This window comes from Streptomyces sp. NPDC023723, from assembly GCF_040639815.1.
Lineage (GTDB): Bacteria > Actinomycetota > Actinomycetes > Streptomycetales > Streptomycetaceae > Streptomyces.
The window spans coordinates 1-57,671 of record NZ_JBFAAP010000023.1 but is presented as its reverse complement, the minus strand read 5'-3'; the positions used below and the strand labels follow the sequence as shown (position 1 = coordinate 57,671).

Below are 57,671 nucleotides of genomic sequence, written 5' to 3'. Positions count from 1 at the left end.
CCAGCAGCAGGGCCATCGCACCGGAGCCCGCCGCGAAACCGCCGGCCAGCCAGCTCACCTGCCGCCGGCCGGCCATCCCGAGCGCCATGATGCCGACGCCGAAGGTCACCAGCACGCCGAAGTTCCCGCCCACCGCGGTGGCGACGGCGTCGTCGCCGGAGCCGAGTTCCACGTAGAGCAGCGCGCCGGCCGCCAGGGCGGCGGTGAGGGCGCCGAGCGCCCACAGCAGGCCGACCGGCCGGGCCCGCCGGCCACGGGTCCAGTCCAGCGCCCGGGAGGCGGTCAGCATGCAGAGCGCGACATGGACGACGACCGTCAGCGTCAGCACGCTCGCCAGCCCGGCGCCCACCTGCGCGAAGGAGGCCAGCGCGACCACCGTGATCTCGATCACCCCGAAGAAGTGGAACGACCACCGCGTGTACGTCTCCACCTTCGCCGGCGTGGTCTTCCGCCCCCACCAGCCGCCCGGCCCGCGCATCGCTCCGCTCCCTTCATCCCCCGCCGTATCCGCAGTGTCCTGCCGCGCCGCACACCGCCACACCCCGCCGCGTTCCGTCTCAGCGGCGCGGTTCCCAGCGGAACCACCGGCGTACAGCAAACACCGCGAACACGGTCCAGGCCACCGCCGTCGTCGCCGCGCCCAGCGCCTCGCCGGCCGGCAGGTCGCCGGTCCAGCCGCCGCGCACCAGGGTGATGACCGGGGTCAGCGGCAGCAGTTCGCACACGGCGGCCACCTTGTCCGGGAGCAGTTCCAGCGGGACGAACATGCCCGAGGCCAGCATCGAGACGAAGGTCAGCGGCAGCGGCGTGACCTGGGCGCTCTCGCCGGTCCGGGTGAAGCTCGCGGTGAGCGCGGCGAGCGCGGCGCACATCACCAGGCCCAGCAGCAGCCCGACGACGGCCAGCAGCGGCGCGGACGGCGCGGACAGGTCCAGCAGCACCGAGCAGCCCGCGATGAGCAGCAGGGTCTGCACCAGCCCGGTGAGGACGGACGGCAGCGCGGCGCCGCCGAGGATCTCGGCGTCCCGCAACTCGCCGGTGCGCAGCCGCTTGAGGACGAGTTCCTCGCGCCGCACGACGAAGACGCCGACCAGCGCCGAGTACACGGCGAAGACCAGGGAGAAGCCGATCGCGGCGGGCAGTACGACGGTGCCGGTGGTCAGCCCGGCCTCGGCGAGGTCCATCTCCTTGGCCGCCTGCCGCACGCTGAACGGCAGCACCAGCGGCACGAACACCGCCGCGAACAGCGTGCCCCTGCTCCGCCCGAGCAGGGTCAGCTCGGCCCGGGCCAGGGCGGTCATCCGCCGGGCGGGCGTGATGGTGCCGTCGAGGGTGTCGACGCTCATGCCGCGTACTCCTTCGTCGTCGGGTCGTCCGTGGCGTCGGCCGCCGCTTCCTTCGCGATGCCGAGGAACGCCTCCTCCAGGGAGGCGGACCGCACGTCCAGGCGGCGCAGCCGCACCCCGGCGCGGTCGGCCCACAGCAGCAGTCCGGTGGCGGCCCGCTGGAGTTCGTGGGTGCGCAGCCGGACGAGCCGGCCGTCGGCCTCGTGCGCGCTGACGCCGAGTTCGGCGAGCGGCGGCAGATCGCCGGGGAAGTAGCCCTCGGGCAGTTCGAAGGAGATCCGGGACGGCCGCGCCGCGGTCACCTCGTCGGGGGTGCCGGTGACGGCGATCCGGCCCTCGTGCATGATCGCGAGCCGGTCGGCGAGGTTCTCGGCCTCCTCCAGGTAGTGCGTGGTCAGCAGTACCGTCGTGCCGCCGTCGCGCAGCGCGCTCACCAACTCCCAGGTGTCCCGGCGGCCTTCGGCGTCCAGTCCGGTGGTGGGCTCGTCGAGGAAGAGCACCTCGGGGGAGCCGAGCAGGGCCAGCGCCAGGTCGAGCCGGCGCCGCTGGCCGCCGGAGAGCTGCTTGACCCGGGTCCGGGACTTGGCCCGGAGCCCGACCAGTTCCAGCACCTCGGCCGGCGGCCGGGCGCCGCTGACGCACCCCGCCCACATCCGCGCGGTCTCGGCGACGGTCAGCTCGGAGGGGAAGCCGCCCTCCTGGAGCATCACTCCGGTACGGGGGCGTACGGCGGCCCGCTCGGTGTACGGGTCGTGCCCGAGCACCCGGATCCGCCCGCCGGACGGTGGCGCGAGGCCCTCCAGCAGTTCCACCGTCGACGTCTTGCCGGCGCCGTTGGTGCCGAGCAGCGCGAAGACCTCGCCGCGCCGCACGCTGAAGCCGATGCCGCGCACCGCCTCGAACCCGCCCCCGTACACACGCCGCAGGTCGGTGACCTCAATCACGTGTTCGTGCTCGTTCGCATCCATGTCTCCAGGGTTCCGCCGGAACGGACCCGGGGGCAGTGCGCGCCGTCATCACTCGCCATGACAAATGTCAGACACGGCACCGCACTTGGCCTGGAGCACCCAGAGCAAAAAGACCCCGGTCCAGAAGGACCGGGGTCTGATTCCCGAGCGGACGACGAGGCTCGAACTCGCGACCTCAACCTTGGCAAGGTTGCGCTCTACCAACTGAGCTACGTCCGCATTGCATCCGACCAGCTTTCACTGACCGGCGCGGGCACCAGCCTACCTGATCGACTTGGCCGACCAGTACGGCGGTGCGGAGCGGGTGACAGGGATCGCACACTGCGTCTTCCCCCTGGAAGGGGGATGTTCTACTACTAAACTACACCCGCAAGCCCTCGTGAGCTGGGCTTTTCGGCCCGGCCCCTCGGCGTGCTCCAGACTTTAGCTGATCGCCGGGGGTGTCGCGCAAGTCGGTTGCCGCGAGGGCCCGCTGAGCACGCGTCGGGCGCTCTTCACCGGCGGTTCACCGCGCCGCGGCGAACGCCTCGTACACCCTCTTGGGGATGCGGCCCCGGGCCGGCACCTCCATCCGGTTGGCCTGGGCCCAGGCCCGGACGGCCGCCGGGTCGGGGGCGACCTCCGTCTGCCGGTAGGTCTTGCCGGACCGCGACCGCTTGCGGCCGGCCTCCACGTACGGCTCCAGGGCATCCCGGAGTTTCCTGGCATTGGCTTCGTTCAGGTCGATCTCGTACATCTTGCCGTCGAGTCCGAAGGCGATCGTCTCCGCCGCTTCCGAGCCGTCGATGTCGTCGAAGTAAGTGACCACGACACGCTGCGCCACGAATATCGGTCCCTTCGTGCGGCATCTCCACACTGACGTGCCAGGACGTCCGGGAGATGCCGACTGTTCGCCTGTAATTGGGCAAAGTATCGGCTAATGACATTTCATTTGTACAGTGCTCGGCATTGCAAAGTGAAGCCCGACTAAAACTCTCCGCGTGTCTGTCGCGCAATAGCCGCCCGAGCGTACGGCGCGATCTTTCCCGAAGCTTTTCGCCCGGCCCCCCGCTGATGCGCAATCGTGACAGGGCTCACGTAGATTCCTACAACTCTACCCGCGTAGAAATTCTGGCAGCTTAAACCAGGTAGGCTGAAGGAACCTGCTCAGCACCACACCACCGGGAGTGCCAGTGGCACGCGTCGTAGTCGACGTCATGCTCAAGCCGGAGATCCTCGACCCCCAGGGCCAGGCGGTGCAGCGTGCACTGCCGCGACTGGGTTTCGAGGGGATCTCGGACGTCCGCCAGGGAAAGCGTTTCGAACTGGAAGTTGACGGCCCCCTCGACGAGGCCGCCCTCGCCCGCATCCACGATCTTGCGGAATCCTTCCTCGCCAACACGGTGATCGAGGACTTCACCGTCCGGGTCGAGGAAGCGGCGGAAGTCGCGGGAGTCGCGAAGTGACCGCTCGTATTGGCGTCGTCACTTTCCCCGGCAGCCTCGACGACCGGGACACGCGGCGCGCGATCCGGGTCGCGGGCGCCGAGCCGGTGGCGCTCTGGCACAAGGACAAGGACCTCAAGCAGGTCGACGCCGTGGTGCTGTGCGGCGGATTCTCCTACGGCGACTATCTGCGCGCCGGCGCGATCGCCCGCTTCTCGCCGGTGATGGACACCCTCATCGAACAGGCGCAGGCCGGACTGCCGGTGCTCGGCATCTGCAACGGCTTCCAGATCCTCACCGAGGCGCACCTGCTGCCCGGCGGCATGCTCGGCAACGACCACCTGCACTTCATCTGCCGCGACCAGCGGCTGCGGGTGGAGAACGCCGAGACCTCCTGGACCAGCGACTACACCGCCGGCCAGGAGATCAGCATCCCGCTGAAGAACATGGACGGGCGGTACGTCGCCGACCGGCGCACGCTGGACGAGCTGGAGGGCGAGGGCCGCGTCGCCTTCCGCTACCTCACCCGCGGCGCGGCCGCCGACGGATACGGAAACCCCAACGGTTCGCTCAACGACATCGCCGGCATCACCAACGCCGCCGGCAACGTCGTCGGCCTGATGCCGCACCCCGAGCACGCCGTCGAGCCGCTGATCGGCACCGGCCGCACCGACGGCCTCCCGTTCTTCACCTCGATCCTCAAGAAGCTGGTCAACGCATGAGCCGGACGCCTCTGGACACGGTCGAGCACGCGGCCGCGACCCCCGACGTCGAGCTGCCCTGGGCCGAACTGGGCCTGAAGAAGGACGAGTACGAGCGGGTCGTCGAGATCCTCGGCCGCCGCCCCACGGGTGCGGAGCTGGCCATGTACTCCGTCATGTGGTCCGAGCACTGCTCGTACAAGAGCAGCAAGGTCCATCTGCGCCAGTTCGGCGAGAAGGCCCCGCGGAACGACGCCATGCTGGTCGGCATCGGTGAGAACGCGGGCGTGGTGGACGTCGGCCAGGGCTACGCCGTGACCTTCAAGGTCGAGTCGCACAACCACCCCTCCTACGTCGAGCCCTACCAGGGCGCGGCCACCGGCGTCGGCGGCATCGTCCGCGACATCATCGCGATGGGCGCCCGCCCGGTCGCGGTCGTGGACCCGCTGCGCTTCGGCGCCGCCGACCACCCCGACACCAAGCGCGTGCTGCCCGGCGTCGTCGCCGGCATCGGCGGCTACGGCAACTGCCTGGGCCTGCCCAACATCGGCGGCGAGGTCGTCTTCGACGCCTGCTACCAGGGCAACCCGCTGGTCAACGCCGGTGCCATCGGCGTCATGCGGCACGAGGACATCCACCTCGCCAAGGCGTCCGGCGCCGGCAACAAGGTCATCCTCTACGGGGCCCGCACCGGCGGCGACGGCATCGGCGGCGCGTCGATCCTGGCGAGCGAGACTTTTGACGACGCCAAGCCATCCAAGCGCCCCGCCGTCCAGGTCGGCGACCCCTTCCAGGAGAAGCTGCTCATCGAGTGCACCCTGGAGGCGTTCGCCGAGAAGCTCGTCGTCGGCATCCAGGACCTCGGCGCGGCCGGTCTGTCCTGCGCCACCTCCGAGCTGGCCTCCAACGGCTCCGGCGGCATGCGCGTCACCCTGGACGACGTACCGCTGCGCGACTCCACGCTCTCGCCCGAGGAGATCCTCATGAGCGAGTCGCAGGAGCGGATGTGCGCGGTCGTGGAGCCGGAGAAGGTCGACCGGTTCCTGGAGATCTGCGACAAGTGGGACGTCATCGCCACCGTCATCGGGGAAGTGACCGACGGCGACCGGCTCGAGATCTTCTGGCACGGCGGCAAGATCGTCGACGTCGACCCGCGCACCGTCGCCCACGACGGCCCGGTCTACGAGCGCCCCTACGCCCGCCCCGACTGGCAGGACGCCCTCCAGGCCGACGACGCGAACAAGCTGCCCCGGCCGGGGACCGGCGAGGAGCTGAAGGACCAGGTCCTGAAGCTGGTCTCGTCCCCGAACCAGGCCAGCAAGAAGTGGATCACCCAGCAGTACGACCACTTCGTGCAGGGCAACACCGTCCTCGCCCAGCCCGAGGACTCCGGCATGATCCGCGTCGACGAGGAGACCGGCCTCGGCGTCGCCATCGCCACCGACGGCAACGGCCGGTACGCCAAGCTCGACCCGTACACCGGCGCCCAGCTCGCGCTCGCGGAGGCGTACCGCAACGTGGCGACGACCGGCGCCAAGCCGCTCGCCGTCTCCGACTGCCTGAACTTCGGCTCGCCCGAGGACCCGGCGGTCATGTGGCAGTTCGCGGAGGCCGTCCGCGGCCTCGCGGACGGCTGCCTCCAGCTCGGCACCCCGGTGACCGGCGGCAACGTCTCGCTCTACAACCAGACCGGCGAGGCCGCCATCCACCCGACCCCGGTGGTCGCGGTCCTCGGCGTGATCGACGACGTGGCCCGCCGCACCCCGGTCGCCTTCCAGGAGGACGGCCAGCTGCTCTACCTGCTCGGCGACACGGCCGAGGAGTTCGGCGGCTCGGCCTGGTCCCAGGTGATCCACGACCACCTCGGCGGCCTGCCGCCGAAGGTCGACCTGGAGCGCGAGCGGCTGCTCGCCGAGATCCTGATCTCCGCCTCCCGCGACGGCATGATCGACTCGGCGCACGACCTGTCCGACGGCGGTCTGGTGCAGGCCGTGGTCGAGTCGGCGCTGCTGGGCGGCAAGGGCGCCCGGCTCGTCGTACCGGACGGTCTGGACGCCTGCACGTTCCTGTTCTCCGAGTCGGCCGGCCGGGCGGTCGTCGCCGTGCCGCGCTCGGAGGAACTGCGCTTCACCGACATGTGCGGGGCGCGCGGCCTGCCCGCCACCCGGATCGGTGTGGTGGACGGGGACACGGTCGAGGTCCAGGGCGAGTTCGCGCTGCCGCTGAGCGAGCTGCGCGAGGCGCACGAGGGCACCATCCCGGCCCTGCTGGCGTAACGCCGAGGCCGTTCGGGCCACCGTTCCGGGCACCCGCGAGGGACCGGAACGGTGGCCTGTTTTCGTCTGTGCCGTCCGAGTTTCCTGAATCGTCCTGCCGGGCACGGTGGTTGTGCCAACCTGAAGGCGTGCGTGCGACGGAAACACCTGGGTGGGGGCCGATGGGTGAGCGGTTGCGGATCAGGTTCCGGGCGGACGGACCCGATCACGAACAGGAACTGCGGTCACTGCTCGGCTGGCTCACCGAAGACCGGGCGCTGCGCGGCCACGTCACGCTGGAACCGGTCCTCGCCGACACCCCGGACCGGATGAGCCCGGAGCTGGAGCTGGTCCTCGCGGTGATCTCCAGCGCGGCCGGTGCCCTGCAACTGCCGCTGTCCTACCTGGCCTGGCGGCACAGCCGCGGGCAGCGTACGCCGCCCGCGGTCACCGTCCAGGTCGTCGGCTCCGACCCCGCCGAGGTCGAGGAGCTGGTGCGCCGGCTGAGCGCCGGGGTCCCGGACGAGTCCGAGGAGGCGCAGGCGTGACCACGGTCGGCCCCGCCGCCGCCCCGCGCGGCCGCATCGACCCCGACCGCACCTACGTCGTACTGATCGGCGTGGACGAGTACGCGCACCTCGCCTCCCTGCGCAGCGTCCGCCACAACCTCACCGCGCTGCGGGCCGCGCTCACCGACCCGGAGATCTGGGGCATCGCCGAGGACCGTGTCCTCACAGTCGAGAACCCGGCCACCGGAGCCGAACTGACCGACCCGATCTACGAGGCGGCCGGCAAGGCCGAGGACACGCTGATCGTCTACTACGCGGGCCACGGCCTCATCGACCGCCGGGAGACCCAGCTGCTGCTCACGCTGCCCGAGTCGGAGGAGGACCGGCCGGTCAAGTGCGTACGCGCCGGTGACGTGAACCGGGCCATCGGCAGCGGGACCGCCGGACACCACGTGCTGCTGCTCGACTGCTGCTTCAGCGGCAAGGTCCTCACCGCGATGGGCAGCGAGGACGACCGGGTGAGCGAGATGGCGCTCGGCACGCTGCACGACATCACCGGCTCGTACGTGATGACCTCCGCCCCGAAGGACCGCCCCTCGCACGCCCCGAACCCGAAGCACTGCACGGTCTTCACCGGGGCGCTGGTGGCGGCGCTGCGGCAGGGGGTCCCGGACGGCCCCGACATGCTGAGCCTGCACACGCTCTTCGAGGCGGTGAAGCAGCGCATCGCGGACATGAAGCTCAAAGTGCCGCAGGAACCGCAGGACGAGGACCACAACGGCGTCGGCGGGCTGCCCTTCGTCCGCAACGTGGCGGTGCTGCCGCCCCTGACCCCGCGGCCCGTCGCCGAGCCGCCCCCCAGCCGGCTCCGCGTCCTGCTGTGGGCGGGGGCCGCGGCGGTGGCCGGGCTCGCCGTCGGCCTCGGCGCACCCGGTGCGGCCGGCTGGTGGCACACCGCGCACCCCGCGGCCGCGGCCGGCAAGTGCGGCGGCCATCCCACCAATGCCGCGGTGCCCCGCGCGGTCCTCCTCGACCACTCCGACGCGCTGGACAAGAAGAACGTCGACTACGAGGAGATCGAGGGCCTGTCCGCCCTCGCCCTCACCGCCGAGCGCGAGACCGGCGTCGAGGCGTTCACCCTCGCCGACAACGACCCCGGCCTGCTCTTCCCGGTCCGCCTCGGCACCCCCTTCGACCTGAACCCGGTCGCCGGCACCGCGCACACCCTGCGCCGCCCGGACGGCACCCAGTTCCCCAGGAACTTGCCCGACGGGGAGGGCCTCGTCATCGAGCGGGGCGGCCGGACCGCGCTGGTCGCCTCCGAGGACGCCCCGGCGATCCGCCGCTTCGACATCGCCACCGGCCAGCAGCTCGGCAAGGGCTTCCCGATCCCCGAGGAACTGCGGTACTGGCCGGCCGGCAGCGCCCAGACCGGCCGCGGCATCGAGTCCCTCACCATCTCCCCGGACGGCAAGCACCTCTACGCCGGCTGGGAGGCGCCGCTGGCCGCGGACGGCGACCAGCGCGGCCGCCCCCAGATCCGCGTCCTGCGCTACACCGGGACCCCCGGCGGCAGCTACGAGCCGGACGAGCAGTACGGCTACCTGGCCGGCGACGGGATGAACCTGGTGGAACTGGCCGCCCTCGACAACGCGGGAAACCTCCTCGCCCTGGAACGCCAGTACACCTCCGACCTCGGCAGTTCCATCCGCGTCGTCCAGGTCTCCCTCGACGGCGCCCGCGACGTGCGCGACGACGACTCCCTCTTCGACGTCCCCGCGGACGTCTTCACCCGCGCGACACCGGTCCTCAGCCTGTCCGCCTGCCCGTCCGGCGGCCCCGGCGCGGTCGCCACCCCCGGCTCCAACCCCCACAACCCGCTGGTCGACAACGTGGAGGGGATGGCCGTCGGCAAGGAGTGGACCTCCGGCGAGTACCAGGGCTGGCGCCCGCTCTACCTGGTCTCCGACGACAACGGCAGCGACGGCCAGATCACCCGCTTCTACTCGCTCGCCCTGCGCCTGAAACCGTAGCCGCCCGGCGAGAGCCCGCGCATAGGCTCACCCCCATGCCGACGACGTCCAGGAAACGCCCCCGCAGCTACGACCCCGCCCGCACCCGCGCCGCCGTCCACGCCCAGTTCGACCACGTACGGGAGGCGGTCCGCGACCTCACCCCCGAGCAGCTCGCACTGCCGACCCGGCTCGGTGACTGGACCGTACGGGAGCTGGTCGCGCACCTCGGCATGGCGCTCACCGCCGTGCACCGCGCCCTGGACCGGCCGGCCCCGCCGAAGCAGGACATCCAGGTGACCGAGTGGGTGTCCGCCGCCGGCGGCAACGCGGCCGCGATCGCCGACTTCACCCGGCAGCTCGCCGCCGGCCACCCCGACCTCGACGGCTACCTCGCCGGCATCGACGACAGCCTGCGCGCCCTGCTCGCCGCGCACCCCGGCGGCCGGCTCCTGGTGACCAACGCGGGCGCGCTGCCGCTCGACGACTACCTGGTCACCCGCACCGTCGAACTGGTCGTGCACACCGACGACCTGAACGCCGCGGTACCCGGCCTCGACGTGCCCTTCGACCGGCAGGCGCTGGCCACCGCCACCCGGCTGCTGGCCGACGCGCTCGTCGTGCGGGCGCCCGGCGGCGCGACCGAGGTGCGGGTGCCGCCGTACGCCGTCGTGCAGTGCGTCGCGGGCCCCCGGCACACCCGGGGCACCCCGCCCAACGTGGTCGAGACCGACCCGCTCACCTGGCTCCGGCTCGCGACCGGGCGGCTGGCCTGGGCGGACGCGGTCAGCGGCGGGAAGGTGAGCGCGAGCGGCGAGCGGGCCGACCTCTCCGCGCTGCTGCCGGTCCTCAGCTGACGGGAACCGGTTCCTCCGCCCGCCCGTCGAACGGTCATGTACAGGCTGAAGCGACACACGACCACGATGGTGGCCGCCGCGCTCCTCCCGCTCGCGGCGGCCTGCGGCGCCGAGCAGGCGGACGGCGGCAGCGCCGCGGCCACGAGCGCCGCCGACCGGATCACCGGCGTCCGCTGGAACGTCGACAGCGTCACCGCCGACGGCGCGGAGCGCCCGCTCCCGGCCGGCGCCCACCTGACCATCACCGCCGACGGCACGGCCGAGGGCAGCTACGGCTGCAACGACTTCCACGCCAAGGCGTCCGTCGACGGCGACCGGGTCCGGCTGAGCGACGCCGAGGCCACCGCGATGGCCTGCGCGGACCACTCCGTGCAGGAAGAGCGGACCCTCGCCCGCACCCTCACCGCCGGCCCGCTCAGCACCGAGGTCGACGACGGCCGGCTGACCCTCACCACCGCCGACGGCGACACCGTCCGCCTCAGCGAGCGACCGGACACCGCGCTGGACGGCACCACCTGGCGGGTCACCGCCCCGGACACGGCCGGCCGCGCGCACCTCACCTTCGACCAGCGGGCGGGCACCGTCACCGGCAGCCTCGGCTGCAACCGGGTCCGGGCGAAGGCCACGGTCCGCGACGGGCATATCACCGTGGGCGCGCCCACCACCACCCGAATGATGTGCGAAGACTCACTCATGGCCACCGAGAAGCGCCTTACGGCTCTTTTCGACCAGCGCGTCGACTATCGGATCGATCAGCAGACCCTCACGCTGACCAGCGAAAACGGCACGACCGTACGGGCCGCCGCCGACCGGTGACGCACGGTGGCGGCGAGCTCCCCCATTCGGATCAGCCGCCGGTCTCGCCTACACTCGGAGACGTGCCACGTGGTGACGGTCGACTCAATCACGATCTGCTTCCCGGCGAGAAGGGCCCCCAGGACGCATGCGGCGTCTTCGGTGTCTGGGCTCCCGGCGAAGAGGTCGCCAAGCTCACGTACTTCGGGCTCTACGCCCTCCAGCATCGGGGCCAGGAATCCGCGGGAATCGCGGTCAGCAACGGCTCCCAGATCCTCGTCTTCAAGGACATGGGCCTGGTTTCCCAGGTCTTCGACGAGACCTCGCTCGGTTCGCTCCAGGGTCACATCGCGGTCGGACACGCCCGCTACTCGACCACCGGCGCCTCCGTGTGGGAGAACGCCCAGCCGACGTTCCGGGCCACCGCGCACGGCTCGATCGCGCTCGGCCACAACGGCAACCTCGTCAACACCGCCCAGCTCGCCGAGATGGTCGCCGACCTGCCCAAGCAGGAGGGCCGCACCCCGCGCGTCGCGGCGACCAACGACACCGACCTGCTCACCGCGCTGCTCGCGGCCCAGGCCGACGAGGACGGCAAGCCGCTGACCATCGAGGCGGCCGCGCACGCGGTCCTGCCCAAGGTGCGCGGCGCCTTCTCCCTGGTCTTCATGGACGAGGGCACCCTCTACGCCGCCCGCGACCCGCAGGGCATCCGCCCGCTGGTCCTCGGCCGCCTGGAGCGCGGCTGGGTGGTCGCCTCCGAGTCCGCCGCCCTCGACATCTGCGGCGCCTCCTACGTCCGCGAGATCGAGCCGGGCGAGTTCGTCGCCATCGACGAGAAGGGCCTGCGCTCCTCCCGATTCGCGGATGCGAAGCCCAAGGGCTGTGTCTTCGAGTACGTCTACCTGGCCCGCCCGGACACCGACATCGCCGGCCGGAACGTGTACCTCTCCCGCGTGGAGATGGGCCGAAAACTGGCCAAGGAAGCCCCCGCCGACGCCGACCTGGTCATAGCGACCCCGGAGTCCGGCACCCCGGCCGCGATCGGCTACGCCGAGGCGTCCGGCATCCCGTTCGGCGCCGGTCTGGTGAAGAACGCCTATGTCGGACGTACGTTCATCCAGCCCTCCCAGACCATCCGCCAGCTCGGCATCCGGCTGAAGCTGAACCCGCTGAAGGAAGTCATCAAGGGCAAGCGGCTGGTCGTCGTCGACGACTCCATCGTCCGCGGCAACACCCAGCGGGCCCTGGTCCGCATGCTCCGCGAGGCCGGCGCCGCCGAGGTGCACATCCGGATCTCCTCCCCGCCGGTGAAGTGGCCCTGCTTCTTCGGCATCGACTTCGCCACCCGCGCCGAGCTGATCGCCAACGGCATGAGCGTCGACGAGATCGCCACCTCCATGGGCGCCGACTCGCTGGCGTACATCTCCATCGACGGCATGATCGAGGCGACCACCATCGCCAAGCCCAACCTGTGCCGCGCCTGCTTCGACGGCGAGTACCCGATGGAGCTGCCCGACCCCGAGCTGCTCGGCAAGCAGCTCCTGGAGACCGAGCTGGCCGCCGGGCCCGCCGGTACGGCCGCCACCGACGCCATCCGGCGCCCGTAGCCGTCCGTCCGCACCACCTGCCGTACGACACAAAGGTTCTTATCGTCATGCCTGACACAACTGGTGCCAGCTACGCAGCGGCGGGCGTCGACATCGAAGCGGGTGACCGCGCCGTCGAGCTCATGAAGGAATGGGTGAGGAAGACGCGCCGCCCCGAGGTCCTCGGCGGCCTCGGCGGCTTCGCCGGCCTCTTCGACGCCTCCGCCCTGAAGAAGTACGAACGCCCGCTGCTCGCCTCCGCCACCGACGGCGTCGGCACCAAGGTCGACATCGCCCGGCAGCTCGGCGTCTACGACACCATCGGCCACGACCTGGTCGCCATGGTCATGGACGACATCGTGGTGTGCGGCGCCGAGCCGCTGTTCATGACCGACTACATCTGCGTCGGCAAGGTGCACCCCGAGCGGGTCGCCGCCATCGTCAAGGGCATCGCCGAGGGCTGTGTGCTGGCCGGCTGCGCCCTGGTCGGCGGCGAGACCGCCGAGCACCCCGGCCTGCTGGGCCCGGACGACTTCGACGTGGCCGGCGCCGGTACGGGCGTCGTGGAGGCCGACCGGCTGCTCGGCCCGGACCGGATCGGCGAGGGCGACGCGGTGATCGCGCTGGCCGCCTCCGGGCTTCACTCGAACGGGTACTCACTCGTCCGCCACGTCCTGCTGAACCAGGCCGGTCTGGCCCTTGACGCGCACCACGACGACCTCGGCCGCACCCTCGGCGAGGAACTCCTGGAGCCCACCAAGATCTACTCGCTGGACTGCCTGGCCCTCACCCGCACCGCCGACGTGCACGCCTTCAGCCACATCACCGGCGGCGGTCTCGCCGCCAACCTGGCCCGGGTGATCCCGGACGGGCTGCACGCGACCGTGGACCGCTCCACCTGGACCCCGGGGGCGATCTTCGACCTGGTCGGCAGGACCGGCCGGGTGGAGCGCCTGGAGCTGGAGAAGACGCTGAACATGGGCGTCGGCATGATCGCGATCGTGCCGCAGGAGTCCGCGGACGTGGCCCTGACGACCCTGGCCGACCGCGGCGTGGACGCCTGGGTGGCCGGCGAGATCACCGGGCGTGGCGAGCACGACAGCGGCGCCGCGCTGGTCGGTGACTACGCGGTCTGAGTGACCGGCTGAGAACCGCCGGGCCACGAGGTGGACCCGGCGGACAGCACAGAAGCCGGTCGGTGACAGAGGTCACCGACCGGGCCAATGTTCAGTACAAGGTCAAGCGCCGCGACGCTGCTGTGAGGACTGTCCGTCCTCGTCTCCCTCGTCGTCGTCCTCATAGAGGTCGGCGTACCGGGAGTACAAATCGTCGTCGTCCTGCTCATCGTCCTCGAACCGCTCGCCGTTAGGCGGTTGCGGACTCGACGTCGATGCGCCCAGCTCCTCGGCCAGGCGGGAGAGATCAGTCCCACCGCTGTTGTACTTCAGCTGGCGGGCGACCTTCGTCTGCTTGGCCTTGGCCCGGCCGCGCCCCATGGCTCGACCCCCTCAACGACGGGGCTCGACGGCCCCAGAGTCTTGACACGCGTTCATGGTCCGGAACGGGCTCTCCGCAGAGAGACCGGTCCGTAGGGCTTCCACGGTACCTGAGCCCACGCCCATACGGTACGTCGCCCGCAGGACGGGCCCGCGTCCGAGTCCTTCGAGGCGCCCCGTCCTCGCTGGTCAACCGCGATTTTAACCACTTCTGGACGGTCGACCCGCCGGTAGAAGTGAGAGTTCTCTCCAACCGGCCCCCGGCGGGTACCGCCCGGCCCGCCCGGGGCCCGTCCGGTCAGCCCCGGCCGCGGGCCCCGGCGATCCGCTGCTCGGCGATCCGGTCGGCCGCCGCGGCCGGCGGAATCCCGTCCTCCTTCGCACGTGCGAATATGCCGAGCGTGGTGTCGTAGATGCCCGCGGCCTTCGACTTGCACCGGTCGAAGTCGAAGCCGCGCAGCTCGTCGGCGACCTGGATGACGCCGCCGGCGTTCACCACGTAGTCCGGCGCGTAGAGGATGCCGCGGTCCGCGAGGTCCTTCTCCACCCCCGGGTGGGAGAGCTGGTTGTTGGCGGCCCCGCAGACCACCTTGGCGGTGAGCACCGGCACCGAGGTGTCGCTGAGCGCGCCGCCGAGCGCGCAGGGGGCGTAGATGTCCAGACCGTCGAACCGGATCAGCGCCTCGGTGTCGGCCACCACCCGGACGGCCGGGTGCTCGTCGGCGATCCGCCGCACGGCCGCCTCCCGCACATCCGTGATCACCACCCGGGCGCCCTCGGCCAGCAGATGGCCGACCAGATGGCGGCCGACCTTGCCGACGCCCGCGATGCCCACCGTCCGGTCCCGCAGCGACGGGTCGCCCCACAGGTGCTGGGCGGCGGCCCGCATCCCCTGGTAGACGCCGAAGGCGGTGAGGACGGAGGAGTCGCCGGCCCCGCCGTGCTCCGGCGAGCGCCCGGTGGTCCAGCGGCACTCGCGGGCGACGACGTCCATGTCCGCGACGTACGTACCGACGTCGCAGGCGGTGACGTAGCGGCCGCCGAGGGAGGCCACGAACCGGCCGTAGGCGAGCAGCAGTTCCTCGGTCTTGACCAGCTCCGGGTCGCCGATGATCACGGCCTTGCCACCGCCGTGGTCCAGCCCGGCCATGGCGTTCTTGTAGGACATCCCGCGGGCGAGGTTCAGCGCGTCGGCGACCGCCGCCGCCTCCGTCGGGTACGGGTAGAAGCGGGTGCCGCCGAGCGCGGGGCCCAGGGCGGTGGAGTGGACGGCGATGACGGCCTTGAGACCGGTGGCCCGGTCCTGGCAGAGCACGACTTGCTCATGACCGCCCTGGTCCGAGTGGAACAGGGTGTGCAGTACATCAGCAGGCGCGCCGGTTACGTCGGTCACGGTGGTGACTCCTGAGTAAGTAGCGGCTGGTGCAGGTGGTCCCGGACGGGTGGCGGGACTGTGGCACGAGATTAGGGCCTGCCGCGCCCGCCCGCCGCACAGTGCTGAGGATCACCTCCGCACGGAGTACTGCCGTGGGACGATCTTCCGAGCATTCCGCGCGCGTGGGTGACCGGGCCCGGCAGGTTTTCCCGGCGGCGCGCGGGGGAGGGAGCAGGCGTGCCCAAGGTGTCCTCGCTGATCGTCCCGTACGCGGCGTACTTGCGCGTGTACGAGCCGCTGGCCGCCTTCCCGGAGCCGGAGCGCGGCCACTGGACGCGGTACGCCCGCCGGACCGATCTGCCCTCGTACCAGGACGAGCTGCGCCGTTCGCTGGCCGACCTGCTGCCCACCCCGCCGGTGCCGGTGTCGGTGCACGAGAGCGCCGACGCGTTCGTGCTGGAGTCCGACGGCGTGGTCTGCGTCTGCCCCTGGCGCACCCGGCTGCGCGGCTGGCAGGCCCTGGAGGAGTTGCCCGAGGACTTTCCCGAGCCGGTCCTGGACGCCCTGCTGCCGCCGCTGCTGCGCCGCCAGGCGGCCCAGGACTACGACCGCTGGCTGGAGCGCAACCCCGACGCCCGCCCGTGGATCCGCACGGCCACCTGGCAGGTGCCGATCAACTGGTTCGTGCTCGTCGCCGACGAGGAGCGGGAGTACGACGAGGGCGGCGGCGAGCCGCCCGAGGCGGCGCCGGTGCTGCGCTACCGCACGCCGATGGTGCAGGCCCGGCGCCGGGTGGCGCGCGGGCTGCGGGCGCTGCGGGAGGCGATGGACGAGGGGCCGCTGATCGACGGCCTGGTCGACGTGGGGCGCTGGCTGGAGGAGTTCCATCCGCGCTCCGTGGTGGAGCTGGACTACGGCGGCCTGGTGCACGCGGTGCCGCCCGGCGCGCTGGCGGCCGACCACTCCGCGGCCGACGTCGCCGAGGGCATCGACGCGCTGCGGCACGGCGACGGGGCGGCCGCGGGGGCCGCGTACGGGCGGCTGGTGGAGCGGTGGCGGGCGGTCCGGGACCGGCGCTCTGCGAACTGACGTTTGACGTGACGCCCGTTTTGGGGTTTCGTCACTCACTCCGGGTGATCCCCGGTTCTTCTCGTCGTCATCTCGGCGTGGGACGTAAGTCCCGATCCGGGCGTATGACTCAAGCGTGACGGACCGCACGTACTCCACCCTTGCGTCGCTTGCCCCTCCTCGTGCCAAAATAGGACAAGGAGTCCGGGGAGGGCTCCGTCCGTCCCGCTGTGGTGCACTGTGGGCGGATTCTCGGCAATGCGTGCTTTGGGGGGTCTGATGACTCCCGATCGCCGGTGTGACTGATCGTCACACCGGCGTGACTGTCCGCTATGGCATGGTCCATCGGCATCCGTCGCTGATGAACACCTGGGAGGGCAATTCCATCGGTTTGGCCGACGCGGCTGGACAGATGGTGTAGTTGTAGTGCCGAGGACAAGCCGTTCGTCCTATAACCGACTCGACTCGCGTCCGCCATTTCGGGCAACGCGGGTCAAGGTGCAGAATTTAGAGGAAAGAACCGAGATGGTTCGGTTCTCCCGAGGAGGCCGCTCATGACCGCTCGCACCCCTGATGCCGAGCCGCTGCTGACCCCCGCCGAGGTCGCCACCATGTTCCGCGTCGACCCGAAGACGGTCACGCGCTGGGCGAAGGCCGGCAAGCTCACGTCGATCCGCACGCTCGGCGGGCACCGCCGTTACCGCGAGGCTGAGGTCCGCGCGCTGCTCGCGGGTATCCCGCAGCAGCGCAGCGAGGCCTGAACTACCGCATAACCGGACAGAACGGCAGGTCCCCCAACCTGCTACGGCGTCCGGGCCCAACAGCTCCATACGACGCGGGGATCTGCCCCAACAGATCCCGTGCCCCATGTGTCGTCGATCGCGCTGGACTCCGCCGGGTCCAGCGCGATCTTTTTTGTGCCCGGTTGTGCCTGGTGGCAGGCCGGGCGCGGGGTTCTGTGAGCGGCCTTGTCGGAGTCTGGGCGGGGCTGTCGGATCGGCTGTGAAGGTATCCGCAGGTCGGTACAATTGCACATATTAAATTGACCAGTTGTAGGAGAGGTGTAAGCGTCACCGTTTCAAAAATGAGTACGGTGACACCCGTCACACGCCGGTCGGGTTGTTGGCGGTGGCATATGTGCGCTAGAGGAGGGGCGGATTCCCATCGGCCCCCGGACGCAGGGGCGTTGGCGCCGACGGCCGGTCACGCGCCGGCGGCGGGGGTGCGCTCCACGCCCTCCTGACGGTCTGTCGGCGGCTGCGGGGCGGAATCCATCGCCAGCCGCAGCAGACGGTGGCAGACCGGGCAGTGGCGCGTCAGATGGCCGTAGGACGAGGCGGCCGCCAGATGGGCCCGGAGCAACGCCCGTATCTCGTGCCGCACCAATGCCGCCATACGCCACCTCCGGTGGACCACACGGGGAACGGGCCCTGCCCTGCTTCTTCCGGAGTATCCGGCGAAGGGTCCGGCGTCAAGGGCGCCTTGGGCGACACGGACGCGCGAAAGAGGCCCACACCGGCGGCGCGGGCCTCTTGAGGGAAGCAAAAAACCCCCGCACCGATTGGTGCGGGGGTTTCGCTGCGGTCCTGACGGGATTTGAACCCGCGGCCTCCACCTTGACAGGGTGGCGAGCACTCCAAGCTGCTCCACAGGACCAGGTTTCGCGGCGCTTCATCTGCTCTTGCGCTGCGAGATGAGACTGTACAGGAGGGTGAGTGTCCTGGTCGAACTCACCCTCCGTAGAGGCCCCGTCACGGCCCCGTCACGGCGCCGCCGCGTCGATCGCCTTCACGATCCGCTTGTCGGAGACCGGGTACGCCGTGCCCAGCGCGTGCGCGAAGTAGCTGACCCGCAGCTCCTCGATCATCCACCGGATGTCCAGGACCTGCTGCGGCACCGGCCGCCCCGGCGGCAACTGCTCCAGCAGCCACGCGTACTCGTCCCGCATCTCGTGCACCTTCGCCATCCGGGACGTGTCCCGCTGGACCCCCGTCGGCATCTGCTGGAGCCGCCGGTCCACCGCGATCAGGTACCGCATCAGGTCGGGCAGCCGCCGCAGGCCGGCCGCCGTCACGAACCCCGGCTTCACCAGGGCGTCCAGCTGCCCCCGTACGTCCTGGAGGTTGGCCAGCAGCGCGGGGCTGCGGACGGCCTTCAGGCGGCGTTCGGCGGCCCCCCAGGCGGCCAGCACCTGCTGCACCTGCCCGACCGCGCGGACGGTGGTGTCCACGATCTCCGCGCGGACCTTGTCATACAGCTTCCGGTAGGACTCCTCGTCCCAGGCCGGCCCGCCGAAGTCGGCCATCAGCTTGTCCGCCGCCGCCATCGCGCAGTCGTCGAACAGGGCCTGGATGGAGCCGTGCGGGTTCGCCGACAGCCCCAGCTTCTGCTGGTTGGTGAGCTTTTCGGAAGCGAACTTCGCGGGGTTGACCGGAATGTTGCGCAGGATCAGCCGCCGGGTGCCCCGCCACATCGCCTGCGCCTGTTCGTCCTCGGTGTCGAAGAGGCGGACGGAGACGGTGTTCGCCGTCGGTCCGTCGTCCACCAGCGCCGGGTACGCCTTCACCGGCTGTCCGGCGCGGCGGGTCTCGAAGACGCGGCTGAGCGTGCCGATCGTCCAGTCGGTCAGGCCGGTGCGCTCCAGGGACTCGCCGCCCTGCCGCTCGGCCGTCGCGGCGGCGGCCTGCGAGAGGGCCTTGCGCGCCTTGGGCCGCAGCCGCAGCTTCAGCGCCTCCAGGTCCTTGTCCTCGGCCAGTTTCCGGCGCCGTTCGTCGACGATCCGGAAGGTGATCTTCAGATGGTCGGGGACCCGGTCCCAGTCGAAGTCCGTCGCCTCGAAGGGCACGCCGACCATCCGCTTCAGCTCGCGCGCCATGGTCGTGGTCAGCGGCTCCTGCAACGGCACCGCCCGCTGGAGGAACTTGGCGGCGTAGTCCGGGGCGGGCACGTAGTTGCGCCGGATCGGCTTGGGCAGCGACCGGATCAGCTCGGTGACCACCTGGTCCCTCAGGCCCGGGATCTGCCACTCGAAGCCCTCGTCGGTGACCTGGTTGAGCACCTGGAGCGGGATGTGCACGGTCACGCCGTCGGCGTCCGCGCCCGGCTCGAACTGGTACGTCACCCGGAACTTCAGCGGCCCCTGCCGCCAGGTGTCCGGATAGTCGTCCTTGGTGACCGCGCCCGCCTTCTCGTTGATGAGCATCTCGCGCTCGAAGTCGAGGAAGTCGGGCTGCTCGCGGTGCTTGTGCTTCCACCAGGAGTCGAAGTGCGCGCCGGACACGACGTGTTCGGGCACCCGCTGGTCGTAGAAGTCGAAGAGCGTCTCGTCGTCGACGAGGATGTCCCGGCGCCGGGCGCGGTGCTCCAGCTCCTCGACCTCGCCCAGCAGCCTGCGGTTGTCGGCGAAGAACTTGTGGTGGGTGCGCCAGTCGCCCTCGACCAGCGCGTTGCGGATGAACAGCTCGCGGCTGACCTCGGGGTCGATCCGCCCGTAGTTCACCTTCCGCTGCGCGACGATCGGTACGCCGTACAGCGTGACCTTCTCGTACGCCATCACCGCCGCCTGGTCCTTCTCCCAGTGCGGTTCGCTGTACGTGTGCTTCAGGAGGTGGCCGGCGAGCGGCTCGATCCACTCGGGCTCGATCCTGGCATTGACCCGGGCCCACAGCCGGCTGGTCTCCACCAGCTCGGCCGACATCACGAACCGCGGCGGCTTCTTGAACAGCGCCGAGCCCGGGAAGATCGCGAACTTGGCGTTACGGGCGCCGACGTACTCGTTCCTGGCTGTGCTCTTCCCGCCCTCCCGCCCGCTCTCCCGCCCGGCGTCCTTCACGTCCTTCATGCCGACGTGGGAGAGCAGGCCCGCGAGGAGGGAGACGTGGACGCGGTCGCCGGGTGCGTCGTCCTCGTTGAGGTGGATGCCCATCTGCTTGGCGACCGTGCGCAACTGCGTGTAGATGTCCTGCCATTCGCGGATGCGCAGGAAGTTGAGGAACTCCTGCTTGCACATCCGGCGGAAGGACGAGGAGCCGCGCTCCTTCTGCTGCTCGCGCAGATAGCGCCAGAGGTTGAGGAAGGCCAGGAAGTCGCTGGTCTCGTCGCGGAAGCGGGCGTGCTGCTGGTCGGCCTGGGTCTGCTTGTCGGAGGGGCGCTCGCGCGGGTCCTGGATGGAGAGCGCGGCGGCTATGACCATGACCTCGCGGGCACAGCCGTTCTTGTCGGCCTCCAGGACCATCCGGGCCAGCCGCGGGTCGACCGGGAGCTGGGCCAGCTTGCGGCCGGTGTCGGTGAGCCGCTTGCGCGGGTCCTTCTGCGCCGGGTCGAGCGCGCCCAGCTCCTGGAGCAGCTGCACCCCGTCGCGGATGTTGCGGTGGTCCGGCGGGTCGATGAAGGGGAACTTCTCGATGTCGCCGAGGTCCGCCGCGGTCATCTGGAGGATGACGGAGGCGAGGTTGGTCCGCAGGATCTCCGCGTCGGTGAACTCCGGCCGGGCCAGGAAGTCGTCCTCGCTGTACAGCCGGACGCAGATGCCGTCGCTGGTCCGCCCGCAGCGGCCCTTGCGCTGGTTGGCGCTGGCCTGCGAGACCGGCTCGATGGGCAGCCGCTGCACCTTGGTGCGGTGGCTGTAGCGGGAGATCCGGGCGAAGCCGGGATCGATGACGTACTTGATGCCGGGGACGGTCAGCGACGTCTCGGCCACGTTGGTCGCCAGAACGATCCTGCGCCCGGTGTGCTGCTGGAAGACCCGGTGCTGCTCGGCGTGCGAGAGCCGGGCATAGAGCGGGAGTACTTCGACGAACCGGTACTTCTTCTTCTCCAGCGCGTCGGCGGTGTCCCGGATCTCCCGTTCACCGGACAGGAAGACGAGGATGTCGCCTTTCCCCTCGCCCATCAGCTCCTCGACGGCGTCGGTGATCGCGGTGATCTGGTCCCGGTCGGCGTCCTCGGAGTCCTCCTCCAGAAGCGGGCGGTAGCGCACCTCGACCGGGTACGTACGCCCGCTGACCTCGATGATCGGCGCGTCGCCGAAGTGCCGGGAGAAGCGCTCCGGGTCGATGGTCGCGGAGGTGATGACGACCTTGAGGTCGGGCCGCTTCGGCAGCAACTGCGCCAGGTACCCCAGCAGGAAGTCGATGTTGAGGGACCGCTCGTGCGCCTCGTCGATGATGATCGTGTCGTAGGCGCGCAGCTCGCGGTCGGTCTGGATCTCGGCGAGCAGGATGCCGTCCGTCATCAGCTTGACGAAGGTGGCTTCCGGGTTCACCTGGTCGGTGAAGCGGACCTTCCAGCCGACGGCCTCGCCGAGCGGGGAGTCCAGCTCGTCGGCGACCCGCTCGGCGACCGTACGGGCGGCGATCCGGCGCGGCTGGGTGTGCCCGATCATGCCCTTGACCCCACGGCCGAGGTCGAGACAGATCTTCGGGATCTGGGTGGTCTTCCCGGACCCGGTCTCACCGGCGACGATGACGACCTGGTGGTCCCGGATGGCGTCCGCGATCGCGTCCCGTTTCTGGCTGACGGGCAGTTGCTCGGGATAGGTGACGGTGGGCAGGTGGGCGCGGCGGGTGGCGATGCGCTGCTCGGCCCGGTCGACCTCCGCCTCGATCTCGGCGAGGACGGCGGCGCGGGCCTCCGGCTTGCGGATCTTGCGCGCGCCTTCCAGCCTGCGGCCGAGCCGGTGCGCGTCGCGCAGCGACAGCTCGGTCAGACGGGGGGCGAGGGCGCCGAGGGCGGGGGCGGGGTGCGTAGACATACGGAGTCCAGGATCTCATCCCGGTGAAAAGAGTGGCGAACGTATTTGTCGCCGTCACGGCCGCGCCCCCAGCAGCGCGGTGAGCTGCGCCGCCGACCAGTGGCCCTCCGCGCCGGGACAGGCGGCGACGTACCCGGCGACGGCCGGTACGTCCCAGGCCCCGGCACAGAGCAGCCCGGCGGTAAGAAACCGCAGGTAGGGGAGGGAGGGGGCCAGCCACGGCACGTCGTGCAGGCCCCAGGGAGCGGTGAAGGTCAGGGCGGGCAGGCCGTCGAGCTGCCCGGCGCAGACCAGCGTCTCGTACCGCCCGTCCCCGAGCACGGCCCGCCCCCGGGTCAGCACCTCGGTCAGGTCGAGGGCGGCCCCGCCGGGCTCCCGGTACATCTCCTGGGCGGCGATGTCGGTGAACTGCTCGACGGTGACCAGATGGGCCCGGGCCAGCACCCGGCCGTCCGCGCCGGGGTCGTAGAAGGCCCGGCCGCCGCGCCACACCGGCGACCGGGTGGCGAAGTACATCGCGCCGGTCAGCTCCACGGGCAGGGAGCGGGCGGGCGGCGCCGGGTTCCGGCAGCCCGGGTAGGACCGGCCCGCGCCGGGCGGGCACCCGCCCTGGAGGTAGGCGGAGAGCCGGCCGAGGTGGGTGTTGGACCCGTAGGACGTGTACCAGACCAGCTCCGGACGCCGGTCGCGCGGCAGGGCCGGGTCGATGCTGCGCAGGGCTTTCGTCATGCCGGGTGCCTACCCGGCCGGCCCGCTCAGGCCGCCTGCATGCCGCCGTCCACCGCCAGGACCGTGCCGGTGACGTAGGAGGCGCGGTCGCTGAGCAGCCAGGCGGCGGCCTCGGCGACCTCGTCGGGGGAGGCGGCGCGGCGCAGCGGGGTGCGCGCGTTGAGCTGGTCGACGATGCCGGGGGACCGCTCGTCCCAGTCCCGGATCATCTCGGTGAGCGTGGTGCCGGGGGCGATGGCGTTGACGCGGATGCCCTCCGGGCCGTACGTGACGGCGGCGGACTCGGTGAGGCTGTTGACCGCGCGCTTCATCGCGCCGTAGGCGGGCAGCGCGGGGTTGCCGCGCAGGCTGCCGACCGAGGAGGTGTTGACGAGGGCGCCGGTACCGGCGGTGGCCCGGATGGCGGCGACCTCGGCGGCCATGGCGAGCCAGACGCCCTTGAGGTTCACCGCGTAGAGCTGGTCGAAGTCGGCCTCGGTGGCCTGGTCCAGCGGGCCGGGCGGGGTGGCGGTCGCGCCGTTGTTGAAGGCCACGTCGAGCCGGCCGTACAGGTCGACGGCGCGGTCCACGGCGGCCCGGACGCTCGTCGGGTCGGCCAGGTCGCACACCACGTGGGCGGCGGTGCCGCCGGCCGCCCGGATCTCCTCGGCCACCGCCTTGAGCTGCGCCTCGGTCCGGGCCGCGAGCAGCACCCGGGCGCCCTCCCGGGCGAACAGCCGCGCCGCGGCGGCCCCGATGCCGCGTCCGGCGCCGGTGACGAGGGCGACCTTGCCGTGCAGCAGGCCGCCCTGATCCTGGCGATCGGTGCTGAGGGTGCTGACTGTGCTGGGTGAGTTGTCCATGGGGATGAGCCTGCGCCGGTCGGCGGAGCCCATCCAGGCACCGGCGGTACCTGGCTCGGCCGCCCGGCGGCCGAGCACACTGGGGGCATGGACCGACAAGAGCTGGCCGGCTTCCTGCGCGGCAGACGCGAGCGGATCGCCCCGGCCGACGTGGGGCTGCCCGCCGGGCCGCGCCGCCGCACCCCGGGGCTGCGCCGCGAGGAGGTGGCGCAGCTGGCGTACATCTCGACCGAGTACTACACCCGGCTGGAACAGGCCCGCGGCCCGCGCCCGTCGCGTGAGGTACTGACCGGGCTGGCTCGTGCCCTGCGGCTGTCGGACGCCGAGCGCGACCACCTCCACCACCTCGCCGGCGCCCCGCCCGGCCCGCCGCCGGGGCCCTCCCGCGAGGTGCGGCAGAGCATCCTCGACCTCATCCGGCGGCTGCCGGGGTCCGCGGCGCTGGTGCTGTCCGCGACCTACGAGGTGATCGCCTGGAACGACCTGGCGGCCGCCCTGCTGGAGGACTTCTCGGCCCTGTCCCGGCCCCAGCGCAACCTCGTCCGCCAGGCTTTCCTGGGGCCCCAGGACGGCCGGCGCGAGCGGTACAGCCTGACCGACCCGGAGGCGTTCTCGCACGCCGCCGCCCGCCATCTGCGCGCCGTGTCCGCCCGTTACCCGGACGACCCCGAGGTGGCCGCGCTGGTGGGCGATCTGCTCGTCGGCAGCCCGGAGTTCGCCCGGCTCTGGGCCGACCACGACGTACGTGCCATCCCGACCCTGCGCAAGACCATCAACCACCCGCTGGTCGGCCCCGTCACCGTCAACTGCGACGTCCTGGACATCGCCGACCACGACCAGCACATCGTCCTCTACACGGCCGACCCCGGCTCCCCGGCGGAGGAGACCCTGCGGCTGCTGTCGGTGGTGGGGACGCAGCGGATGGACGTACCGCGCTAAACACCAAGGAGCCCCTCCCCGAAGCAAGCGGGGAGGGGCTCATGCCCTGGTCAGGGCTGCGGTGGCTGGGGCCGGGGTCGAACCGGCGACCTTCCGCTTTTCAGGCGGACGCTCGTACCAACTGAGCTACCCAGCCACGAGGTTTCACGTGAAACATCCACATGTACCTCGGCGGTCCTGACGGGATTTGAACCCGCGGCCTCCACCTTGACAGGGTGGCGAGCACTCCAAACTGCTCCACAGGACCAAGCGTGTGTACGACAGTGTCGCACACGATCTTGCGTGCCCCCAACGGGATTCGAACCCGTGCTACCGCCTTGAAAGGGCGGCGTCCTAGGCCGCTAGACGATGAGGGCTATCGGCCCGCCTGGGCGCTTCTCAGCGCGTCGGGGACGTGAGAAGCATAGGTGATGGCGGGAGGGATCGCCAAAACGGTTTACGGGGAGGGGGTCGCGGGGGTGGGTGAGGGCGCGGCGCCCGGCTGGTTCTCCTTCGGGAGGTGGCGGCTGACCTCGGCCGTGGTCAGGCCCAGGCCGCCCAGCTTGATCTCGTCCCAGGCCTGGAGGCGGCGGGAGTCGCGGTCGAAGTAGAGGATCGACGCCTGGATCGGGTCGGGGTACTTGCCCTCCACCGCGCGCAGGCCGCTGCCGCCCGTCGAGCCCTCGATGCGCAGCCGGGTGCCGTACTTCATGACCTCCATCTCCTCGTGGTGCACGTGCCCGGCCAGCACCAGCGGTACCTCGCCGTCCACCTCGCGGGCGGCGGACGGTTCATGGGCGAGGGCGATGTCCACCGGGGTGCCGGCCGTGCTCTGGTCGCGCAGGGCGGAGGCGAGCCGGGCGCCGGCCAGTTCCTGGGACGCCTCGGCGCCGGGCCGGGCCGAGCGGTCCGGGGTGAACTGGGGGTCGCCGATGCCCGCGAAGCGCAGCCCGGCCACGGTGCGGGCCCGGCCGTCGTCCAGGACGTGCACGTTCTTCAGGCCCGCCAGATAGCGCTGGGTCTCCATCGAGTCGTGGTTGCCGCGCACCCAGACGTAGGGGGCGCCGAGGTCCTCGATCGGGTCCAGGAAGCCGTTCTCGGCAGCCGTGCCGTGGTCCATCGTGTCGCCCGAGTCGACGATCACATTCACCCGGTACTGCTCCACCAGCGAGGCGATGATCTTCCAGCTCGCCGGGTTGAGGTGGATGTCGGAGACGTGCAGGACGCGGATCGTGGTCGGGTCCGGCTGGTAGGCGGGGAGCGTGGAGGTGACGTCGTAGAGCTTGGTCACGTTCGTCACCAGGCGGGCCAGCTCCTTCTGGTAGACGTCGAACTCGGTGACGATCGAGCGTGCGTCGCCGACCAGGGACGGCGCGGAGGAGAGCAGGCCGGAGAACCTCGGCTCCAGGACGGAGTCCGGTTTCCAGGTCGCGTACGCCGTGCCGCCGGACGCCAGCAGGAGGGCGAGGGCGAGGCCGCCGGCGGTCAGCGCGCGGCGCGGGCGGCGGTAGACGGCGAGGCCGAGGGCGGTGGCGCCGGAGACGACCGCGACGCCGGAGCGCACGGCCAGGTCGAGGGTGCCGTGCGCGACGTCGTCGGCCACCTCGTCCTGGAGGCCGGAGAGGCGTTCGGGGTGGTCGACCAGGGCCTGGGCGCGCTCCGGGTCGAGCTGGTCGACGTTGACGTCCAGGCGGACGGGGGCGACGTGGCTGTCGAGTTCCAGAGCGCCCAGCGGCGAGATATTGATCTTCGTGCCGCCGGTGAGGGAGGGGCGCAGGGTCATCGTCGTGTTCATCGGCCCGACCGGTGTGCGGACGTTGCCGACGACCAGCAGGCCGAGCCAGGCGCCGAGCAGCACGACGGCGACCAGGCCCAGGGCACGGGTCCAGGGGTGCGGCCGGGGCGTCAGTCCGGCGGCGGTGGGTCTGCGGACGGGTTTCCGGCCGGCGCGGGCGCGGTGGAGACGGTGGACGAGGTGCAGGGCAGCGGCGGTGACGCGGGCCATTGGTCGCGTATGCCCAAGCCCGCCGGGGGATATGCGGGCGCCGCGCGGCTCGCGCGCGGCTGTGTCGTACGCGACAGCCGTGCCGGACAATGGGGCTGTGCTGGAGATGACGCGCGAGGAGTTCGAGGAACTGGTCGCCGAGGCGCTGGACCGGATTCCGCCGGAGCTGACGCGGCTGATGGACAACGTCGCGGTGTTCGTGGAGGACGAGCCGCCGGCGGACGATCCCGAGCTGCTCGGGCTCTACGAGGGGACGCCGCTGACCGAGCGGGGGGAGTGGTACGCGGGGGTGCTGCCGGACCGGATCACCGTCTACCGGGGGCCGACGCTGCGGATGTGCGAGAACCGGGAGGACGTGGTCGCGGAGACCGAGGTGACCGTCGTGCACGAGATCGCGCACCACTTCGGCATCGACGACGCGCGGCTGCATGCGTTGGGGTATGGGTGACGGGTGCGGTGGGTGCGGTGGGGCTGGCAGGTCTGACGGGTGGGGCGCGTCGTCCCGGGTGACCGTTCCGGACGGGTGTGCGGATGTGTGCGGGGCGCGTGTCTTCTTGTGCGCGGCGGGAGTTGGGCACGGCGACTCCTTGACGCCCCGGAGGTGGCCGCCGTGCGCCCCTTGTACGTACCCGTCCGACTGGCGGCCACCGCCGTGGCCGTCGTCGCCGCCGCAGGCTGCATGAGCGTGGGCGGGCACGGGCCGGGCGGGAGCGGCAGGCCCTCGCACTCCGCGGGGGAACGGGGCGCCGAGGCCCCCGACGGCGGCTCGGTGGCGCCGGGCGGCGGCACCGGCGGCGGCGCGGCGGCGGCCGACGGCCGCTCCGGGCCCGGCGCGGACGGCGGCAAGGGCGGCGGGAAGGACGGGCGGGAGGACGGGAAGGGCAAGGACAAGGGGAAGGGCGCGGGTGCCTCGGACGAGGCCACCGAGCCGGGCGCCGGGTCCGCCCCGACGCGGGCCGAGCCGGGCGGGCCGACGCCGCCGCGGCCCGCCGACCCGGAGCCCACCCGCAGTGCCGAGCCCGAGCCGACGCCGCCCGGCGAGCCGCCCGCCTCCCCGACGCCGGAACCGACGGTGGCCGAGCCGTCGTCGTCGGCACACGAGCCGCCGGGACCGCAGTTGGAGCAGCGGGAGCCGGCGCCGCGGGCCGGAGTACCGGCCTGAGGGTGGCGAAAAGGGCTGGTCAGCGCGGGGTGCCCGGCGCGATTTGCCTTCGGGGGTGGGGGGTGCGTATGGTGGTAGATCGTTTGATCCCATTTGCCCGGCGCCAACGCAGAGCGCGCCGTGTGGCGCGTACTCTCTCCCTTGCCGTGGTGGACCGCATAGAGGCGGTCGTATTGCGAATCGCGAATCACGGAGTTGACGGGCGCGTGCCGACGAAAGACTCCGGAAGGTTTCGCATTCGCATGTCCATCGCCAGTACTGATCACGTCGTCGTGCCCGAGAGCACCGAGGACACCACCCCCGCCGCGGAGACCGTAGAGACGTCGGAGACCGCGGAGATCGCGGACACCGCAGAGCTCGTGGAGACCACCGAGGTCGTGGAGCAGGCCGTGGAGGCCGCTTCCGAGCCCTCCGAGCCCTCCGAGCCCTCCGGGCCCACCTTCGCGGACCTCGGTCTGCCCGAGGGCGTCGTGCGCAAGCTCGCGCAGAACGGCGTGACCACCCCCTTCCCGATCCAGGCCGCGACCATCCCGGACGCCCTGGCCGGCAAGGACATCCTCGGCCGCGGCCGCACCGGTTCCGGCAAGACCCTCTCCTTCGGGCTGCCGACCCTGGCCACGCTGTCCGGCGGCCGCACCGAGAAGCACAAGCCGCGCGCCGTCATCCTCACCCCCACCCGTGAGCTGGCCATGCAGGTCGCCGACGCGCTCCAGCCGTACGGCGACGTCCTCGGCCTGAAGATGAAGGTCGTCTGCGGCGGCACCTCCATGGGCAACCAGATCTACGCCCTGGAGCGCGGCGTCGACGTCCTCGTCGCCACCCCGGGCCGGCTGCGGGACATCATCAACCGCGGCGCCTGCTCCCTGGAGAACGTGCGGATCGCCGTACTCGACGAGGCCGACCAGATGTCCGACCTGGGCTTCCTGCCCGAGGTCACCGAACTGCTCGACCAGGTCCCGGCGGGCGGCCAGCGGATGCTGTTCTCCGCGACCATGGAGAACGAGATCAAGACCCTGGTCGACCGGTACCTGAAGGACCCGGCGCTGCACGAGGTCGACGCGGCGCAGGGCGCGGTGACGACCATGTCGCACCACATCCTGGTCGTGAAGCCCAAGGACAAGGCGCCGGTCACCGCGGCCATCGCCTCCCGCAAGGGCCGCACCATCATCTTCGTCCGCACCCAGCTCGGCGCCGACCGCGTCGCCGAGCAGCTGCGCGACGCCGGGGTGAAGGCCGACGCGCTGCACGGCGGCATGACCCAGGGCGCCCGCACCCGGACGCTGGCCGACTTCAAGGACGGTTACGTCAACTGCCTGGTCGCCACCGACGTCGCCGCGCGCGGCATCCACGTCGACGGCATCGACCTGGTCCTGAACGTGGACCCGGCCGGCGACCACAAGGACTACCTGCACCGGGCCGGCCGTACCGCCCGCGCGGGCCGCACCGGCACCGTCGTCTCCCTCTCCCTGCCGCACCAGCGGCGCCAGATCTTCCGGCTGATGGAGGACGCGGGCGTCGACGCCGGGCGGCACATCATCCAGGGCGGCGCGGCCTTCGACCCCGAGGTGGCCGAGATCACCGGCGCCCGGTCGATGACCGAGGTGCAGGCGGAGTCGGCCGGCAACGCGGCCCAGCAGGCCGAGCGCGAGGTCGCCCAGCTCAACAAGGAGCTGGAGCGGGCGCAGCGGCGCGCGAACGAACTGCGCGAGGAGGCGGACCGCCTGGTCGCCCGGGTCGCGCGGGAGCGCGGCGAGGACCCCGCGGCGGCGATCGCCGAGGCGGCGGCCGGGACCGGCGCGGCCACCGAGGTCACGCTGCCGGAGCAGCCGGCGGCGCGGGACGTCGAGCGGATCGAGCGGACCGAGCGGACCGAGCGGACGGAGCGGGCCGAGTCCGGTCCGGCGCCGTACGAGCGGCGTGAGCGGCGCGACGACCGGGGCGGCGACCGCGGCGGTTTCCGTCGTGACGACCGTGGTGACCGTCGTGACGACCGTGGTGGGCGTTCGTTCGAGCGTCGGGACGGCGGCGACCGTGGCGGTTTCCGTCGCGATGACCGGAACGACCGCCGTGACGGTGACCGGGGCGGCTTCCGCCGTGACGACCGTCGTGATGACCGTGGTGGGCGTTCGTTCGAGCGTCGGGACGGCGGTTTCCGTCGCGATGACCGGGGCGACCGCCGTGACGGCGACCGTGGCGGCTTCCGCCGTGACGACCGTGGTGACCGTCGTGACGACCGTGGCGGGCGTTCGTTCGACCGCCGTGACAGCGGCGACCGTGGCGGTTTCCGCCGCGACGACCGCACCGACCGGAACGACCGCACCGACCGCACCGACCGCCGTGACGGCGACCGAGGCGGACGCTCCTTCGAGCGTCGGGACGGCGGCGACCGTGGCGGTTTCCGCCGCGACGACCGCGGTGGCCACCGCGGCAGCGACCGTCCGTTCAACCGTGACCGCCAGGGCGACCGCCCCGGCTACCGTTCGGGCGGCAACGACCGTCCCTACGGCCGCCGTGACGACCACCGCGGTTCGGCGCCCTCCTTCGGCCGCCGTGACGACAAGCCGCGCTGGAAGCGCAACAGCTGACGCACCCCCGGCATGAACGCCGTGGCCCCCACCGACACCGGTGGGGGCCACGGCGTTTTCCTGCGGGTCCACCGGCACGGTCCCGGTCCACCGGCGGCAAGGGCCTGTTCTGGCCAATCCGTTACGTGTGTCCGGTCCGCGGTGTGGGAATCGCTGGGGACATGACAGATGACGCCAGACCGAGTGGGCTCTCGGACGAGGAACGGCTGGCCCAGCTCGGCTACACCCAGGTCCTGGCCCGCCGCATGTCGGCGTTCTCCAACTACGCGGTCTCCTTCACGATCATCTCGGTCCTGTCCGGCTGCCTGACCCTCTATCTCTTCGGCATGAACACCGGCGGCCCGGCGGTGATCACCTGGGGCTGGGTGGCCGTCGGCCTGATGACCCTCCTGGTCGGCCTCGCGATGGCCGAGATCTGCTCCGCGTACCCGACCTCGGCGGGCCTGTACTTCTGGGCACACCGCCTGGCGCCGCCCCGTACGGCCGCCGCCTGGGCGTGGTTCACGGGCTGGTTCAACGTGCTCGGCCAGGTCGCGGTGACCGCGGGCATCGACTTCGGCGCGGCGTCCTTCCTGGGCGCCTACCTGAACCTCCAGTTCGACTTCGAGGTCACCCCCGGCCGCACGGTCCTCCTCTTCGCCGCCATCCTCGCCCTGCACGGCCTGCTCAACACCTTCGGCGTACGCATCGTCGGCCTGCTGAACAGCATCAGCGTGTGGTGGCACGTGGTCGGCGTCGCGGTGATCGTCGGCGCCCTCACCTTCGCGCCCGACCAGCACCGGTCGGCGTCCTTCGTCTTCGGCGAGTTCGTCAACAACACCGGCTGGAGCAGCGGCCCGTACGTCGTGCTGCTGGGCCTCCTGATGGCCCAGTACACCTTCACCGGTTACGACGCCTCCGCCCACATGACGGAGGAGACCCGGGACGCGGCGACGGCCGGCCCGAAGGGCATCGTCCGCTCCATCTGGACCTCGTGGATAGCGGGCTTCGTCCTCCTGCTCGGCTTCACCTTCGCCATCCAGTCCTACGACGGCGCCCTGACCTCCGCCACCGGCGCCCCGCCCGCCCAGATCCTCCTGGACGCGCTCGGCGCCACGGCCGGCAAGCTGCTGCTCCTCGTGGTGATCGGCGCGCAGCTCTTCTGCGGCATGGCCTCGGTGACCGCCAACAGCCGGATGATCTACGCCTTCTCCCGCGACGGCGCGCTGCCCTTCGCCCGCGTCTGGCACACCGTCAGCCCCCGCACCCGCACCCCGGTCGCGGCGGTCTGGCTGGCCGCCGCCGGCGCCCTGGTCCTCGGCCTGCCGTACCTGATCAACGCCACCGCGTACGCGGCGGTCACCTCCATCGCCGTCATCGGCCTCTACATCGCCTACGTCGTCCCGACCCTGCTGCGGGTCCGCAAGGGGGCCGCCTTCCAGCGCGGGCCCTGGCACCTGGGCCGCTGGTCCCAGCCGATCGGTGTGGCGGCGGTGGCGTGGGTCGTGGTCATCACGGTCCTCTTCATGCTCCCCCAGGTCTCCCCGGTCACCTGGGAGACCTTCAACTACGCCCCGGTCGCCGTCCTGGCCGTCCTCGGCTTCGCGGCGACCTGGTGGCTCGCGTCGGCCCGGCACTGGTTCCTCAACCCGGACCACGAACGCACCAGGGCCCGCCTGGCGGCCCGCGCGAACACCCCCGAACCGTCCGATCCCTGACACGACGCGGCGATGCCCCCGATACCCGATCGGCTCCACGGCCACGTGGGGCTATGCTCGGGGTGGCAACATCGGCAACATCGCCTGGGCCCTTAGCTCAATTGGCAGAGCAGTGGACTTTTAATCCATTGGTTGTGGGTTCGAGTCCCACAGGGCCTACCAGGAAGACCCCAGCTCAGTGAGGAACGAGCTGGGGTTCTGCCCTTTCTGTCCAGTTTTTTCTCTCCCAGGTTTTTCAAACGCGCGTGTTCGGGAAAGCGGCACATCATGATGTACGACCAGAATCGCGCTCGGCAGTCGGCGGACCAGCCCCGTGGGGCGGCCGCGCCACGGCCCGCCCCGGGTCCGGCTCCGCTGCTCCCGGCGGAGCGGCGGGACACGATCGCCCGGCGTCTCGGGCGGGCCGTCAACACCTTCCCCGACACTCCGCGGGAGTCCCTGGAGGAGGCCGAGGGCGCCTTCGACGAGGCCGTCGCCGACCTCGTGGCGGCCCTCGCCGAACAGCGCCGCGCCCTCCGCGCGGGCTGGCAGGACGAGGGCTCCGAGACGGAGTCGGCCGAACTCCACCTGGCGCTGCGGCAGTACCGGGAGATCACCCAGCGACTGCTTCGTCTCTGAGCGCCCCGTGACCCGGCCGTTCCGCAGCGCGACGGTCAGGACTCCGCGCCGCCGACCTCGGCATTGGCCACGGCGTCCTGGACGGCGTCCTGGACCGCGGCGACCACGGTGGCGGTGTCGACGTTCTCGCCGAGCAGGCCCGCGAGCTTCTCGACGGTGGCCTGGAGGGCGTTGATCGCTATCTCGGAGCGGCGGGTCACGATCTCGATGTTGCGGAGGGCGGTCGCCGCGGAGATGTACGGGTTCGACTTGGCGGTCGCGCTGTTGGGGTTGGCGATCACCCCGTCGATCTGCAGGACCTTCTTCGCCGTCGTCTCGGCGATTTCCTTGATGTCGGCGTCGGTGAGTGCCACGTCTTCCTCTTCTCCGGCCGCCCACGCGGCCATTGCGGCGCGGCTCGCGAACTGAGCCACGTTGGTGTCCAGGGGGCTGGACGTGTACTGGTGGATCAGCCAGTCGGCCTGGATGGAGGGCCGGCCGGGCCGGCCGTTGTACTGCGCCACCCACAGCCCGTCCCCGGCGTAGCTGGTGGTGTCGCGGGTGGTCCAGTACGACTGCGAGCAGTACAGGAGGACCTTGCGGCCGCCGGCCTTGCCGATCAGGTACTTGAGTGCCTGGTCCTTCTCCGCGCCCGAGACACCGGCTTCCTCCCAGTCCACGGCCAGGAACTCGCCCGCGCGGGCACCGGCCTCGGCGAGGAAGTAGTTCATCTGGGCGGCCATGGAGCTGTTGCCGTTGAGGTAGTGGTAGTGGCCCACCACCCGGCCGTTGTCCCGGGCCCGCTTCACCTGGGCCGCGTGCTTCGGGTTGACGTAGCTCACCCCCTCGGTGGCCTTCACCACCACGAAGTCGTGGCCGGTCAGCGAGTAGGTGGCGCTCTGGTAGTTCGATACGTCGATGCCAGTGATCGTCATTCCGCTCCTCAAGCGGTGATGGGCAGGGCGCGGACCGGACGTCCGGGTCGACGTCCCCAGCGGGGCCGACTCAGTTGTCGCCAGTCGTCGCGCCACCCACCTCATGCCCACCGGCCGCGCCGCAATACCCCTCACTCGCCGTGTCGATGACGACCTGCCGGGTCAGCCCGGACCGACGGAGGAAGGGGGGCCGCGCGGCCCCCGCCCCCCGGGATCCGCTAGACGAACGGCACCGCGTCCGCCGCCGCCGCGTGCCAGTTCGTGGCGACCGGACGGTCGACCAGGACCGTGTCGGGGAGGTCGAGGGTGACGGCGTTCAGCTCGTCGCCCAGGACCGAGAGGTGGATGCGGTCGAACTCGATGCCGTAGTCGTTGTTCGTGGTCTTGGGGCTGATGCCGGCGTACGCGGCCTTGCTGCCGGAGAGGACGATGTCGGCGGAGACGGCCTGCTCGGCGGGGGACACCTCCGTGTCGGCGGACGAGCCGTAGGAGGCCGACGGGTAGACGCCCTCCAGCGTGCAGGTGACGCCCCGCTTGGCCTTGGCGGTGACAAGGTCGTAGCCGCCCGCCTGGGTCTCGGCGGTGACCTTGAAGGTCAGGTCGCCGGTCGTGCAGGCCCGCGGGGCGCTGGCGGCGCCGGCGGTCGTGGTCGCCGTGGCGGTGAGGGCCGCCGCCGCCGCGACGGTGACCAGGACGAGGCGGGCGGCACGGGTGGTGAGACGCGAACGCAGCATCGGTAGCTCCGGATGTCGATGTGTGGTGGCCGGCGGGCTGCCGACCGACCGCAGCTTGTGCCGTGATCCGTCCCGGCCGCCACGGATGCCGGCCACTGCGGGACACTGGAACGCTGGAACGGCCGCTGACCTGTGCGGACGCGGGCATCCTGGAACGGGGCGCAGGGACGGAGGCGGGGCTGCTTCAGACTGGGGCCAAGCCGGTCGTGCCGACCGCCGCGCCGTCGAGCCGTTGAAGGGTCCCCCCATGCCCCACCCGTACGTCCTCCTCTCCGCCGCCGTCTCCCTCGACGGCTACCTGGACGACACGGGCCCCGAGCGCCTGCTGCTCTCCTCCCCGGCCGACTTCGACCGGGTCGACGCGGTACGGGCGTGGGCCGACGCGATCCTCGTGGGCGCCGGCACGATCCGCGCCGACAACCCCCGGCTGCTGGTCAACTCGCCCGAGCGGCGCGCCGCGAGGACGGCGGCCGGAAAGCCGGAGTACCCGCTGAAGGTCACCGTCAGCGGCTCCGGCGACCTCGACCCGGCCGCCGCCTTCTGGCACACGGGAGGGGAGAAGGCGCTGTTCACGACGGAGCGGGGGGCCGAGCTGGCCCGGGGCCGGGGGATCGCCGCCGACGTCGTCCCGCTCGGCGCCGAGCTGCGCTGGCCCGCCGTACTGGAACACCTGTACGGCCGGTACGGCGTACGGCGGCTCATGGTCGAGGGCGGCGGCAGCGTCCACACCCAGCTGCTGCGGGCCGGGCTAGTGGACGAACTGCACCTCGTCCTCGCCCCGCTGCTCGTCGGTGACCCGGCCGCGCCCCGCCTCTTCGGGCCCGGCGACTACCAGCGCGGCCGCCTCCGGCTGGTCGAGACCCGGCGGATCGAGGACGTCGTGCTCATGCGGTACGAGCCCACCGCCCCCGGCACCGGAAGCCACGCGTCCGCCGCCGACCGGCACTGGCTGGCGCTCGCCTGCGAGCTGGCGGCGCGGTGTCCGCCGTCCCGCACGGCGTTCAGCGTCGGCGCGGTCGTGGTCGCCGCCGACGGGACCGAACTGGCCCGCGGTCACTCACGGGAGGGGGACGATCCCGTGGCGCACGCCGAGGAGGCCGCCCTCGCCAAGGTCGGCCCGGCCGATCCGCGGCTCGCCACCGCCACCGTCTACAGCAGCCTGGAGCCGTGCGCCCGGCGCGCCTCCCGGCCCGCGCCCTGCGCCCGGCTCATCCTCGACGCCGGTGTCCGCCGGGTGGTCACCGCCTGGCGGGAGCCCGACACGTTCGTCGCCGGCGCCGACGGCAGCGGGGTGCTGGCCGCCGCCGGGGCGGATGTCGTCGTACTGCCCGAGTACGAGGCACGGGCCAAGGAGCCCAACCGCCACCTCCTCGACTGATCCCCGCCCCCGCCCCCGCCCCGCCCTTGACTGATCCCTGCACCTCCGCCCCGACCGACGACTAATCCCCGCAACCCCCGCCCTCGATCAATGACTGACCCCGTCCCCTCGCCCGACGACTGACCCCGCACCGCCGATCGGCCCAACCCGCCCTGCGCCGCGCGCCCCCCGCGGGCACGCTGCCAGTGATCGACGACGCGGAGGTGGGCATGAGGGCAGTACGCAGGCGGGCGGCGGCGCTGGTGGCGGCGGTCCTTGCCGTGGCGGCCGCTGCCGGGTGCGGTCAGGAGTCCGGCCGGGCGATGGCGCGGGCGCTGCCCGCCGACGCGGAGTTCACCCACCCCGGCGTCCTGGTCAGCCGGGCCCAGCTGGACACCGTACGGAAGAACACCACCGCCGGGCGGCAGCCGTGGCTCAAGGCGTATCTGACCATGCGGGACAGCGCGTACGGGTCGTACCGGCACACCGCGCGGCCGTTCGCCACCGTGCACTGCCCCTCCGGCGAACAGGCCGGCCGGGGGTGCGAGGAGGAGCGCGAGGACGCCATCGCCGCGTACACGCAGGCCCTGCTGTTCGGGGTGACCGGCAAGCGGCAGCACGCGGTCAAGGCCCGGCAGATCATGGACGCCTGGTCCGGGAAGCTGAAGCAGCACACCGGGGCGAACGCCGGGCTCCAGGCCGGATGGACCGCCTCCACCTGGGCGCGGGCCGCCGAACTCGTCCGGCACACCCCGGGCGCCGGCTGGCCGGACGGCCGGGTGCGGCGGTTCGAGCGCATGCTGCGCACCGCGCACCTGCCCCGGCTGACCGAGGAGGTACCCGACCACAACGGCAACTGGGACCTGATCGCCACCGACGGCGCGATCTCGGCCGCCGTCTTCCTGAACGACCACAAGACCTTCGACCACGCCCTGCGCCGGTTCCGGGACCGCGTCCCCGCCTACTTCTACCTGGAGAAGGACGGCGAGCTGCCGTTCACCCCGGCCGGCAGCAGCATCGCCACCCGCGAGCGGCTGGTCGCGTACTGGCACCAGCAGCAGACGTACAAGGACGGCGTCACCCAGGAGACCTGCCGGAACTTCGCGCACGTCGGCTACTCCGTCGCCGCCACCGCGCACATCGCCGAGACCGCCTGGCACCAGGGCGTCGACCTCTACGGCGAGGTCAAGGACCGGCTCCGGGCCACCCTCGCGCTGCACGCCCGGCAGCAGCAGGCGGACACGACGCCGAAGTGGCTGTGCGGGGGAGCGGTGGAACAGAACCTGGGGCCCGATCTGGAGGTCGCCCTCAACCACCTGGAGAACCGGCTCGGCGTCGCCGTGCCCGCCGCGCACAAGCTCGCCGCCAGGACCCGGCCGGCCGGCACCGACGACCTCTTCGTCTCCTGGGAGACCCTCACCCACGCCGAGAACCCCGGGCGCTGAGATACGTGTGCGCGGGCCGCCCCGAACATGGTCTATGCTGGTGACACACCGACGCGGGGTGGAGCAGCTCGGTAGCTCGCTGGGCTCATAACCCAGAGGTCGCAGGTTCAAATCCTGTCCCCGCTACTCAAGGCCGATGGCCGGGTCCCTTTCGAGGGACCCGGCCATCGGTGCGTCCGGGCTCTGTCCCCCTCCGCCACCCGGACGGCCCCCCACCGGTCGCCGCCCGCCCCCGCGCCCGGAACCCTGGACGGGCGGGACGGGAAGCCGAGGCGGTGGCGGGAGGCGAGCGGTGCGGCCTGGTGACGTGGACGAGGGACCGTACGCCAGGGCCGGCGGCCGGCTGCCCGGCGACCCGGTGCCCGACCCGGGCCTCGGCGACGCCCCGGCGCCCGTACCGCCCGCCGGCGGCCGTCGGCGCCGCCGGCTCCGGCGCGGCGGCCGGACGACCCTGGTACGCCTGCTGCCGGTCCTGCTGATCGTCGTCGGTGCCACGTACGACCTGCTCACCCCCCGGTACTTCACCGCGGGCCCGCTCTACACCGCCGCGCCGTTGACCGCCGCCCCGCTCTACTCGCGGCGCGGCACCGTGCTCACCGGGGCGGTCACCGTCGCCGTCGTCATAGGGCTCCAGGTCGGCCTCGGCGTCGCCCACGAGGTCGACTCCATCACCGAGCTGGTCACCATCGCGGTGGTCGCGGTGCTCGCCGTCTTCGTCAACTCCCTGGTCCGCCGCAACGACGCACGGCTCGCCAGCGCCCGCGAGATCGCCGAGGCGGCCCAGCGCGCCGTGCTGCCCGAGCCCGCCGAACGGCTCGGCGGCTTCGAGATCGCCGCCTGCTACGAGGCGGCGCAGGCGGACGCCTTCATCGGCGGCGACCTGTACGCGGTGCAGGACAGCCCGCGCGGCGTACGGATGATCGTCGGGGACGTACGGGGGAAGGGCATGGGCGCGGTCGCGGCCGTCGCCGTCGTGATCGGGGCGTTCCGGGAGGCCGCCGAGCAGGAGTCGACGCTGGAGGCGGTGGCCCAGCGGCTGGAGCGGGCGCTGGCCCGGGAGGGCACCCGGCGCGAGGGCCTGGACGCCTTCGAGGGGTTCACCACCGCCGTCCTCGTCGAACTCCCGCACGGCGACGGGGTGGTCCGGGTCGTCAACCGGGGCCATCCGCCGCCCCTGCTCTGCTACGCCGACGGCAGCCTGCGCACCCTGAGCAGCCGGGACGTGGCGCTGCCGCTCGGCATGGGCGAGCTGGGCGTGTGGCCGGACCGGGCGGAGGAGACCCCGTTCCCCGGCGGCGCCACCCTGCTGCTGTACACCGACGGCGTGACCGAGGCGCGGGACGCCCGGGGCGAGTTCTACGATCCGGTCGCGCGGCTCGGCGGCCGGCGCTTCCGGCGCCCCGGCGACCTGCTGGACGTCCTCGCCGCGGACGTACGGCGGCACTCCGGGGGCGGCATGGCGGACGACATGGCCCTGCTCGCCGTACGCAGGCCGGGACACGACGGTCACGAACGGTGACGGCGTGACCCCCCTCCGCATAACAACTGATACACCGTCAGGTTTAAAGCCGGGCGCGAGGTGGTGGTGCTGGGCGCTGAGGGGCGGTCAACTCGCCCCGATTTCGCCGCTCGTGCGGCCTTGGTTCCGGGCGGAAAGCTTAATGATCAAGAGGAACGGCTTGGAAAGAGTGGCCCGCTTCTATTAACGTTCGATAACGCAGCGCGGTCGTCCCAGCCGTCACAGAAGGCGGCTCCGTGCGCACGCGCCGAATCCCGTAAGGGAACCGGGGAACCACCACCTTGGGGTGAATCGGGCGTATCCGACCGTGGAGACACGGCCCGTATACGCGCGTAGGAGACCTTCCCGCTCCGAACCCGTCAGCTAACCCGGTAGGCGGAGACGGAAGGAAAGGAGCACGCCCACGTGGCGTCCAACCGGCCTGCCCCCGAGGCCCCGCTCATGCCGAACCAGCCCGGCCCCGAGACCTTCGGCTACGGCGCCTTCCGCCCCGACGAGGGCCCGTTCGAGGAGTGGAACCCCACCGCGGACACCGTCCGTCCGGTGCGCGGCAAGCACCGGGTCGCCAAGCAGCGCGGCGGACTGGCCCGCAGCTCCACCGTCCTCGGCGTCGGTGTCATAGCCGCCGTCGGCGCCGGCGGCATGGCCAGCGCGCAGACCGGCAAGCCGCCGGTGTCGATCTCCATGCCGGACCTGCCGTCCGTCGGCTCGATCATCTCGGACGACGAGGAGCAGGCGGACGAGGGCTCGGCCACGCCGCTCAGCGGCATCGTCTCCGTCGCCGCCGAGGACGACACCGAGCAGACCTCCACCGCCGGCCAGGCGCTGGTCGGCCGGATCATGGCGCAGGCCGAGCAGCAGCAGAACCAGGTCGAGACCAAGGCCGCCGAAGAAGCTGCGGCGGCCGCCGAGAAGAAGGCCGCCGCGGCCGCCGCCGAGGCCGAGAAGGCGGCCGAGGCCAAGGCCGCCGCCGCCAAGAAGAAGGCGGAGGAGGCGGCCAAGAAGAAGGCCGAGGCGGAGCGGCTCGCCGAGCTGGCCAAGCAGTACGCGCTGCCGACCTCCTCGTACACCATCACCTCCACCTTCGGGCAGGCCGGCGCCTACTGGTCCTCCGGCTACCACACCGGCCTCGACTTCGCCGCCCCCACCGGTACCCTCATCAAGGCCGTGCACACCGGCACCATCACCGAGGCGGGCTGGGCCGGCTCCTACGGCTACCGCACGATCCTCACCCTCGACGACGGCACCGAGCTGTGGTTCTGCCACCAGTCCTCGATCAGCGTCAGCGTCGGCCAGCAGGTCAACACGGGTGACGTCATCGGCCGGGTCGGCGCCACCGGCAACGTCACCGGCGCCCACCTCCACCTCGAGGTCCACCCGGACGGCGCCGCCTCCGGCATCGACCCGATGGCCTGGCTTCAGAGCAAGGGCCTCAACCCCTGACCCCGGCCGCCGCCTGATACTCCGGCGGGTAGGGCTGGTACGGCGGGTAGGGCTGATACGGCCGGTACGGCTGGTAGGACTGAAACGGCTGGTACGGGGTCCAGGGCAGCGCCACCGGGACCGGTGGTGCCGTGGTCCGGGCCGCGTGGTCCAGCGCCGGGCGGGCCGTCTCCCGGCGGCGCCACAGCTCGTGCAGCAGCTCCCGCTCCCGTGCGGCGAAACCGGCGCCGGCCCGGCCGCGGTGCGCCCGGTGCCGCAGGAACGCCAGTTCGGTGGCGGACGCCTGGTACTCCGCGACCGTCCGGGCCGCCGCCTTCCCGGCATGCCGGCGGGCGTGCGCCCGGGCCAGGCGCCGGGCCCGCATCGAGCCGAGCGCGTACGGCTCCGCCGGGGTCAGCCAGCCGGCTGCCGCGTAGACCGGCAGCTCGGCGCGGACGGTGGCCAGTTCGCGGTGCCGGGACCAGATGGCCAGCCAGGTCAGCAGGCCGAACACCGGTGCCATGAACGCCGCGTACACGGCGAAGAAGCCGTACTCGCCGAAGGCCGAGGAGCCGTTCCACAGCGCGTGCGTGCCCATCGCCAGCAGCAGACCGGACAGCGGGAACAGGGCGGGCCGGGCCCGGCGGCCCGCGCCGCGCGGCGCGGCGCGGCCGAAGCCGAGGCCGGTGAGCACCGTGAACAGCGGGTGCGCGAACGGCGACATGACGATCCGGACGAAGAACGTCGCCGCGGTGACGGAGGCGATGCCGCTGTCGCCGGTGAGGCGGTCGGTGCCGAACGCGTTGCCCAGGTAGAGGATGTTCTCGGTGAACGCGAAGCCGGTGGCGGTGACGCCGGCGATCACCACACCGTCCAGCAGGCGGGTGAAGTCCCGTCTGCGGAAGAGGAAGACCAGCAGCACGGCGGCGGCTTTCGCGGACTCCTCCACCACCGGGGCTATCACCGTGGTGCCCCAGGTGTCCGCGCCGGCCGGATCGGCGGTGGCCGTCGCTATCCAGCGGGTCGCGAAGGTGTTGGCGACGATGGCGATCAGCGCCGCCGCGCAGGCCCCCCAGGCGAAGCAGAACACCTGGTTGCGCCAGGGGCCCGGGGCCACCCGGTCCAGCCAGCGGAAGGCGCCGAGCAGTACCGGTACGGGCAGTAGGGCGAGGCCGAGACCGACCAGGAAGCCCTCGGTGCCGGTCTGTTCGCGCACCAGCGCCAGGATGACCAGACCGCAGAGCGCGAGCAGGGCGGTCAGGGCGCCGCGGCGCACCTGGCGGCGCTGCCACCAGCGGGGGGCACCGCAGGGGGGCGGGGCCGGCGGGGGCGGGTTACTGGTGGCCACGGCATCGATCCTGACGAGACGGGGCGACGCCCGGGCTTCAGGCGCCGGTGGGGGGCTGGTCCTGGTGCCGATGCTGCACCTGGTGCGGTACGCGGCGGAAGAGCAGGTCGTTCACCACATGTCCCTTGTCCAGTCCCTGGCCCTCGAAACGGGTCAGCGGACGGTGCGCGGGACGGGGCGCGAAACCGCCGCCGGGCGCGGTGTTCTCGAACGCCGGGTGCCCGGTGAGCGCCTCCAGCATCCACTGCGCGTACGGCTCCCAGTCGGTGGCGCAGTGCAGCACCGCGCCGGGTCGCAGCCGGGCCGCGGCCAGGTCCAGGAACTCCGGCTGGATCAGCCGCCGTTTGTGGTGCCGCTTCTTGGGCCACGGGTCGGGGAAGTAGACGCGCAGGCCGGACAGGGCGTCCGGGGCGATCATCTCGCGCAGCAGGATGACCGCGTCGCCGTTGCCCACCCGGACGTTGGTCAGCCCCTTCTGCTCGGCCAGTGCCAGCAGGTGGCCCTGGCCGGGGGTGTGCACGTCGACGGCGAGCACGTTGGTGCCCGGGTCGGCGGCGGCCATCTCGGCGGTGGCCTCGCCCATGCCGAAGCCGACCTCCAGGACCACCGGGCGGTCGTCGCCGAACAGTTCGGCGAGGTCCAGCACCCGCTGCCCGTCGATGTCCAGTCCCCAGGCGGGCCACAGCCGCTGGAGGGCGTCCGCCTGCCCGGCGGTGACCCGGCTGCGGCGGGGCTGGAAGCTGCGGATCCGCCGCTCGAAGTGGTCACCGGCGGGATCGGCCCGGGGACCGTCCGGGAAACGGGGCTCACCCTTGCGGCGGGGCGGCCGGGGAGCTGCGGGGGTGGGGTGCGAATCAGACACAGTGGGATCGATTTTACGGGGGTGCGGGCCGGGCAGCGGCGGACGGGGCGGGGCGGCCCGCCCGCGTGACCGGGAGCGGGCGGCCAGGGGCCGCTCCCAGTGGGTCGGGTGAGTCCGGGGGCGGGTGGGTCCGGGGGCGGGTGGGTCCGAGGGGGTCGGGTGAGTCCGAGCGGGTTGGATCGGTCCCAGCGGGTCGGGTCGGTCTCGCCGGGGTCGGGCCATGGTCGGGTCGGGTCGGTTCGAGGGAGGGGGCGGGTCGGTCCTGCCGAGCTCGGGTGGGTCCGAGGGGGCTCCGGGGGCTGACGAGCGGGCTCCGGTGGGTCAGGGGGGCAGACCGGTCCTGCCGGGCTCCGATGGGTCCGAGGGGGCTCCGGCGGGTCCCAGGGGACTCCAGCGGGTCCGAGGAGGCTCCGGCGGGCCCGAGGGGGGGGGCACGCCGGTCCGAGGGGGGCAGGCCGGTCCGAGGGGGGCACGCCGGTCCCGCCCGGCTCAGGGCAGGGTCGGTCCTGCCGGACTCAGGCAGGTCCGAGCGCCGTGAGGGCGCGGTGGGCGACCTCGCGGCCGATGGGCAGCGCGGCGGTGGCGGCCGGGGACGGCGCGTTCAGGACGTGGACCGCGCGCGGTGTCTCCCGGATCAGGAAGTCGTCGGCCAGAGTGCCGTCCCGCAGCACCGCCTGGGCCCGGACCCCGGCCGGCGCCGGCACCAGGTCGTCCTCCGTCACCGCGGGCAGCAGCCGCCGCACCGCCGCGGTGAACGCCGCCTTGGACAGCGACCGGCGCAGCTCTCCCCCGCCGTAGCGCCAGTGTCTGCGGGCTATGTGCCAGGAGCCCGGCCAGGCCAGGGTGGTGGCCAGCTCGCGCGGCCGGACCGTGCCCCAGCCGTACCCCTCGCGGGCCAGGGCCGGCACCGCGTTGGGGCCGAGGTGGACGCTGCCGTCGATGCCGCGGGTGAGGTGCACGCCGAGGAACGGGAACGCCGGGTCGGGCACCGGATAGACCAGGCCGCGCACCAGCTCCGGGCGGCCCAGCTCGTAGTACTCGCCGCGGAAGGGGACGATCCGCATCCCCGGGTCGTCGCCGGTCAGCCGGGCGACCGCGTCGCAGTGCAGCCCGGCGCAGTTGACCAGGACCCGGCCGCGGACCACGTCCCCGGCCCGGGTGCGCACGGCGACGCCGAGCTCCGGGCGCCGGTCCACCCGCAGCACCTGCGTGCCGTACCGGATCTCCGCGCCGGACGCCTGCGCGAGCTGCCGGGCGACGGCGACGTAGTCGCAGACGCCGGTGGTGGCGACGTGTATGGCGGCCAGGCCCCGCACCTCAGGCTCGTACTCGGCGATCTGGGCCGGGCCCAGCTCCCGTACCGGTATGCCGTTCTCCCGGCCGCGCTGGACCAGGGCGTGCAGCCGGGGCAGCTCGGCGCGGTCGGTGGCGACGATCAGCTTGCCGGTGACGGCGTGCGCGATGCCGTACTCGGCGCAGAACTTGACCATCTCGGTGGCGCCCCGCACCGCGAACCGGGCCTTCAGCGAGCCGGGGCGGTAATAGACACCGCTGTGGATCACGCCGCTGTTGCGGCCGGTCTGGTGGCGGGCCGGGCCCGGCTCCTTCTCCAGGACCGTGACCCTGGTGCCGGGCGCGGCGCGCGAGATCGCGTACGCCGTCGACAGGCCGACGATCCCGCCGCCGATCACCAGCACGTCGCAGTCGTACGCGTATGCGCTCATCGGTCGCACCATCGGTCGCACTGCTCCACCTCCCGGGTTCGATAGTGCACTGCGCCACTGACAACGCCCTCAAACCCGGGAACCGCGCCGCGGTCAGGCCGGGGCCATCAGCAGCGGGCGGGCCCGCTCGCGCAGTTCCACCACGCGCGGCTCGTCGCCGTAGGGCTCCAGCCGGTGCAGGAGGTCCTTGACGTACTCCGTGGTGCGGGCGGACGAGATCCGCCCCGCCACCTCCACCGCGCGCACGCCCTGCTCGCAGGCCGCGTCCAGGTTGCCCGACTCCAGTTCCGCGACGGCCGAGACGACGAGCCGCAGGCCGTGGCTGCGGACGAACTCCTCGGTGGGTTTGGACAGCGCCTGCTCGGTGAAGCGGCGCACCTGGCGGGGCGCCTTAAGGTCGCGGTAGCACTCGGCGGCGTCGGCGGCGAACCGGTCGTAGGAGTAGAAACCGAGCCAGGGCGGGTCGTTGTCGCCCGGGCGGGCCCGCTCCAGCCAGCTCTCGGCCGCCTTCAGCGCCCCGCCGGCCGCGTGCGCGTCGCTCGCCCGCGCGTGGGCCCGCGCCTCGACCAGCCGGAAGAAGCTCATGGTGCGGGCGGTCGCCAGGCCCCGGTTGCGCTCCAGGGCCGCCTGCGCGAGGTCGACGCCCTCGTCGCCGAAGCCGCGGTAGGTCGCCTGGAGCGACATCGATGCCAGGACATAGCCGCCGAGCGGGACGTCGGCCGCCGCGCGGGCCAGCCGCAGGGCCTGGATGTAGTAGCGCTGGGCGGCCTCCTGCTGGCCGGTGTCGAACGCCATCCAGCCGGCCAGCCGGGTCAGTTCGGCCGAGGCGCCGAACAGGGCGCGGCCCACCTCGTCGGAGTAGGCGCCGAGCAGCAGTGGCGCCGCCTCCACCCGCAGGCACTCCGGGACCATCGACGAACGCCAGTCGCCGCCGCCGTACTTGGAGTCCCAGCGGCGCGCGTCCTCGGCGGCCTCCCGCAGTTTGCGCACATCGCTGTGGCCGACTTTGAGCGGTGCGCCGGAGCCCTCGGCCGGGCTCGCGTCGCGCGCCACCGACGTGTCGGCCGGGGTTATCAGCCAGCGCGAGGCGGGCGTCGCGTACGCGCTGACCGCGAACGAACCGGCGAGCGACTGCCATATGCCACCGGAACCGGCGCGCCGGCCGGCCAGGTCGAGCCGGTACAGCTCGGTCGCCGTGCGCACCGCCTGGCCGACGTCCCGGGGGAAGGCGAGGCCGACCTCCGGGGCGGGATCCGCGTCCGCCAGGCCGATCTCGTGCAGCGGCACCGGGCGGCCCAGCTTCTGGCCGATGGCGGCGGCGATGAGATGCGGAGCCGCACCCTGCGGCACCATTCCCTTCGACACCCAGCGCGCCACCGACGTCTTGTCGTAGCGAAGCGTCAGGCCCCGCTGTGCGCCAAGGTCGTTGACGCGACGCGCGAGACCCGCGTTGCTGATTCCCGCGAGGGCGAGAACGGCGCCGAGTTTTTCGTTCGGCCCGCGTTGCTCCCTGGACATGCGCCACCCCTCGACACAGACGGCTGCCGCGCTGGCATAACCACGCGGCATTCGTAAACCCAGCGTAGTTCGCCGCATCCCAAGCGTTAAGAGGCATTGTTCCGGATGGCGGGATTGTGGTCCGTACTGAAGTGCGGAGTCTGTACGGACTGTTGCCGTGTGCTCCCGATGTGTGGCCGTGCGCCCGTCCGTGCGCTCTGGTCCGGCCATCGGGGGAGCGGTTCCATGGGTCCTGCGTGGGTCGGCCCGCTGTACTGGATCCAGTGGGCTGGGGGACACCGTCGCCTCATATCCCCGCGGGCGGCGGACCGGTCCGGGAGGCGTGTCCCGTCTCCCGGACCGTGCGCGGTCCGGTGGTGCGCAGGGCCGGTGCGGACGTGTACGGAGCGTGTTCGAACGTGGTCTTGGCTTTTTGATTTGGCTGAAAATAAGCCCCGTTCGTTTGTGCGCACTACCGCTCCCACCACGGCACTTGAGGGCGCGTTGGGTGTCCTTGGGGCGCGCAGTGGGGGCGCATTCGCGTCGCCGATCCTCCTCCGGAGGCGGGTGGCCGGACTCTCGTGAGGGCATACCGAGGGTGTGGCCGCGCAGGTGTGAGCGGCTCCGCCGACGCTCTGGCGCGCGCCCTTCATGGCAGCATGGGGAACCAGTTCGTACGGTGCACTGGTTTGTCCACAGGCTGTGGAGGCGTCGATGCGGTGGTTGGTGGGGTGGAGCAGCGCCGCCGCGGGAGTAGCGGGAGCCCTGGGAGGCGGCGCGACAGCCGGCGCCACCGGGTACGACGGTGAGACCGTGCACCCCGTGGGGTCCCAACTCCTGTGGGGCGACCCCGATCCGCTGTGGGCGGTCGGCGACTGGCGCCCCGACGAGGTGCGGGTGGTCAGCGCCGACCCGCAGACCCGGATCGCCGTACTGGGCCTCTGCGGGGCCAGTGACGAGCAGTTGCGGGTCGCGCTGTTCGCGGCGCGGGGCGGTGCGCTGCGGCATCTGACCGCCTGGTCCGGGAGTTACACGGCCGTCGTCCAGGTGGGGCGGCGGATCACGGTCTGCGGCGACCTGGCGGGCGCGCGGCCCGTCTTCCACACCCCCTGGGCGGGCGGTACGGCCTACGCGACCGCCGCGCTGCCGCTCGCCGACCTGGTCGAGGCGAACCTCGACTTCCCGTACCTGGCCGCGCTGCTCGCCGCTCCGGACGTACCGGCGGCGCTGGACGACGCGACCCCTTACGACGGCGTGAAACGCGTTCCGCCGGGGCACGCACTGGTGCTGCGCGCCGGGGCGCGGGAGATCGCCGGGTACGAGCCGGTGGCCTCGCTGGCGGTGGCGGCGCCGCCGGCCGACCCCGACAGCGCGGTGGACGGCGTACGGGACGCGCTGGTGGAGGCGGTACGGACCCGGCTCGCGGCGCCCCGGCACGTGCCCGGCAACGGGATCGACCCGGGGCCGGTGCCCGGCATGGGGCCGGCCGAGCGGCGGGCGGCCCGGGGCATGCCGGTGCCGGGGATCGGGGCCGACCTGTCCGGCGGTCCTGCGTCGGGGACGCTGGCGCTGCTGGCGGCGGGGCTGCCGGGGATGCCGGGGACCGTGCTGGGGCACGGCACCGGGGCGGGCGAGCGGCTGCTGGCCGTCACCTTCAACGACCTGGCCGTCGGCGGGCGCGAGGCCGAGCTGGAGCGGGCGGGGGCGCTGGCCGCCAACCCGCGGCTGCACCATGTGGTGGTGGCGGGCGGCGCGGAGACCCTGCCGTACGCCGAGCTGGACGGGCCGCTGACCGACGAACCGGCGGCCGGCCTGGTCTCGGTGGCGCGGCACCGGGCGCGGCTGGCGGCGGGCAGCGCGGACCACTTCACCGGGTACGGGGCGCGGCAGGTGCTGGACGCCCATCCGGCGCGGCTCGCGGATCTGCTGATGGACCGCCGGCGGCGGCATCTGGTGCGGCCGGTGGCCGCACTGGCCAAGGCGGACGGGTCGGTGGGGTCGGTGATGGTGCCGGCCCGGGTGTACGGGGCGGCGCGGCGGCTGTCGCGGACGCCGTACCGGGAGGGGCTGGACGGGCTCGCGGCACAGTTGCGGGGGCTGCGCGGGCGGGAGGCCGACGTGGCCGAGCTCGGGGACGGGGCGATGGGCGCGGTGGACGCGTCGCTGGCCGCGCTGAGCTGGGGCAGACCCGGGCCGGCGGCGCGGTGGCTGACCGGGGAGGCGCTGGCTGAAGTATCGGTTCGTCTTCAGGCGGCGGCGCAGCGGTCCGCGCTGGGGCCGGGGCAGCGGCCCGGTGACTACCGGGCGCGGGCGGCGCTGGCGCGGCAGGCGGCGGAGGTACGGGTGCTGGAGCAGGCGGCGGAGATCCGCTCGCAGCGGCTGCACACGCCGTTCCTCGACAACCAGGTGGTCCGGGCCTGCCGGGCGCTGCCGGAGGCGCTGCGGGTGCGGCCGGGGGCGCGGGCGGCGATCCTGCGGACGGTGCTGGAGGGGGCCGGGGTGCGGGAGGTGCCGGGGGGCTGGGGCACGCCGACGCAGGCCATGGCGACGACGACGGCGCGGGCCGGGCTGCGGGGGGCGGCGGACGCGCTGATGGAGGTGTTCGACCGGCCGCTGCTGGCGGAGGCGGGGCTGGTGGAGGCGAGGGTGGTACGGAAGGCGGTGCGGGGGGCCGCGGCGGGGGAGGCGCTGCCGTTGGACGGGCTGGCGGATCTGGTGTCGCTGGAGCTGTGGCTGGGGCGGCTGCTGGCGCGACGGGGGACCTGCTGGACGGGGACACCGGCGCGGGCCCGGGCGGTGCCCGGGGGGATCGCGCCGTTGCGCGGGGCGTTGGCCTCCGGCGGTTGAGCGGGGGCGGGAACGGGCGGGGGTGCCTGAGGCGGCCTGCCGCCCGGGGCGGCGCTCACGCACACGTGAACCGCGACTCCACCCAGTCCGCCAACGCCAGGCTGTCGAACGCGCTCTGCGGCTCCACGACCAGCCGTACGGACGTGCGGCCCGCGATGTCCACATGCACCGGCACCGCGGCATCCCCGCCCCCGATCACGGCCGACTGCCACAGCTGGACCCCGTCCGCGTGGACCGAGAAGCGGACCTTGCCCAGCTTCATGGTCATGTCGTCGACGCCGACCAACGCGTCGTAGGACGTGCAGGAACGGTTCAGGTCGATGGTGACGGAGGAACGGCCGTGCACGGTGACCCCGTGCGCGTACCGCCGGCCCGCGATCTCCGGCCCCGACCGCTGCCACGCCCAACTGCTCGCCCCCGTCCGCATCTCCGGCTCACTCCCGTCCCCGGCGATGTCGTACGACAGCTCGCTCCACCGGTACACGGCCGGCACCGGCGTGGGAGTGGGCGTTGGCGTGGGCGTTGGCCTGGGAGTCGGGCTCGGGCTCGCGGGAGGCGTCGGCGTGGGAGTGGGGGTGGGCGTCGGGCTCGGCGCCCGGGTGGGCGTCGGTGCCGGGGACGGAGAACGCGACGGGGCCGGCGAAGCGGACGTGGGCCGCGGCGCCGGTTGCGGAGGAGCAGGCGTCGGCTCCGTCGGCCGGACCACCGGCGCGGACCGGGAGGGCGCCGCCTCCGGCTCCGCCTTGTCGTCGGGCGCGTTGCCGACCAGCGCCATCACCGTCGCCGCGACGGCCACCGCCAGCACGCCCGCCGCGATCCCCGCCTTCGCCGGCGCACCGAGCCCCTCGGACGCCGCCGCGCCCGCGCCCCCGGACGACGTACCGCTGGCGGCCGCCGCGGCTCCGGCCGCCCCCGCTCCCGCCCCGCCGGCGATGATCCCGGCCGCCTTGGCGTACCCGGCCGCCCCGAACCACCCGATGACCGCGACCGGCACGACGCCGGGAATCCCGCCGGCGACCTCCTGGATCTGGCTGGCGGCCAGCCGGCACTTGGCGCACTCGGCCAGATGCTTGCGCAGTCCCCGTTCGGCCCGGGTACGCAGCCTGCCGCGCGCGTAGGTGCCCAACTGGTCGGCGTACCGGGCGCACTCCTCGTCGCCGGCCAGCGCGTCGCTGACGTGGGCCTGGAGATACGCCTGCTTCAGGCCCTCCCGGGCCCGGCTGGCCAGCACCCGGGTGCCGTTGGCGTCCAGGCCGAACAGCGTGGCCACCTGGCTCGGCGACTCGTCCTCGATCTCGGTGTGCCACAGCACGGCCTGCCACCGCTCGGGCAGCGAACGGAACGCCCGCACCGCCATGGACTGCTCGGCCTCGTGCATCGCCCGTACGTCCGCGCCCAGTTCGAGCGTGTCGTCGTCCGCGGCCGGCGCGGGACGGGTCGACTGCGCGGCGAACACCGCGAAGTCGTCGACCAGTTGCTCACGCCGGGCCGACCGCGTCCAGCCGGCCGCGACCCGCCGGACGCTGGTGAGCAGGTAGGCACGGACGGCGTACTCGGGGCCGGAGCCGCCGCGCACCGCCTGGAGCACCCGGGCGAAGACCTCGGCGGTCAGGTCGTCCGCGGTGTCGGCGTCCCGGCAGCAGGTACGGGCGTAGCGCCGCACCGCGTCCGCGTGCCGCCGGAACAGCTCCTCGTAGGCCGTGTCGTCGCCCGCGCGCAGCCGGTCGATCAGCTCGGCGTCGGACGGCGGCAGCTCGCGCGGCGGCGGCAGCACGCTGTCGCCGTACGGATGCCACTGGGCCGGGACCGCCTCCTGGGGGACGGCCGCCGGTCCGCCCCGACCGGGCACCTGCGACGGACCCTCGGACTCCGCGTCCCCGTCACCGGGTGCGCTCCGCCTGTCAACGTTCATCGCGGTAAGCCCCCGCTACCTGCCCGGCCGGATCAAACACCGGGTCAGCGTGTCACAGCGGCTTTCGGGCAGGAACGGGCGGTACGGAGCATCACTCGTCCGTGGGAATCACGTACGGATGAGTGTGCGCGGCCACTCGTACGGGGAAGCTCGCGTACCAATCCGGGCCGGGCTGGCCCGGTCCCGGCCCGTACCGATCCGGCCCGTACCGATCCGATCCGGCCCGTACCGATCCGATCCGGCTCGGACCAGCCCGGCTCAATCCGGCTCGGACCAGCCCAGCCCGACCCAGCCCAGCTCGGCCCAACCCGGCCTGAGACGCTCCGAGCGGACCTGAGCCAGCCTGATCCCCCCGATCCGCCCCGCGCCGATCCGCCCCGCCCCGATCTGCCCTGACCCGCCCCGATCCGCACCGGTGGGTGCTCGGCCGACTCCGGCTGATCACAGCGGACTCCGGCCGACTCTGACTGACTCGGGCCGATCCGGCCGACTCCAGCCGATCCCGACCGACCCCGCCCGCTCCCCCCAAACTCCCACCGGTCCCGGCCGACCGCCATGCTGCCCCAGTGCCCCAGTGCCCCAGTGCCCCAGTGCCCCAGTGGCCCAGTGGCCCAGTGGCCCAGTGGCCCAGTGGCCCAGTGCCCCCCGCGTCACAGCGGCCGCGACCGCAGCCCTTCCAGCAGGATGTCCAGCAGTCGCGCCGACGCCGCCGCCTGCTGGGCCGCGTCCGGCAGTGAGGGTGCCGCCGTGGCTATGACCAGCAGGACGTCGGAGACCGACACGTCCGGTCGCAGTTCACCCGCCGCGCGGGCCCGGTCCACGAGCCGGCCGACGACCTCCAGCAGCGCCGCGGCGCCCGTGTCGTCGTCCAGGGACACGGTCACCTCGTCGGCCGGCCGCTCCGGCACCAGCCGCAGCTCGCCCGAGCCCGAGCCCGGGCCAGGCTGAAGCCGCTGCTGCGGCACCCGGTGCTCACCGGCCGGACCGTCGTCGACGGCCTCGTCGGCCACGCCCACCCGCAGGACCTGCGGCGGCAGCAGCCGGCCCGCGCCGGACGCCACCGACGTCCGCAGGAACCGGGAGAGCGCCGACCACGGCTCGTCCTCCTGCCCGAGCGCCGCCCGGGCCTGGTCGGTCAGCCGCGTCGTCTCCTCGTCGGCTATCCGGCGCACCAGCACGTCCTTGCTGGGGAAGCGCCGGTACACCGTCCCGACCCCGACCCGGGCGCGCCGCGCCACGTCCTCCATCGGCGCGCCGTATCCCAGCTCGCCGAACACCTCACGTGCCGCGCGCAGCACGTGCTCCAGATTGCGCTGAGCGTCCACGCGCAGCGGCGCCGACCGCGCACCGTCCCCGCGTCCACCCGTCGTCGCGCTCATCGTGCCGCCGGCGGCGACAGCGGAGGCGGACGGCCAATGAGAGTTCTGAACATGCATAGACAATCCCCCGGTAATGACGTCTCCCCCCGGAGACACTCCCCGTCATCGGAAGCCGGAGCGTGTGCGGAACAAGCCGCTGTCCGGGCCGCCCGTCGCGGACCCGATGAGCGCATCCCCCTACACTCCGTCGTGACGAACATAGTTGAGTGGGAGTCAATTCAGAAGGGGCAGGTTCCGCACGGAGCGCACCCCGATCGGAGTACGGGTCCGAAACGCCCTCGATGATCCCTTTGCCGGCTCCTGGCGCACCCCTGCTGACCTGCGAACCTGTCCCGGCCCATGACGAATCGGCCAATGCTGTCCACCGTGGATCCGCGGTCATACGAATTGCCGGGCCTGTGGACAAACTCAAGCGCCGGGTGCGTCATGGGATGGTGAAGGAACGTGCGCGCATTCTCGTTGTCGGCGGCGGCTACGTCGGGATGTACACAGCCCTGCGCCTGCAACGGAAGCTGAAGGGCGAACTGCGGCGGGGCGAGGCCGAGATCACCGTCGTCACGCCCGATCCGTACATGACGTACCAGCCGTTCCTGCCGGAGGCGGCGGCCGGTTCCATTTCCCCGCGCCATGTCGTCGTACCGCTGCGCCGGGTCCTCGGCCGCTGCCGGGTCGTCGTCGGCGAGGCCGAGTCCGTCGACCACGCGCACCGCACCGCCGCCGTCACCACCCTCGCCACCGCGCAGGAGGGCCGCGGCGCGCACCAGGTCCGCTACGACGAACTCGTCCTCGCCCCCGGTTCCGTCTCCCGCACCCTGCCGGTCCCCGGCCTCGCCGACCACGGCGTCGGCTTCAAGACCCTGCAAGAGGCCATCGGCCTGCGCAACCACGTCATCGAGCAGATGGACATCGCCTCCTCCACCCGCGACCCCGAGCTCCGCGACGCCGCCCTGACCTTCGTCTTCGTCGGCGGCGGCTACGCGGGCGTGGAGGCCCTCGGCGAACTCGAGGACATGGCCCGCTACGCCGCCCGCTACTACCACAACGTCGACCCCGACGACATGAAATGGATCCTGGTGGAGGCGACCGACCGGGTGCTGCCGGAGGTGGGGGCGGAACTGGGGCGGCACACGGTCACCGAACTGCGCCGCCGCAACATCGACGTACGCCTGCAGACCCGCCTGGAATCCTGCGCCGACCGGGTCGCCGTCCTCAGCGACGGCGCCCGCTTCCCCACCCGTACGGTCGTCTGGACGGCCGGCGTCAAACCCCATCCGCTGCTCGCCGCCACCGACCTGCCGCGCACCGCGCGCGGACGGCTGAAATGCACCCCCCAGCTGGCCGTGGAAGGCGCCCCGCACGCGTGGGCGGCCGGCGACGCCGCCGCCGTCCCCGACGTAACCGCCGGCGCGACCGGTCAGGAATGCGCCCCCAACGCACAGCACGCGCTCCGCCAGGCCAGGGTTCTCGGCGACAACATCGCCCACGCCCTGCGCGGCGAACCCCTGGAGACCTACGCCCACAAGTCCGCCGGTTCGGTCGCCTCCCTCGGCTTCCACCAGGGCGTCGCCCAGGTCCACGGGCGCGGCGTGAAGGGATACCCGGCCTGGTTCCTGCACCGCGCCTACCACCTCAGCCGCGTCCCCACCGTCAACCGCAAGGCGCGCGTACTGGCCGAATGGGTACTCTCCGGACTCTTCAGAAGAGAGATCGTCTCGCTCGGTTCACTCGAACACCCCCGCGCGGAGTTCGAACTCGCAGCCGGGGGAATCCCTCCCCAAGACCCCTCGAAAGACCCGAAGGGGTAGTCCTGACCGGACCCAGGAACTCCACCGGCCGGCCCGGCGTCTGACGGATGTCGGCCCGGTCGGCACCCTGCCAGACTGGTCCACACCACCACGGGCGGGCCGCCGCTCACCCCCGCGCGGCCCCCGGGGCCCCGGCCGGCTCCGGTGCCGGCCGCCGACGACTACACGAGGCAAGGATTCGTGAACTTCACGCGCTGGAGCGCCCGGCTCCCCGGAACGCAGCGCCGCGCGGCAGCGCGGACGGACACCACGGTCTCCGCGGACCGGCGGGGCGAGAGCCGGGCGGAGTCCTCCGTGCCCGCCGCCCGCGTCGAACAGCTGACCGACGAACCCCCTCCCGTACCGGCCGTCGACGACCTCCCGGTCCGCGACGTCCTCGACCGCGTCCCGGCCCTCGTCGCCCTGGTGCACGGCCCCGACCACCGCATCGCCTACGTCAACGACGCCTACACGGCGGCCTTCGGCGTCCGCCCGCTGGGCGAACGGGCGCGAGAGGCCCTCCCGGAACTCGCCGAGCTGGGCCTCTTCCCCCTCCTCGACCAGGTCCAGCGCAGCCGCCGCCCCCGCACCCTCAAGTCCCGCAAGGCCCCCGACGGCCGCTCCTACACCTTCACCTGCACCCCCGTCACCGAGGGCAGCGACAGCGGCGTCCTCGTCTTCGCCACCGACGTCACCGACCACGCCGAGGCCGCCGAGCGGCTGCGGGCCAGCGAGCGCAGCCAGCGCGAGACCGCCGTCACCCTCCAGCGCTCCCTGCTCCCGCAGGAACTGGAGGAACCCGACGACCTTCGCATCGCAGCCACCTACCACCCGGGCGGCACCGAGGCCGCCGTCGGCGGCGACTGGTACGACGTGATCACCCTCGGCGGCGGCCGCACCGCCCTGGTCATCGGCGACGTCATGGGCCGCGGCGTCCGCGCCGCCGCCGTCATGGGCCAGCTCCGTACGGCGGTCCGGGCCTACGCCCGCCTGGACCTGCCACCGCACGAGATCCTCCAGCTCCTGGACGGCCTGGCCGCCGAGATCGACGCCAACCAGATCGCCACCTGCGTCTACGCCATCCACGACCCCAACGAGGGCCGGCTGGTGTACGCCTCCGCCGGACACCTCCCGATCCTGGTCCGCGACGAGGGCGGCACGGTGCACCGCGCCGACGAACCCACCGGCCCGCCGCTCGGCACCGGCGGCTGGGTCCACGCCTCCGGCTCCATCCCCCTCACCCCCGGTTCCACCGCCGTCCTCTACACCGACGGCCTGGTCGAACGCCGCGACCAGGACCTCGACGAGGGCATCGCCGCCCTGGAGCGCGCCCTGGCCGGCGCCCGCGGCACGCCCCAGGTGATCTGCGACCGCCTGGTCCGCTCGGCCGGCGTCACCCCCGAGCACGACGACGACGTCGCTGTCCTGGTCCTCCAGCACCCGGCGCGCACCGGCCCCGAACAGGACCTCTTCCGCAACGCCGCGCTGGAACTGCTCGGCGGTGTCGAGGCCGCCCCGCGCGCCCGTGCCTTCGCCTCCGGCGTCCTGACCAGCTGGCGGTTCCCCACCGAACTGCACGACCTCGGCGTCCTGGCCGCCAGCGAACTGGTCGCCAACTCCCTCCAGCACGGCACGCCGCCCATGCGGCTGCGGCTGCGCCGCACCGACCGCCGCCTGATCATCGAGGTCACCGACGGCGACGACCACCTGCCCCGTCGCCGCCGCGCGGAACCGGCCGACGAATCCGGCCGGGGCATCGCCATCGTCGCGACCATCGCCTCCGGCTGGGGCAGCAGACGCACCCCGGGCGGCGGCAAGGCGGTGTGGTGCGAGTTCGCCCTGCCCCGCCCCTGACCGGCCGCTACGCCTCGGCGGGCGCCGCCGACTCGGCGGCCGGCGCACCGCCCTGCCGCACCACCCGGCTGGCCCGCAGCAGCCACGGCCGGTCCTGCACCGCGGTGAGCCGCCGCCCCAGCCGCACCGCCAGCACGCTCAGCAACAGCGAGAACAGCAGGAACACCACGACGTACGGTCCGGGCAGCGCCGCCGCCAGCGGCCCGCCCACCGCCGGCCCGACAGCCAGCGCGAGCTGCTTCACCAGCGCGAAAGCGGAGTTGTACTGCCCCGCCATGCCCTCCGGCGCCAGATCCGCGACCAGCGGCACCAGCGTCGGCGACAACAGCGACTCCCCCAGCCCGAACAGCGCGTACGTCGAGATGAACGCGGCCGTCGCCATGGACTGGCTGCCGTGCCCCAGACCGGCGTACCCGGCCACCGCCCACGCCACCGCCCAGATCAGCCCGACCGCGGCGATCACCCGCGACCGCTTGCGCCGCTCCACGAACCGCAGCACCGCGAACTGCGCGACGACGATGGCGAGGGTGTTCGCCGCCAGCGCCGTCCCCAGCGCGGACGTCGAGATCCCGGCCGCCGCCACGCCGTACGCGCTCAGCCCCGACTCGAACTGCCCGTAGCAGGCGAAGAACAGCACGAAGCCCAGTACGAGCAACTGCGCCATCGCCCGGTTGCCCAGCAACTGCCGCCAGCTTCCCCTGGCGCCCGCGGGAGCCTCCGCCACCCGGGGCGCCCGCGCCATCCGCACCGTGGCCAGCACGCCGACCAGCAGCAGGAACATCGCCGCCTCGATGGCGAACAGCAGGGTGAACGACGCGGGGCTCGAGGTGTCGACGAGATGCCCGCCGATCAGCCCGCCGATGCCGAGCCCGAGGTTCTGGAGGAAGAACTGCGTGGCGAACGCCCGCGACCGGGTGTCGGCCGTCGAGCAGTCCACGATCATCGTCGCCAGCGCCGGCTGCATCACCGCCTGCCCGGCCCCCAGCAGCGCGGCGGACGGCAGCACGGTCGCCGCCTGCCCGGACACACCGAGGCTCAGCGCCCCGAACGCGGCGACGACCAGGGCGGCGAGCAGCACCGGCAACGGACCCCGGCGGACGATCGCCCGCCCGGCGAACGGCAGCACGATCAGCGCCGCCACCGCGAACACGGCGAGCACCAGCCCCGCCGTCACGGAACCCAGCCCCCGCACCTGCGCCACATAGACGTACAGGTAGGGGACGGTGAAACCGAGCCCGAACGCGCTGAGCGCGTTGCCCACATGGATCCGGCGCATCGCAGCGCCCATCGCCCTGGTCACGTTCACCTCTCTCACGAGTCAGAAGGAGTCAGAAGGAGTCAGCGGGAGTTAGGAGTGAAGACTTAGATCCTAAACTTCGAAGCTAAAGACTATATTCCGAAGGACTTCAAGGCAAAGCTCCGCCGTGCCATACTGCGACCCATGGGCGACACCTCAGCTGCCGGAGAGCCGACGCTCGACGAACAGATCGCGGCCTACCAGCGCGAGTTCCAGGACCTCGACCCCCAGGTCGAGAAGATCGTGTCGGCCCTGTCCCGGCTGAACCGCCGGATGAACGTCGCCTACGGCCGCCAGACCGCCGACCTCGGCATCAGCAACGCCGACTGGGAGGTGCTCAAGGCCCTCGTGCTGTCCGGCGCCCCGTACCGGATGGGCCCGGGCGACCTGGCCAAGCGCCTCGGCCTCACCCCGGCCGCGATGACGCACCGCATCGACCGCATGGTCACCGAGGGCCTGGTCACCCGGGACCGCGACGAGTCCAACCGGGTCCGCGTCATCGTCGAGCTGACCGGCACCGGCCGGGAGAAGTGGCTGGAGGTCATGCGCCTCGCCTCGGTCTTCGAGGAGGACCTGCTCCAGGACCTCTCCCCCGACGAGCGGACCGCCCTCGGCGAGGTGCTCACCCGCATCCTGCGCAGGGTGGAGCACGACCAGCCGGACGCCGGCGGCCGGCTCAGCGACCTCGACTAAAGAGGTTGACAGGGGAGGCTTGACAGCCACCCTCCCGATCCGTAAAGTTCTTCGGGTTGCCGCAGCGCCGTAACGGTTCTGTGGCCGCACTTCCGCCGCATCAGCGGCACTCATTCCACCAGCACGACCTTCCCCCGGGAACGATTTCGGCATGCCCGAATTGAATTCCCACTCCGATTTTGGAATCGGGGAGCCGGTCCGCTAAGGTTTGAGACGTCGGAACGGCCCAAACAGCCGGGAAGACAAGCCCGCTGACTGGGAATCAGGCCCGAAAGGATCTGATAGAGTCGGAACCGCCGGAAAGGGAAACGCGGAAGCGGAAACCTGGAAAGCACCGAGGAAATCGGATCGGAAAGATCTGATAGAGTCGGAAACGCAAG

45 protein-coding genes, 8 tRNA genes and 1 riboswitch (1 of these 54 running past the window's edge) are annotated in these 57,671 nt (G+C 72.5%); of the genes, 27 read left to right on the top strand and 26 right to left on the bottom strand.

Annotation, left to right across the window (positions count from 1 at the left end; all coding sequences use genetic code 11):
* The 6 genes from AB0G32_RS23195 to AB0G32_RS23170 form a co-directional block, all read right to left on the bottom strand.
* A protein-coding gene (locus AB0G32_RS23195) for a histidine kinase (RefSeq protein WP_361166305.1) crosses the window boundary here: on the bottom strand, positions 1–478 show its 5' end (the start). Its footprint begins 866 nt before the window's first position; the window shows 478 of its 1,344 coding nt (coding positions 1–478); the start codon lies at positions 476–478; the stop codon falls past the left edge of the window.
* A gap of 79 nt (positions 479–557) precedes the next feature.
* Positions 558–1,346, bottom strand: a complete 789-nt coding sequence (locus AB0G32_RS23190; protein WP_361166302.1) for an ABC transporter permease — start codon at positions 1,344–1,346, stop codon at positions 558–560.
* Positions 1,343–2,314: an ABC transporter ATP-binding protein gene (locus AB0G32_RS23185; RefSeq protein WP_361166299.1), complete on the bottom strand. Its 972-nt coding sequence runs from the start codon at positions 2,312–2,314 to the stop codon at positions 1,343–1,345. Before AB0G32_RS23185 ends, AB0G32_RS23190 begins: the two co-directional genes overlap by 4 nt.
* 146 nt (positions 2,315–2,460) lie before the next feature.
* A tRNA-Gly gene (locus AB0G32_RS23180) sits at positions 2,461–2,533 on the bottom strand.
* Positions 2,534–2,613: 80 nt separating this feature from the next.
* Positions 2,614–2,685: transfer RNA gene (locus tag AB0G32_RS23175), tRNA-Gly, on the bottom strand.
* A 134-nt stretch (positions 2,686–2,819) separates the two neighbouring features.
* Positions 2,820–3,137 carry an Lsr2 family protein gene (locus tag AB0G32_RS23170; RefSeq protein ID WP_361166296.1) on the bottom strand — a complete coding sequence of 106 codons (318 nt, stop codon included), beginning with the start codon at positions 3,135–3,137 and terminating at the stop codon, positions 2,820–2,822.
* A gap of 349 nt (positions 3,138–3,486) precedes the next feature.
* On the opposite strand from AB0G32_RS23170, the gene purS reads away from it, so the two are divergent.
* The 9 genes from purS to purM all read left to right on the top strand — a co-directional run bounded on the left by purS (position 3,487) and on the right by purM (position 13,592).
* Complete coding sequence (gene purS / locus AB0G32_RS23165) at positions 3,487–3,759, top strand: phosphoribosylformylglycinamidine synthase subunit PurS (protein ID WP_361166293.1); 273 nt, start codon at positions 3,487–3,489, stop codon at positions 3,757–3,759.
* A complete protein-coding gene (purQ, locus tag AB0G32_RS23160; RefSeq protein ID WP_361166290.1) occupies positions 3,756–4,460 on the top strand; it encodes a phosphoribosylformylglycinamidine synthase subunit PurQ in 705 nt (234 codons plus the stop codon). Before purS ends, purQ begins: the two co-directional genes overlap by 4 nt.
* Positions 4,457–6,715, top strand: a complete 2,259-nt coding sequence (gene purL, locus AB0G32_RS23155; protein ID WP_361166287.1) for a phosphoribosylformylglycinamidine synthase subunit PurL — start codon at positions 4,457–4,459, stop codon at positions 6,713–6,715. The genes purQ and purL overlap by 4 nt, the downstream gene beginning before the upstream one ends.
* Before the next feature lie 161 nt (positions 6,716–6,876).
* The gene (locus AB0G32_RS23150) at positions 6,877–7,242 is read left to right on the top strand and encodes a hypothetical protein (RefSeq protein ID WP_361166284.1); all 366 of its coding nucleotides are present in this window, start codon (positions 6,877–6,879) and stop codon (positions 7,240–7,242) included.
* Positions 7,239–9,236: an esterase-like activity of phytase family protein gene (locus AB0G32_RS23145; RefSeq protein ID WP_361166281.1), complete on the top strand. Its 1,998-nt coding sequence runs from the start codon at positions 7,239–7,241 to the stop codon at positions 9,234–9,236. Before AB0G32_RS23150 ends, AB0G32_RS23145 begins: the two co-directional genes overlap by 4 nt.
* Positions 9,237–9,271: 35 nt before the next feature.
* The gene (locus AB0G32_RS23140; protein ID WP_361166278.1) at positions 9,272–10,072 is read left to right on the top strand and encodes a sterol carrier family protein; all 801 of its coding nucleotides are present in this window, start codon (positions 9,272–9,274) and stop codon (positions 10,070–10,072) included.
* A gap of 36 nt (positions 10,073–10,108) precedes the next feature.
* On the top strand, positions 10,109–10,888 hold the full coding sequence (locus AB0G32_RS23135) for an META domain-containing protein (RefSeq protein ID WP_361166275.1): 780 nt from the start codon (positions 10,109–10,111) through the stop codon (positions 10,886–10,888).
* 62 nt (positions 10,889–10,950) lie between these two features.
* Positions 10,951–12,477: an amidophosphoribosyltransferase gene (gene purF, locus AB0G32_RS23130; RefSeq protein WP_361166272.1), complete on the top strand. Its 1,527-nt coding sequence runs from the start codon at positions 10,951–10,953 to the stop codon at positions 12,475–12,477.
* A gap of 47 nt (positions 12,478–12,524) precedes the next feature.
* Positions 12,525–13,592 (top strand): phosphoribosylformylglycinamidine cyclo-ligase, encoded by a 1,068-nt coding sequence (gene purM / locus AB0G32_RS23125; RefSeq protein ID WP_361166269.1) that lies wholly within the window; start codon positions 12,525–12,527, stop codon positions 13,590–13,592.
* Positions 13,593–13,694: 102 nt separating this feature from the next.
* Here the strand turns inward: purM and AB0G32_RS23120 are convergent, their stop codons facing one another.
* A complete protein-coding gene (locus tag AB0G32_RS23120; protein ID WP_361166265.1) occupies positions 13,695–13,952 on the bottom strand; it encodes a DUF3073 domain-containing protein in 258 nt (85 codons plus the stop codon).
* A gap of 298 nt (positions 13,953–14,250) precedes the next feature.
* On the bottom strand, positions 14,251–15,345 hold the full coding sequence (locus tag AB0G32_RS23115; protein ID WP_361166262.1) for a Glu/Leu/Phe/Val dehydrogenase dimerization domain-containing protein: 1,095 nt from the start codon (positions 15,343–15,345) through the stop codon (positions 14,251–14,253).
* A 219-nt stretch (positions 15,346–15,564) separates the two neighbouring features.
* Here AB0G32_RS23115 and AB0G32_RS23110 point away from each other — a divergent pair, with 219 nt between their 5' ends.
* The gene (locus AB0G32_RS23110) at positions 15,565–16,416 is read left to right on the top strand and encodes a hypothetical protein (RefSeq protein ID WP_361166259.1); all 852 of its coding nucleotides are present in this window, start codon (positions 15,565–15,567) and stop codon (positions 16,414–16,416) included.
* A gap of 533 nt (positions 16,417–16,949) precedes the next feature.
* Positions 16,950–17,156, top strand: coding sequence for a developmental transcriptional regulator BldC (gene bldC, locus AB0G32_RS23105; protein ID WP_003949541.1), 207 nt, complete (start codon positions 16,950–16,952; stop codon positions 17,154–17,156).
* Positions 17,157–17,598: 442 nt separating this feature from the next.
* On the opposite strand, the gene AB0G32_RS23100 is transcribed toward bldC, so the two are convergent.
* From AB0G32_RS23100 to AB0G32_RS23080, 5 genes are all read right to left on the bottom strand, one after another.
* The gene (locus AB0G32_RS23100; RefSeq protein WP_361166256.1) at positions 17,599–17,790 is read right to left on the bottom strand and encodes a DUF6274 family protein; all 192 of its coding nucleotides are present in this window, start codon (positions 17,788–17,790) and stop codon (positions 17,599–17,601) included.
* Between the two features lie 186 nt (positions 17,791–17,976).
* Positions 17,977–18,051: transfer RNA gene (locus tag AB0G32_RS23095), tRNA-Asp, on the bottom strand.
* A 106-nt stretch (positions 18,052–18,157) separates the two neighbouring features.
* Complete coding sequence (gene hrpA / locus AB0G32_RS23090; RefSeq protein ID WP_361166253.1) at positions 18,158–22,147, bottom strand: ATP-dependent RNA helicase HrpA; 3,990 nt, start codon at positions 22,145–22,147, stop codon at positions 18,158–18,160.
* A 54-nt stretch (positions 22,148–22,201) separates the two neighbouring features.
* The gene (locus tag AB0G32_RS23085) at positions 22,202–22,876 is read right to left on the bottom strand and encodes a histone deacetylase (RefSeq protein WP_361166250.1); all 675 of its coding nucleotides are present in this window, start codon (positions 22,874–22,876) and stop codon (positions 22,202–22,204) included.
* A 26-nt stretch (positions 22,877–22,902) separates the two neighbouring features.
* Entirely contained in the window at positions 22,903–23,718 is an 816-nt protein-coding gene (locus tag AB0G32_RS23080) for a glucose 1-dehydrogenase (RefSeq protein WP_361166247.1), read from the bottom strand.
* Between the two features lie 87 nt (positions 23,719–23,805).
* On the opposite strand from AB0G32_RS23080, the gene AB0G32_RS23075 reads away from it, so the two are divergent.
* A complete protein-coding gene (locus AB0G32_RS23075; protein ID WP_361166244.1) occupies positions 23,806–24,657 on the top strand; it encodes a helix-turn-helix transcriptional regulator in 852 nt (283 codons plus the stop codon).
* A 62-nt stretch (positions 24,658–24,719) separates the two neighbouring features.
* Here the strand turns inward: AB0G32_RS23075 and AB0G32_RS23070 are convergent.
* The 4 genes from AB0G32_RS23070 to AB0G32_RS23055 form a co-directional block, all read right to left on the bottom strand.
* Positions 24,720–24,793 (bottom strand) — tRNA-Phe (locus AB0G32_RS23070).
* 36 nt (positions 24,794–24,829) lie between these two features.
* Positions 24,830–24,904, bottom strand: a tRNA-Asp gene (locus AB0G32_RS23065).
* A gap of 36 nt (positions 24,905–24,940) precedes the next feature.
* Positions 24,941–25,013: transfer RNA gene (locus tag AB0G32_RS23060), tRNA-Glu, on the bottom strand.
* Positions 25,014–25,093: 80 nt separating this feature from the next.
* The gene (locus AB0G32_RS23055; RefSeq protein ID WP_361166241.1) at positions 25,094–26,641 is read right to left on the bottom strand and encodes a metallophosphoesterase; all 1,548 of its coding nucleotides are present in this window, start codon (positions 26,639–26,641) and stop codon (positions 25,094–25,096) included.
* Between the two features lie 97 nt (positions 26,642–26,738).
* Here AB0G32_RS23055 and AB0G32_RS23050 point away from each other — a divergent pair, with 97 nt between their 5' ends.
* The 6 genes from AB0G32_RS23050 (at position 26,739) to AB0G32_RS23025 (ending at position 32,703) form a co-directional block, all read left to right on the top strand.
* Complete coding sequence (locus tag AB0G32_RS23050) at positions 26,739–27,089, top strand: metallopeptidase family protein (RefSeq protein WP_361166238.1); 351 nt, start codon at positions 26,739–26,741, stop codon at positions 27,087–27,089.
* Between the two features lie 162 nt (positions 27,090–27,251).
* Entirely contained in the window at positions 27,252–27,803 is a 552-nt protein-coding gene (locus tag AB0G32_RS23045; protein ID WP_361166235.1) for a hypothetical protein, read from the top strand.
* A 242-nt stretch (positions 27,804–28,045) separates the two neighbouring features.
* Positions 28,046–30,388, top strand: a complete 2,343-nt coding sequence (locus tag AB0G32_RS23040) for a DEAD/DEAH box helicase (RefSeq protein WP_361166232.1) — start codon at positions 28,046–28,048, stop codon at positions 30,386–30,388.
* 161 nt (positions 30,389–30,549) lie between these two features.
* Positions 30,550–32,085, top strand: a complete 1,536-nt coding sequence (locus tag AB0G32_RS23035) for an amino acid permease (protein ID WP_361166229.1) — start codon at positions 30,550–30,552, stop codon at positions 32,083–32,085.
* A gap of 86 nt (positions 32,086–32,171) precedes the next feature.
* Positions 32,172–32,247, top strand: a tRNA-Lys gene (locus AB0G32_RS23030).
* Between the two features lie 105 nt (positions 32,248–32,352).
* A complete protein-coding gene (locus AB0G32_RS23025) occupies positions 32,353–32,703 on the top strand; it encodes a hypothetical protein (RefSeq protein WP_361166226.1) in 351 nt (116 codons plus the stop codon).
* A 35-nt stretch (positions 32,704–32,738) separates the two neighbouring features.
* On the opposite strand, the gene AB0G32_RS23020 is transcribed toward AB0G32_RS23025, so the two are convergent.
* Both AB0G32_RS23020 and AB0G32_RS23015 read right to left on the bottom strand, forming a co-directional pair.
* Positions 32,739–33,617: a glycoside hydrolase family 25 protein gene (locus AB0G32_RS23020; RefSeq protein ID WP_361166223.1), complete on the bottom strand. Its 879-nt coding sequence runs from the start codon at positions 33,615–33,617 to the stop codon at positions 32,739–32,741.
* A 218-nt stretch (positions 33,618–33,835) separates the two neighbouring features.
* Positions 33,836–34,351 (bottom strand): hypothetical protein, encoded by a 516-nt coding sequence (locus AB0G32_RS23015; RefSeq protein WP_361166220.1) that lies wholly within the window; start codon positions 34,349–34,351, stop codon positions 33,836–33,838.
* 247 nt (positions 34,352–34,598) lie between these two features.
* On the opposite strand from AB0G32_RS23015, the gene AB0G32_RS23010 reads away from it, so the two are divergent.
* From AB0G32_RS23010 to AB0G32_RS22990, 5 genes are all read left to right on the top strand, one after another.
* Positions 34,599–35,729: a dihydrofolate reductase family protein gene (locus AB0G32_RS23010; protein ID WP_361166217.1), complete on the top strand. Its 1,131-nt coding sequence runs from the start codon at positions 34,599–34,601 to the stop codon at positions 35,727–35,729.
* A gap of 209 nt (positions 35,730–35,938) precedes the next feature.
* Positions 35,939–37,153, top strand: a complete 1,215-nt coding sequence (locus AB0G32_RS23005; RefSeq protein ID WP_361166214.1) for an alginate lyase family protein — start codon at positions 35,939–35,941, stop codon at positions 37,151–37,153.
* Between the two features lie 52 nt (positions 37,154–37,205).
* Positions 37,206–37,279 (top strand) — tRNA-Met (locus tag AB0G32_RS23000).
* Between the two features lie 166 nt (positions 37,280–37,445).
* Positions 37,446–38,672, top strand: coding sequence for a PP2C family protein-serine/threonine phosphatase (locus AB0G32_RS22995; protein ID WP_361166211.1), 1,227 nt, complete (start codon positions 37,446–37,448; stop codon positions 38,670–38,672).
* Positions 38,673–38,907: 235 nt separating this feature from the next.
* A riboswitch (cyclic di-AMP (ydaO/yuaA leader) is annotated at positions 38,908–39,065 on the top strand.
* Between the two features lie 12 nt (positions 39,066–39,077).
* The gene (locus tag AB0G32_RS22990; protein WP_361166208.1) at positions 39,078–40,115 is read left to right on the top strand and encodes a M23 family metallopeptidase; all 1,038 of its coding nucleotides are present in this window, start codon (positions 39,078–39,080) and stop codon (positions 40,113–40,115) included.
* On the opposite strand, the gene AB0G32_RS22985 is transcribed toward AB0G32_RS22990, so the two are convergent.
* The 4 genes from AB0G32_RS22985 to AB0G32_RS22970 all read right to left on the bottom strand — a co-directional run bounded on the left by AB0G32_RS22985 (position 40,105) and on the right by AB0G32_RS22970 (position 45,546).
* Entirely contained in the window at positions 40,105–41,442 is a 1,338-nt protein-coding gene (locus AB0G32_RS22985) for a PrsW family intramembrane metalloprotease (protein ID WP_361166205.1), read from the bottom strand. The genes AB0G32_RS22990 and AB0G32_RS22985 overlap by 11 nt on opposite strands.
* 37 nt (positions 41,443–41,479) lie before the next feature.
* On the bottom strand, positions 41,480–42,304 hold the full coding sequence (gene trmB, locus AB0G32_RS22980; protein ID WP_361166202.1) for a tRNA (guanosine(46)-N7)-methyltransferase TrmB: 825 nt from the start codon (positions 42,302–42,304) through the stop codon (positions 41,480–41,482).
* A gap of 515 nt (positions 42,305–42,819) precedes the next feature.
* A complete protein-coding gene (gene lhgO, locus AB0G32_RS22975) occupies positions 42,820–44,028 on the bottom strand; it encodes an L-2-hydroxyglutarate oxidase (protein ID WP_361166199.1) in 1,209 nt (402 codons plus the stop codon).
* A 93-nt stretch (positions 44,029–44,121) separates the two neighbouring features.
* Entirely contained in the window at positions 44,122–45,546 is a 1,425-nt protein-coding gene (locus AB0G32_RS22970; RefSeq protein ID WP_361166196.1) for an MFS transporter, read from the bottom strand.
* A 693-nt stretch (positions 45,547–46,239) separates the two neighbouring features.
* Here AB0G32_RS22970 and AB0G32_RS22965 point away from each other — a divergent pair.
* Positions 46,240–48,372 (top strand): asparagine synthase-related protein, encoded by a 2,133-nt coding sequence (locus AB0G32_RS22965; RefSeq protein ID WP_361166193.1) that lies wholly within the window; start codon positions 46,240–46,242, stop codon positions 48,370–48,372.
* A gap of 55 nt (positions 48,373–48,427) precedes the next feature.
* Here AB0G32_RS22965 and AB0G32_RS22960 read toward each other — a convergent pair whose 3' ends face one another.
* Together AB0G32_RS22960 and AB0G32_RS22955 are read right to left on the bottom strand one after the other, a co-directional pair.
* Positions 48,428–50,284 carry a sigma-70 family RNA polymerase sigma factor gene (locus AB0G32_RS22960; RefSeq protein ID WP_361166190.1) on the bottom strand — a complete coding sequence of 619 codons (1,857 nt, stop codon included), beginning with the start codon at positions 50,282–50,284 and terminating at the stop codon, positions 48,428–48,430.
* 650 nt (positions 50,285–50,934) lie between these two features.
* Positions 50,935–51,720 (bottom strand): helix-turn-helix domain-containing protein, encoded by a 786-nt coding sequence (locus AB0G32_RS22955; RefSeq protein ID WP_361166187.1) that lies wholly within the window; start codon positions 51,718–51,720, stop codon positions 50,935–50,937.
* Between the two features lie 374 nt (positions 51,721–52,094).
* Between AB0G32_RS22955 and AB0G32_RS22950 the strand changes: the two genes are divergently transcribed.
* Positions 52,095–53,468, top strand: a complete 1,374-nt coding sequence (locus AB0G32_RS22950) for an FAD-dependent oxidoreductase (protein ID WP_361166183.1) — start codon at positions 52,095–52,097, stop codon at positions 53,466–53,468.
* 180 nt (positions 53,469–53,648) lie between these two features.
* Entirely contained in the window at positions 53,649–55,301 is a 1,653-nt protein-coding gene (locus AB0G32_RS22945; protein ID WP_361166180.1) for a SpoIIE family protein phosphatase, read from the top strand.
* Positions 55,302–55,308: 7 nt separating this feature from the next.
* Here AB0G32_RS22945 and AB0G32_RS22940 read toward each other — a convergent pair whose 3' ends face one another.
* Positions 55,309–56,589: an MFS transporter gene (locus tag AB0G32_RS22940; protein ID WP_361166443.1), complete on the bottom strand. Its 1,281-nt coding sequence runs from the start codon at positions 56,587–56,589 to the stop codon at positions 55,309–55,311.
* 153 nt (positions 56,590–56,742) lie between these two features.
* On the opposite strand from AB0G32_RS22940, the gene AB0G32_RS22935 reads away from it, so the two are divergent.
* Entirely contained in the window at positions 56,743–57,291 is a 549-nt protein-coding gene (locus tag AB0G32_RS22935) for a MarR family transcriptional regulator (RefSeq protein ID WP_361166177.1), read from the top strand.
* Positions 57,292–57,671 lie beyond the last annotated feature (380 nt).

What these genes read in the sequence shown, in the direction of transcription:
- AB0G32_RS23080 (WP_361166247.1), bottom strand. Translation starts at nt 23,718, where the DNA reads ATGGACAACTCACCCAGCACAGTCAGCACCCTCAGCACCGATCGCCAG.
- AB0G32_RS23150 (WP_361166284.1), top strand. Translation starts at nt 6,877, where the DNA reads ATGGGTGAGCGGTTGCGGATCAGGTTCCGGGCGGACGGACCCGATCAC.
- AB0G32_RS23055 (WP_361166241.1), bottom strand. Translation starts at nt 26,641, where the DNA reads ATGGCCCGCGTCACCGCCGCTGCCCTGCACCTCGTCCACCGTCTCCAC.
- AB0G32_RS22955 (WP_361166187.1), bottom strand. Translation starts at nt 51,720, where the DNA reads ATGCATGTTCAGAACTCTCATTGGCCGTCCGCCTCCGCTGTCGCCGCC.
- AB0G32_RS23025 (WP_361166226.1), top strand. Translation starts at nt 32,353, where the DNA reads ATGATGTACGACCAGAATCGCGCTCGGCAGTCGGCGGACCAGCCCCGT.
- AB0G32_RS22950 (WP_361166183.1), top strand. Translation starts at nt 52,095, where the DNA reads ATGGTGAAGGAACGTGCGCGCATTCTCGTTGTCGGCGGCGGCTACGTC.
- AB0G32_RS23015 (WP_361166220.1), bottom strand. Translation starts at nt 34,351, where the DNA reads ATGCTGCGTTCGCGTCTCACCACCCGTGCCGCCCGCCTCGTCCTGGTC.
- AB0G32_RS22970 (WP_361166196.1), bottom strand. Translation starts at nt 45,546, where the DNA reads ATGTCCAGGGAGCAACGCGGGCCGAACGAAAAACTCGGCGCCGTTCTC.
- AB0G32_RS23010 (WP_361166217.1), top strand. Translation starts at nt 34,599, where the DNA reads ATGCCCCACCCGTACGTCCTCCTCTCCGCCGCCGTCTCCCTCGACGGC.
- AB0G32_RS23020 (WP_361166223.1), bottom strand. Translation starts at nt 33,617, where the DNA reads ATGACGATCACTGGCATCGACGTATCGAACTACCAGAGCGCCACCTAC.
- AB0G32_RS22935 (WP_361166177.1), top strand. Translation starts at nt 56,743, where the DNA reads ATGGGCGACACCTCAGCTGCCGGAGAGCCGACGCTCGACGAACAGATC.
- AB0G32_RS23190 (WP_361166302.1), bottom strand. Translation starts at nt 1,346, where the DNA reads ATGAGCGTCGACACCCTCGACGGCACCATCACGCCCGCCCGGCGGATG.
- purL (WP_361166287.1), top strand. Translation starts at nt 4,457, where the DNA reads ATGAGCCGGACGCCTCTGGACACGGTCGAGCACGCGGCCGCGACCCCC.
- purM (WP_361166269.1), top strand. Translation starts at nt 12,525, where the DNA reads ATGCCTGACACAACTGGTGCCAGCTACGCAGCGGCGGGCGTCGACATC.
- AB0G32_RS23075 (WP_361166244.1), top strand. Translation starts at nt 23,806, where the DNA reads ATGGACCGACAAGAGCTGGCCGGCTTCCTGCGCGGCAGACGCGAGCGG.
- bldC (WP_003949541.1), top strand. Translation starts at nt 16,950, where the DNA reads ATGACCGCTCGCACCCCTGATGCCGAGCCGCTGCTGACCCCCGCCGAG.
- hrpA (WP_361166253.1), bottom strand. Translation starts at nt 22,147, where the DNA reads ATGTCTACGCACCCCGCCCCCGCCCTCGGCGCCCTCGCCCCCCGTCTG.
- AB0G32_RS23100 (WP_361166256.1), bottom strand. Translation starts at nt 17,790, where the DNA reads ATGGCGGCATTGGTGCGGCACGAGATACGGGCGTTGCTCCGGGCCCAT.
- AB0G32_RS23120 (WP_361166265.1), bottom strand. Translation starts at nt 13,952, where the DNA reads ATGGGGCGCGGCCGGGCCAAGGCCAAGCAGACGAAGGTCGCCCGCCAG.
- AB0G32_RS23085 (WP_361166250.1), bottom strand. Translation starts at nt 22,876, where the DNA reads ATGACGAAAGCCCTGCGCAGCATCGACCCGGCCCTGCCGCGCGACCGG.
- AB0G32_RS23140 (WP_361166278.1), top strand. Translation starts at nt 9,272, where the DNA reads ATGCCGACGACGTCCAGGAAACGCCCCCGCAGCTACGACCCCGCCCGC.
- AB0G32_RS23135 (WP_361166275.1), top strand. Translation starts at nt 10,109, where the DNA reads ATGTACAGGCTGAAGCGACACACGACCACGATGGTGGCCGCCGCGCTC.
- AB0G32_RS23035 (WP_361166229.1), top strand. Translation starts at nt 30,550, where the DNA reads ATGACAGATGACGCCAGACCGAGTGGGCTCTCGGACGAGGAACGGCTG.
- AB0G32_RS22960 (WP_361166190.1), bottom strand. Translation starts at nt 50,284, where the DNA reads ATGAACGTTGACAGGCGGAGCGCACCCGGTGACGGGGACGCGGAGTCC.
- lhgO (WP_361166199.1), bottom strand. Translation starts at nt 44,028, where the DNA reads ATGAGCGCATACGCGTACGACTGCGACGTGCTGGTGATCGGCGGCGGG.
- AB0G32_RS22965 (WP_361166193.1), top strand. Translation starts at nt 46,240, where the DNA reads ATGCGGTGGTTGGTGGGGTGGAGCAGCGCCGCCGCGGGAGTAGCGGGA.
- AB0G32_RS23005 (WP_361166214.1), top strand. Translation starts at nt 35,939, where the DNA reads ATGAGGGCAGTACGCAGGCGGGCGGCGGCGCTGGTGGCGGCGGTCCTT.
- AB0G32_RS23185 (WP_361166299.1), bottom strand. Translation starts at nt 2,314, where the DNA reads ATGGATGCGAACGAGCACGAACACGTGATTGAGGTCACCGACCTGCGG.
- AB0G32_RS22940 (WP_361166443.1), bottom strand. Translation starts at nt 56,589, where the DNA reads ATGGGCGCTGCGATGCGCCGGATCCATGTGGGCAACGCGCTCAGCGCG.
- AB0G32_RS23040 (WP_361166232.1), top strand. Translation starts at nt 28,046, where the DNA reads ATGTCCATCGCCAGTACTGATCACGTCGTCGTGCCCGAGAGCACCGAG.